This window comes from Rhodanobacter thiooxydans LCS2, assembly GCF_000264375.1.
Lineage (GTDB): Bacteria > Pseudomonadota > Gammaproteobacteria > Xanthomonadales > Rhodanobacteraceae > Rhodanobacter > Rhodanobacter thiooxydans.
Map to the genome: position 1 here is coordinate 1 of NZ_AJXW01000009.1, position 57,671 is coordinate 57,671.

Genomic DNA, 57,671 nt, shown 5'->3' on the forward strand with positions numbered 1-57,671 from the left:
CCCCTGCAAGCAGGGGAGGGGGCCTCGATCGCGGGCGCCCTCTTTTCCGGTCAAGTGGCGTAAGCCATTCGGCCGTCCATACGTCCAAACGGATAGCCCGCAAAACCATTTGCAATTCTAATGCCGCGGCGCAACACTGGCCGAATGCCCATCACTCAATAGCGAACCCCCGTGACCCCGCCCAACCCCGCGCCGCTCTCCGCGGACGCCCCCTGGATCGTGATGAAGTTCGGCGGCACCAGTGTCGCCACGCTTCCCCGCTGGCAGAACATCCGCGAACTGGTCGCCAGCCGCCGCGCCGAAGGCGCGCGCGTGCTGGTGGTGGTTTCCGCGCTGACCGGCGTTACCGACGCGTTGAAACAGCTGTGCGGCGAGGGCGAGCAGGACAAGCGCAAGGCGGCGGCCGGCGCGATCGCGCAACGCCACTATGACCTGCTCGAGCACATGCAGCTGGCGCTGCCCGACACGCTCGGCTCGCGCCTGTCCGAGCTGGCCGGGCTGGCCGCCAATGGCCCGGCTCCGCGCGGTGAACTGGCCTGGCAGGCGCAGGTGCAGGCGCACGGCGAGCTGATGTCCAGCGCGCTCGGCGCGGCGTTCCTCAGCCACAGCGGCCTGCCCACGCAGTGGCTGGACGCGCGCGAATGCCTGGCGGCGGTCGCGTTGCCGAACCAGAACGAGCGCACCCGGCTGCTGTCGGCGATGGTCGAGGCGAAGCCCGACGCGGCCTTGAATGCGCGCCTGGCCGCGCTGGGCGAGGTCTTCATCACCCAGGGCTTCATCGCGCGTGAACAGCACGGCCGCACTGTGCTGCTCGGCCGCGGTGGCTCGGATACCTCGGCCGCGTACTTCGGCGCCCTGCTGAAGGCGCAGCGGGTGGAGATCTGGACCGACGTGGCCGGCATGTTCACTGCCAACCCGCGCCAGGTGCCGGGCGCGCGCCTGCTGCAGCGGCTGGATTACGAGGAGGCGCAGGAAATCGCCTCCACCGGCGCCAAGGTGCTGCACCCGCGCTGCCTGTCGCCGCTGCGCGAGCCGCGCGTGCCGCTGCTGATCAAGGACACCAACCATCCCGAACTCGAAGGCACGGTGATCGGCCCGGAGGTGCGCGCGCACGCGCCGAGCGTCAAGGCGATCAGCGCACGCAAGGGCATCACTCTGGTGTCGATGGAATCGGTGGGCATGTGGCAGCAGGTCGGCTTCCTCGCCGACGTGTTTGCCCATTTCAAGACACACGGCCTGTCGGTGGACCTGATCGGCTCGGCCGAGACCAACGTCACTGTATCGCTCGACCCCACCGAGAACCTGCTCGACTCCGACGCGATCGCCGCGCTCGCCAGCGACCTGGCCAAGGTGTGCCGGGTCAAGGTGATCGCGCCGTGCGCGGCGATCACCCTGGTCGGCCGCGGCATGCGCTCGCTGCTGCACACCTTGTCCGGCGTGCTGGCCGAGTTCGGGCAGCTGCGCGTGCACATGATTTCGCAATCGTCGAACAATCTGAACCTCACCTTCGTGGTGGACGAGGAAGTGGTCGATGTGCTGCTGCCGCACCTGCACGACCTGCTGATCGGTGCCGGCGCGCTGCGCACCGACGACAGCGCGTTGTTCGGCCCCAGCTGGCAGATGCTGTATGGCGGCGGCGAAGTCGTTCCCTCCGTGCCGGCGTGGTGGCGCGTGGCGCAGCGCCCGCGCCTGCTGGAACTGGCCGCCGAGACCACGCCGCGCTACGTCTACCACCTGCCCACGGTGCGCCAGCAGGCGCGCGAGCTGAAGTCGCTGGCGGCAGTGGACCGGCTGCACTACGCGGTGAAGGCGAACACCCATCCGGCGATCCTGCGGGCGCTGGCGGCGGAGGGGTTCGCGTTCGAGTGCGTGTCGCCGGGTGAATTGAAAGCGGTCGGGGAGGTGGTGGCGGAGTCGGTGCCGCTGCTGTTCACGCCGAACTTCGCGCCGCGAGAGGACTATGTCTACGCGCTGGGCACCCGCGCTACCGTCACGCTCGACGCGCTGCATCCGCTGCAGCATTGGGGCGAGTTGTTTCGCGGCCGCGAGATCGTGCTGCGGGTGGACCTGGGCCGCGGCCTGGGCCACCACGAGAAGGTGCGCACCGGCGGCAGCGGCAGCAAGTTCGGCCTGCCGCTGGATCAGCTCCCGTTATTCCTGCAGCTGGCCGAGACGCATGGCGTCAGCGTGCGCGGCCTGCACGCGCACCTGGGTTCTGGCGTGCTCGATGCCGCGCATTGGGGCGAGGTGTACGCGCAGCTCGCCAGCCTGGCCGAGCGCATCGCCAGCGTGGTGTTCCTCAACATCGGCGGCGGTCTCGGCGTGCCTGCGCATCCGGGCGAGGCGCCGCTGGACATCGCCGCGCTCGACCGTGCGCTGCGCGAGGTCAAGGCGGTCTATCCGCAGTACCAGCTGTGGATGGAGCCGGGCCGCTATCTGGTGGCCGACGCCGGCGTGCTGCTGACGCGGGTGACCCAGCAGAAGGACAAGGGCGGTTTCCGCTATCTCGGCGTGGATACCGGCATGAACAGCCTGATCCGTCCCGCGCTGTACGACGCCTGGCACAAGATCGTCAACCTGAGCCGGCTCGGCGAACCGGCCACGGCGCTGTATCAGGTGGTCGGCCCGATCTGCGAGAGCGGCGACGTGCTGGGCACCGACCGCCGCCTGCAGGAGGCGCAGGAGGGCGATGTGATCCTGATCGCGCAGGCCGGCGCTTATGGCAAGGTGATGTCCTCGCGCTACAACCTGCGCGACGAGGCTGACGAAGTGGTGATCGAAGCCTGATCCGGGGTTCGCCTGTCCGGGGGTGCAGGCGGGCGAAAGTCGCGGGATCGTCGTTTGTCCCGCCCCTTGCCCGCCGAAAGCCATCGGACTGGCGCCGCCCGAAGCTAGAATCAGCCTGTTCGCTCCGGTGATGCGGGCGATGGAGAAAGATGTGAGCAATGCGATCCAGCCGCGCCTGACCCGGGTATTCCGCTTCGTGCGCTGCAGCTACGCCGACGGCGTGGCCGAGTTGGCGTACGCGTTCGACGATGGCGAGGAACTGGTCGAGCGCATCCGCTTTCCGAATGCGCCGGCCGTGCCGGCCGCGCGCGCGGCGGCGTTCGACGCCGCCTTGAAGCTGCTGCATCTGATCGCCGGCGTCAGCTACTACAAGGCCGGCGTACCGCCGCGGATCGAACTGGCCAGCGGCCCGCTCGACGACGCCACTGCCGAGCTGCTGGATCAGCTGTACCTGCATGGCCTGGCCGAGTTCGCCTACCGCAATGGGCTGGATTTGCGTGGTCGGATCGCGTTCCCTCGGGGTGGCAGTGCGCCCTCGGTCGGCGCGCTCGATCTGCCCGGGCGCACCCTGGTGCCGATCGGCGGCGGCAAGGATTCGTTGGTCGCGGTGGAGGCGATCAAGTCCATCGGCGGCGAGGCGACCGCGGTGTGGGTGGGCAGCTCCGCGCTGATCGCCGGCTGCGCCGAGCGCACCGGTCTGCCCACCTTGAACATGCAGCGCGAGCTGGCGTCCGGCCTGTTCGAACTGAACCGGCTGGGCGCGTGGAACGGGCATATCCCGGTGACCGCGGTGAACTCGGCGATCCTTGTCCTCGCCGCGATCCTGTACGGCTACGACTCGATCGCCTTCGCCAACGAGCGCTCCGCCTCGGCCGCCACGCTGGAGTACGACGGCCAGCAGGTGAACCACCAGTGGAGCAAGAGCCTCGCGTTCGAGACCTTGCTGGGCGACTGGCTGCACACCCACGTGGCCGCCGATCTCGACTACTGCTCGCTGCTGCGGCCGTACTCGGAGCTGGCGATCACCCGCGCGTTCGCCAAGCTGACGCCGTACTTCGACGTGTTCTCCAGCTGCAACCGCAACTTCAAGCTGCTCGGCCCGAAGCCGGTCGATCGCTGGTGCGGGCAGTGCCCGAAGTGCCACTTCGTGTTCCTCGCGCTGGCGCCGTTCCTGCCCAAGCCGCGGCTGCTGGCGATCTTCGGCCGCAACCTGCTCGACGATGAAGGCCTGGCCGCCGGCTTCGATGCGCTTCTGGAATACCAGGACCACAAGCCGTTCGAATGCGTGGGCGAGGGCGCCGAAGCGCGCGCCGCGATGTACGCGCTGAGCCAGCGGCCGGAATGGCAGGAGGACGCGCTGGTCGCACGCTTCCGCAGCGAGATCCTGCCCCAGCTCGATGTGGCGCAACTGGCGCTGGAGCCGTGGCTTGAACCGTCGCCCGAACATCGCGTGCCGCCGCGCCTGCAACCCGCACTGGCGGCGATCGGCGGATGAACCACGGCATGTTTTCCGTAGGAGCCCGCTCGCGGGCGATGCTCTTTCGAGGCAAGCAGAAGCCAGGAGCATCGCCCGCAAGCGGGCTCCTACCGGGGGACTTCCGTGCGTATCGCTGAACTAGCCGATCGCCACGTCGCGATCTGGGGTTTCGGCCGCGAAGGCCATGCCGTGATCAAGGCGCTGCGCTCGCAACTGCCGGCGCAAGCCCTGACCCTGTTCTGCCGCGCCGCCGAAGTCGAGGACGCGCGCGCGTTCGACCCCACGCTGGAGATCGTTGCCGACGAACCGGATGCCGCGGCGCTGGCCCGCTTCGACGTGGTGGTGAAATCGCCCGGCATCTCGGCCTACAAGCCGGCCCTGCTGGCTGCGCAGGCGCAGGGCACGAGGTTCACCTCCGGCACCGCGCTATGGTTCGGCGAGAACCCCGACGCGCGGGTGATCGCGGTGACCGGCACCAAGGGCAAAAGCACCACCAGCGCGCTGATCGCGCATCTGGCGCGGTCCTCGGGCGTGCGCACTGCGCTGGCCGGCAACATCGGCCTGCCGCTGCTGGAGCTGCTTGGCCAGCGCGCGGATCTGTGGGTGATCGAGCTGTCCAGCTTCCAGACCGGCGAAGCCGGGCCGCTGGAGCTGGGCGTGGTCACCAGCCTGTACGAGGAACACCTCGACTGGCACGGCTCGCGCGAGCGCTACGTGGCCGACAAGCTGAAGCTGGCCGACGCCGCGCGCACGCTGCTGGTCAACGGCCTGCAGCCGAACCTGCTGCAGCACACCGCCGCGCATCCGCATCGCCTGCTGTTCGGCGTGCCCGAGTGCTGGCACGTGGCGGACGGCACGATCCGCCGCGGCGCGCAGGCGGTGTTCGACATCGCACAACTTGTCGCACCGGGTCTGCACAACGCACTCAACGCCTGCGCTGCGCTGGAAGCGCTGGAGGCGATCGGCATGGACGCGCTCGCCGCCGCACCGGCGCTGGCTACCTTCCGTCCGCTGCCGCATCGCCTGCAGCCGCTGGGCGAACACGATGGCTGGCACTGGGTCAACGACTCGATCAGCACCACGCCGCTGGCCACGCTGGCGGCACTGGAAAGCCTGCACGGCCGCACGGTGACCGTGCTGGTCGGCGGCCACGACCGCGGCCTCGACTGGACGCCGTTCGTCGAAGCGATGCGCGCCGCACCAGCGCACGCGATCGTCTGCATGGGCGCCAACGGCGCACGCATCGAGGCGGCGCTGCGCAAGGCCGGAACAGCTTGCCCGGTCGTGCGCGTCGCTGACCTAGCCGGCGCCGTCGCCGTGGCGACGACGCATGCTCCGCGTGGCGGCGTCATCCTGCTGTCGCCGGGCGCACCGAGCTTCGACCAGTTCACGGACTACGCTGAGCGTGGCCGCCGCTTCGCCACGCTAGCCGGGTTCGATTCTTCCGGTATTGTCAGTATTGATGGGTTGGGTATCGAAGGAACGCCGCGCGACTGAATCGTCTGCGAGAACTGGGTCGTTGGCGACATGACCGATGTCTGTAACGGTAGGAATGCACTCTGTGCATGATGCTCTTGCTGCATTCAATCGCGAAGAGCGGTCGATCGCCTGCGGCGACCGAGTCACTTCTCTCTTGCGTGGGCTTGTATGGACATCGTATATCTCGACCAAAATAAGTGGATCGAGTTGGCGCGAGTGCAGAGCGGCGCCATCGATTCAGGACCGATAGCTGAGCTGTACAGCCAGCTAGTTTCGGCAGTGGAGTTGGGCCAAGTACTTTTCCCGTTATCGGCTTCCCACGTTCTTGAGACGTCCAAACGAAACGATCCTATCAGTCGTGGTCACTTGGCTGAGACACAGGCGCGACTGAGTCGTGGCCATGCGTATAGGAGCAGGAAAGGCCGTCTGAAGATTGAAATCCGCAACGCACTCCTTCGCCTCTTTGGAGAAGCACCGCCAGAGGCATCATCGCATTGGATGATCGCGCCTAGTTTTTTGCAGGCCTTCGAGTCAATGGATGAGCTCATTGCACTCCCGGAAGAACTACATCGGCTAAAGCTGGTCGACGCTCCCGAGTGTTCCGCTGCGCTGTACGTCGACTTTATGAAGAACCAAGATGATATGCGTCGGAGAGTCGCACATGCCGGTCTTGCTGAACATGCGGTCAACCTCTTGGCTCGCTTTGAGGAGCGGCGCGCCAGGTTGACTGGAGAATCGGTTGACTTGCGTCGTCGTGCTTATTCAGTCCAATTGTTTATGGAACATCAGGATATGTTCATCCGGATATTGCATAAGCTTGGCTACTCATTTGAGCAACTCAGCGCGATCCGTAGCCGCGCCGTCAAAGCACTGATCGAAGATGTCCCGACACTCAACGTTGAAGCGGAGATGGTGGCTCGACTTGAATCCCAAACAGGTGTTCTTAAACCGAACGATCTATTCGACATTCAGTCCTTTTATACGGCGGTGCCGTACTCTTCTCGTGTAATCGCAGAGAAAGCGTCGATCTCTCGCGCTCAACAAGCAAAGTTGGATGTGAAGTATTCGGTAGTGCTCTCGCGATCATTGCATGACCTCTTGAACTTCTATCCACGAAGCCAAGATTGAACTGTCATGCCTATGGGAAAGCGACATGAAGGTACGTGAAAGCGGCATGCCCGACGAGGCGCAGTGGGCCAGCTTCTTCGACGGTGAGGCAGCTGTCGGGAAGCTGTTCGGTGCGGCGCAAGTGCAGGGCGACGTGATCGAGTTTGGCTGCGGCTATGGCTTGTTCACGGTGCCTGCCGCGCGGCGCACCAGCGGACTGGTCACTGCGCTGGACATCGAGCCGGAGATGATCGCCGAGGTGCGCGGGAAGGCGGCGGGACTCGGGCTGACCAACATCCGGGCCGAACTGCGGGACTTCATGGCGGACGGTGCGGACGTGGCTGCCGGTTCGCAAGCGCATGCAATGATTTTCAACCTGCTGCACCTGGCGCAGCCGCAGGACCTGCTGCGGGAGGCTCACCGAACCCTGCAGGATGCCGGGGTGCTTTCGGTGATGCACTGGCGCAGCGACATCCCGACTCCGCGCGGCCCGCCGCTGGCGATACGTCCGACGCTGGAGCAGTGCCGGCAATGGATGGTCGACGCCGGATTCCGCGACATCGAATCAGCTGATCTGCAGGATTGTTGTCCGTTTCATTTCGGCCTGACTGGCCGGCGCTGACACGCGATGTTGAAAGAGTGTTTCGGCCGGCTTCAGCGCGCGTAGCGCGCCCGCGGCTCGTTCACGCGCTTCTTGCCGCCGAGCTTGATGTGCTGGCGCAGCCAGGTGGCGAACCCGGTTTCGGACAGGCTGCCTTCGGCAAGGGCAATCATGGCGACGTATTTTTCTTCGTCACTGGCGACGAGGTCGGCGTCGTTGAGTGAAAGGAAGACGCGGTAGCAGACATGCGCCGTGCGCTTGTTGCCATCGACGAACGGGTGGTTGCGTGCCAGCCCGAAGGCGAGGCTGGCAGCAAGGTCGGCAAGGTCCGGCGGTGGGTCGCCGTAGGCGTGCGATTGCCTGGGACGCGCAAGGGCTGAATCCAGCAAATTGTCGTCGCGCACGCCGATGCCGCCGCCGTGTTCCGCCAGCTGGCGTTCGTGGATGGCGATGGCGAGCGGCCTTTCGATCCAGACGATCATGGCCTCTACCTATTGCGCCAGCTTGTGCAAAACGTTGCGATCCTTGCGCATGACCTCCTCAGCCACCTCCATCTGCTTGGCCAGGGTAGGGTCGTAGGTGGTGAGGCGGATGCCGTCGGGGGTTTCCAGCGCGAACAGTTCGTCGCCTTTTTCCAGGCGCAGGCGGGCCAGCAGTTCGCGCGGCAGGATGACGCCGGCGGAGTTGCCGATGGTGGTGATCTTGAGCTTCATGGCGGTCTCCGGCATTGGTTATAACGCATGTTATACGCGACAATGGCGTGGGCGCAACGCAGTCATATCGCGGTCCATGCTCCTGCTGGCCGCATGGACTGCCCGCCCAGACGTGAAAGGGAGAACATGGAGACTGATCATCCCGTGCTCCACGCAAAAGGGCCGCACCTGCGTGCGGCCCTTCGTTTTTCAACAGCGGTAAACGCCTACCAGATCTTCACCCGATCCTTCGGCGCCAGGTAAAGCTTCTCGCCCGGCTTCACGTCGAACGCGGGGTACCACTGATCCAGGTTGCGCACGGTCTGCGCGCGGAAGTCGGCGGGAGCGTGCACGTCGGTGGCGAGGCGCTGGCGCAGGGCGGCGTCGCGGATCTTCGAGCGCCAGGCCTGGCCGTAGGCGAGGAAGAAGCGCTGGTCGCCGCTGAGGCCGTCGATCACCGGGGCCAGCTTGCCGCCGAGCGACTTGTGATAGGCCAGCCAGGCGATGGTCAGGCCGGAGACGTCGGCGATGTTCTCGCCCAGGGTCTGCTCGCCGTTGACGTGCAGGCCGGGCAGCGCCTCGTACTGGTCGAACTGCTTCGCCAGTTGCTGGCCGGCGGCCTTGAAGTGGGCCAGGTCTTCCGGCGTCCACCAGTTCGCCAGGCGGCCTTCGGCGTCGAACTCCGCGCCCATGTTGTCGAAGCTGTGGCTGATCTCGTGGCCGATGATGGCGCCGATCGCGCCGTAGTTGGCGGCGGCATCGGCATGCGGGTCGAAGAACGGCGGCTGCAGGATCGCGGCGGGAAAGTTCAGCGCGTTCTGCAGCGGCAGGTTCAGCGCGTTGACGGTCTGCGGGGTCATCCACCATTCGCCCTTGTCGACACGCTGGCCGAGCTTGGCGCGCTGGTGTTCGTACTCGAATTTTTCCGCACGCAGGTGGTTGCCGAGTGAGTCGTCGGCACGGATCTGCAGTGAGCCGTAGTCGCGCCAGGTATCCGGGTAGCCAACGCCGACGCGCAGGGTGGCGAGTTTGGCCTTGGCTTTTTCGCGCGTGGCCGGGGTCATCCAGCTCAGCGTGTCGATGCGGTCGTTGAAGGCAGCGATCAGGTTCTTCACCAGCTGCTCGATTTCCGCCTTGGACGACGCCGGGAAGTAGTGCTTGACGTAGAGCTGGCCCACCGCGTCACCAAGGTCGCCGCTGGTGGCGCCGACCGCACGCTTCCAGCGCGGCTGCTGCTGCGGCGTGCCCTGCAGGGTGCGGCCGTAGAAGTCGAAGCTGAGGTCGGCATAGGCCTTCGGCAGCAGGCCGGCGCTCTGGTTGATGGTGTGGAAGAGCAGCAGGTCCTTCCACGCAGGCAGCGGTTCACTGGCGACCAGTGCCGACAGGCCGGTCACCGCATTCGGCTGCCAGGTGTCGATCTGCTGCTGGTCGTCCAGGCCGGCGGCCTTGAAGTAGCTGGCCCAGTCGAGGCCCGGCGCCTTCTGTGCGAAGTCGGCCATGCGCCAGAGGTTGTTGGCCTTGTGGATATCCTGGCTGTCGAGCAGGTCGGTCTGCGCCTGCGCGATCTTCGTCTCCAGATCGAGGATGGTTTTCGCCTTGGCCGCCGCATCGGCGATGTCGGCCTGCTTCAGCAGGGCGCCGATGTAGGTCAGGTACTTGCCGCGCGTTGCCAGCATGTGCGGGTCGCTGGACAGGTAGTAGTCGCGGCTGGGCATGCCCAGGCCGCCCTGCAGCAGGTAGGCGATGTTGTGCGAGGGATCTTCCAGCCCCTGCGTCACGAACAGGCCGAACAGATTCTGGGTGTGGAAATGGGTGGCGTTGATCGGGTCGACGTCGGCGCGCAGGCGGCTGCCCAGCATGCGGGCGAGATCCTCGCGCGAGGCGATCGCGTCGACCTGCGCCAGCTCCGTCTTGAGCGGCGCCAGACCATGCTGCTCGATGGTGGCGGTGTCCATCCAGGCGGCGTAGTAGTCGGCGATCCTGCGCGCGTTGCTGCCGGCGGCAGGATGGCCGGCGCCTGCATCGCGGATCAGCTCGGCGGTGTTCTTCTCGGCCTGCTCGAACACTTTGAGGAAGGTGCCGGTGCTGGAGCGGTCGGCGGGAATCTGCGCCGTCTTCAGCCAGCCACCATTGGCGTAGCGGAAGAAATCGTCGCCCGGCTTCACGCCGTGGTCGATGCCGGCCAGGTCGATGCCGACGGGCGAGGTGGTCGGCGTGGCCGCCCATGCGGTTGGACTGCACAGGATCGCGGCACCAAGAATCCATCGCATGTGTTGCATGAGCGTGTCGCCTCCGTTGAAAGGAATGCTTCACCATAGCCCCCGTCCGAGGGTCCGGGGGCATGACTTATGGGCTATGACGGAAGTCGGTGAGCTTCCACGCTGGCGGGCGCGGCCTGCGCCGGCATGCGGCAAAGCGGCACCAGTAGCAGTGCAGCGATGAACATCCATGCCATCAGCCGAAACACGTCGTCGAACGCCAGCGTCGTTGCCGCACGCGATACCAGCTGGCCCAGCTCGCTCCGTGCCATCAGCAGCGCATGCGCGGAATCACTGGTGAACTGGCCGATCCGCGCGGCCAGTTGCGCCACCACGTCGGGCGCGTTGCGACCGGCCTCGCCCAGGCTTTCGCCGAAGTGGGCGACGTGGACGCGTGTCTCGTCCGTCAGCCAGGTGTTGACCACCGCGATGCCGATCGCGCCGCCGAGGTTGCGCATCAGGTTGAACAGGCCCGAGGCGTAGCGCAGCTCGGCCATCGCGAAGCCGTTCAGCGCCATGTTCACGCTTGGCACGATGCACAGCATCGTCGCGAAACCGCGCAGCGCCTGCGGCCAGAACAGCGTGGCGAAACCCCACTGCGGCGTCATTGCCGAGAACAGCCACAGGCTGGCGGCGAACAGCAGCAGACCGACACTGATCGTCCAGCGCGCGTCGACCCGTTGCGACAGCCGGGCCGCCACCACCGTGCCGAAGATCTGCGCGATGCCGGTGACGAACACGGTGGTGCCGATCTGCAGGCTGTTGTAGCCGCGCACACGGCCGAGGAACACCGGCATCAGGTAGGTCGATGCATACAACCCGAAGCCGATCACCAGGCTGAAGACGCAGGCGAACACGAAACTGGAATGGCGGAACGGCGACAGCTTGACGATTGGCCCGGACGAACGCAGCGAACGCTCCAGGAACAGCGCGAAACCGACCAGCGACAGCCAGGCTGCGGTGGCGATCGTCGGGTCGCCCAGCCACTCGTGGCGCGGACCTTCCTCCAGCACGTATTCGAGGCCACCGAGGAACATCGCCATCGCGGCCAGGTGCACATAATCGATCTTCTTCAGCATCGCCAGGTTCGGCCGGTCGACCCGGACCAGCAGGATCGACAGCACGGTGACCACGATGCCCGGCACGATGTTGATGTAGAAGATCGAGCGCCAGCCGACCGCCTCGGTGAGCCAGCCGCCCACGGTCGGCCCCAGTGTCGGCGCCAGCACCGAGACCATGCCGAGGATCGCCGGGATCAGCGCGCGCTGCGGCCCGGTGAACAATGCGAAGCCGGTGGCGAACACGGTCGGCACCATCGCGCCGCCGACGAAACCCTGGATCACCCGGAACGCGGTCATCGAGTGGATGTCCCACGCCATCCCGCACAGCGCGCTAGTCAGGGTGAACAGACCGGCCGACAGTGCGTACAGCCAGCGTGTCGACAATGCCTGCGCCAGGAACGCGGCTAACGGGATCATCACCAGTTCGGCCATCAAGTAACCGGTCTGCACCCAGCTGATCTCGTCCGGCCCGGCCGACAGTCCTGCCTGGACCTCGTTGAGCGAGGCGGCCACGATCTGGATGTCGATAAGCGCCATGAACATGCCGAACGCCATCACGCCAAAGATCAGGAATTTGCGCGGCAACGACAGATCGGCCGGGGCGGCGCTCGATGATCGCCCAGCTGATCGGCGCGCTGTCGCTGGCGCGCATCGAGCTGGATGTGAAGCATTCGGACGCGATCCTCACGGCCTCGCGCAAGCAGCTGAAACAGCGACTCGGCCTGGAGGCGCCGCAGCCATGAGCGCCGACGGTGCCCCAGGCGTTCCCGCCGTCGTGCCGACGGCACCGCGTGCGCCGTGGTCGCGCCGTCCCGTGTCAGTGGCGGCCGTGGCGTTGCTGGTCGCAGTCGCTGGCGCGTTGTGGATCGCCGCACCCAAGCGCAGCGTCTCCACCGACAATGCCTACCTGCAGGCCGACAGCTCGGTGGTTGCGCCGAAAGTGCGTGGCCTGGTCGCCGAAGTGCTGGTGAGGCATGACCAGCACGAGCATCGCGGTGACCCGCTGGTGCGCATCGACGCGGAGGAGTTCGACGCGCGGGTCGCTTCGGCCGCCGCCGAGTTGCAGAACGCGCTATCCGGTGTCGCTGCGGCAAACGCTGCCCTGGTGGCGCTGGATGCGGAGGAAAAGCTGGCGGCGTCGAACGTGCACGCGGCGCGGACCTCGATCCGCTCGGCCGAGGCGCAGCAGTCGCTGGCCGAAGCCGACCGCAAACGCTTCGACGCCTTGATTGCCAGCGGCGCGGTGGCCCGCCGCGACGCCGAGCAATACCGCACCGCCGCGGTCACCGCACAGGCGAATGCCGAACACAGCCGCGCCGAATTCGCGGTCAGTCGCGGCCAGGCATCGGTGATACGGGCAAAACGGCTGACCCTGCAAGCGAACCTGGCACAGGCCGAAGCGGCGGTGGCCAATGCGAAAGCCGCGCTCGACCTGGCGCGGCAGGATCAGACCAACACCCTGGTACGCGCGCCGATCGACGGCGTGGTCGGCGATCGCCAGGTCGAGCCCGGCGACTACGTGAAGCCCGGCTCGCGCCTGCTCACCGTGGTGCCGCTGGATGCGCTGTACGTGATCGCGAACTTCAAGGAAACCCAGACCGCGCGCATGGTGGTCGGCCAGGACGCCCGCGTGGACGTCGACGCGCTGCCCGGCCAGACCCTGCACGGCCACGTCGAGAGTTTCGCACCGGGTTCCGGCTCGCAGTTCTCGCTGCTGCCGTTCGAGCCGGGCACCGGCAACTTCACCAAGATCGTGCAGCGGGTGCCGGTACGCATCCGCTTCGATCCGGGCCAGGCCGCGCTGGCGCGGCTGCGGCCTGGCTTGTCCAGCACGGTCACCGTGAAGCTGATCGCCTCGCCTTCCATGCAAGCGGCGCGCTGAATACGCGCGACACCCGCCATCACCCGCAAGAAACGGATGGGCGGCGCGGCTTGCCGCCACCAGAGTCGCATTCCCACTTCCGCGTGGGCGCTCACCAACGGCTTGCGCAACGAGCTGCGCGGGCAGGGCACCAGGTCGTAGCCGTGCATGCGGGCTACATCGGCGCCGACATGGTGAAGAGCGTCGAGGCGCCGAAGGCGAAACCGCAGGACATCGCATAGGCAGTGCTGGCCGGCATCGAGGGGGACGCTTCGGAAGTGCTGGCGGACGACACCGCGAGCCACGTCAAGGCAGGCTTCAGCGCCACCCCCGTCGCTGTATCTCGGAATCGCCGGCCGATCATTTCTCGATGCGGTAGTTGAGGCTGGCGCGGCTGAACAAGGTGGCCTGTTGCGCCTCCAAGTGCCAGCGCTTGCTGAGGCGGTAGCGCAAGGTGATCACCTCGCCCGGCTCGAACAGGCCCACGCCGTAGCTGAGGTACAGCCGCGGTGACAGGTACTTGCCCACGGTGAATGCCGAGCTGCCGCCGAGCGCCGCATTGCTGGACACGCCGACGTCGTCCAGGCCGATCTTCGCGCCGATGCTCTTGGCCAGCAGGTCGCCGGCGGCTGAGCCGAGCGCCTGCGCGGCGGCACCGACCATGTCGCCTTCGCCGCCTTTCACCTGCGACAGCGGCTTGCCGGTGACCAGGTAGGACAGCGCGTCGGACTGCTCCATCGCGGGGTTGGAGAACACGGTAAGGACCGGTCGCTGCGCGGTGCCCGCGACCAGCAGGCCGACCTCCTGGCCTTCGTCGATGGTCGCGTTCGGGTTGAGCTTGCGCACGGCGCGGATGTTCAGCCCCGGGTTGTCGATTGGCGTGCCGGCGAACAGCAGCTGGCCGCGCTGGATATGCAGGCTCTGGCCGTAGGCCTTGTAGGTGCCGTCGACGGCGAGCTGGCCCTGCCCGGTGGTGGCACGGCCGGGGCGTTCCACGACGGTCAGCGTACCGCTGACGTGACCGTCCAGGCCCATGCCGACGACGTGCGCCTTGTGGCCGAGATCGACCTTGACCATGGCGCTTACCGACAGCTTGCTGGCGGTCTCTTGCGGCTGCTTGTCATCGACCACCACGACGTCGGACGAATGCTGGGTGGCGCCGGTACCGAGTAATTTTTCGGCGTTGATGTCGGCACTGTCGATGCTGAGCGCACCGCTGACGTCGATGCCGGTGGCGTCCTGCTTCACGATGAGGTCAGGCGAGAGCACCACCCGGGCGGCAGGGATGTCGACGGCGCTGAACTGGCTGCCCTTGAGCGTGAGGTTCGCCCGGGTCTCGCTGCCGAGGACAGCGCTGCCCTCGATCGCCACGCTGCCCTTGCCCGATCGCACGCTGCCGCGGATCAGCAACTGCCGCGCGTCGGTGGTGCTGAGCGTGAGCTGGCCCTCGCTCAGCTTGAGTCCGGCCGAGGGTACTTCGGCGGCGAAGCCGCGCACGTTCGCCTGGCCGGTGACCGTGGGTTGTTTCAGCGTGCCGGCGAAACGGAAGTTGCCGTCGACGCCGCCCTTGACGCCGGCCACCGCGCTGCTGAACAGCTCGACGAAGGCGAGGCTGTTCAGCCGCAGGTCGAGCTGGCCGCCCAGCGCCTGCTGCGCGCCGCTGAGGGTGACCAGGCCGTCGATGCGGCCGCCGTTGTCGAGTCCGCCGTGCACTGTGATGCGCTGGGCGGCAGGCGCAAGATCGGCGCCCACGCGCAACTGGTCGTAGCGCAGCAGCGGCTCTTCGGCGCGGTCGGTGTAGCTGACGCTGCCTTGCGCGGAACTGAGCGAGGCGTTGCCGCTGAGCGCACCGGCGGCGCTGCGACGGATCCGGCCGCCGCCTTCCAGGCTACCCTCGGCGCGGATCGGCAGGTCGGCATCGCCGGCCGCATTCAACAGCAGCGCCAGCGGCAGCGCCTGCAGTCGATAACTGGCATCGAGATTGCCCGGCTTGTCCAGTTTCGCGGTCACGCACAACTGTGGATCGCCGGCCGTCAGGCACAGCTCGGACAGGCTCATCGCGCCGTCGTTGTAGCGCAGTTGCGACGGTTGCCGCAGACGCCAGCCGGGCATGCCCTGCGGTTCGAGGTCGAAGGTGGACAGCGTGCCGTTCCAGGCCGGGCCCTTCAGCGCGCCGTGCAGCGCGAGCCGGCCGGAGAGCTGGCTGCCGCGCGCGTCGAGCGTCAGTCGATGATTGCCCTGGCTGCCCTCGGCCAGCAGGTCGAGCTGCTGGAACAGCAGGCCCTGCAGATGGGTGCCACGGGTCTGCAGGTCGAGCTTGCCGGCCGGATGGCTGATGTCGGGAATGCCCACGATCAGCCGCAGCGTATCCGCCTTCTGCTGCCGCCAGGCCAGTGTCTGGCCGCGCAGCTGGCCGTTGATGGCCAGCTTTGGCGGTCGGCCGCGGATGTTGAAATGGCCGTCCAGACGGCCGCCGGCATCCGGCAGCCAGTCGTCCAGCGAGGCGATCGCCAGTTGCAGGTCGGCATCGTTGCTGGCGCCGGGGCGGGCATCCAGCTTCACCGTGCTGCCACCGGAGGCGAGGTCGAGCTGACCGTCGACCACCTCGCCGGGCGACAGGTGCAGCTTGCCGTGGCCGCTGACCGCACGTTCGCGCAGCTTGCCGGCCAGCTGGCGGATTTCCAGCGTGGCGTCGGGGCCGTTCTTCGGCAGGCTGCCGCTGCTGGCGATGGCGAAATCCAGTGCGCCGTTCCATCCGGCGAACAGCTGGCCGGGGTCGAACTTGTCGGCGGTGGCTTCGGCCTGCCACGCCAGGGCCGGCTGCAGGGTCAGCGTGCCACGGGCTTGCAGGACGCCTTGCGCCTGCTTCAGCGCCAGCGTGTGCAGGGTGAGCAGCTGCGGCGTGCCGTCGAGATTCAGCGCCAGTTTCGCCAGCTTGCCCGGCGGGCCGATGTCGATGTCGCCTTCGGCATGGTACGCGTCGACACTGCCGCCGGCTTTCAGCACGCCGCGGCTGGCCAGCACCTGGCCGGCCAGGTCCGCCGGCAGCAGCAGGTCGCTCCAGCGGATGTCCAGCGTGGCGCTGAGCGGCTTGGCGGCAAGTTGCACGGTGCCATTGGCTTCCATACTGCCCTTGATCCGCGGCGAACCCAGCTTGAGCTGCTGCAGGGTCAGCGCATGGAAGCCGTCGCTGAACCGCGCGCGCAGCGGTTGCAGCAGCAACGGGTAGTCGTTGAGATCGAGCTGGCCGTCGAGCGTGCCGCCGTGGCGGTCGCCATGGCCTTGCACGGCAATCGCCAGCGCCTTCAGCGAACTGTCGCCGAGCAGCGGTTTCGGGTCGAAGCGCGGCGCGTCGAGCTGGCCGGTCCAGGCGTAGTCGCCGGACTGGCTCAGGTCCACCTGCAGTCGGGCCACGGCCGGTGCCGTGAGCCTGAGGTCGAGTTGCGCCTGTTTGCCGTCGCTGTGCGCATCCAGGCTGCCGGCGTAACCGGTGCCGCCGATGTTCCAGGCGAAGGCGGCCTTGCCCTTGCCCTGGTAACGCGTGCCGATCGCCAACGTGCCATCCAGATTGGCGTGGCCGGCGGGCGCCTGCAGCACGAGCTGGCGCAGTTCGATGCCGCGGTCGCTCCAGCGGCCGCCGAGGTCGAGTCGGCTGGAGGCGAACAGCGTCTGGCCGTCCTGCGTCACCTTCAGCGTGCCCACGTGCGCGCGATCGAGGATCAGCTCGATCGGCGGGCGCAGCGAGAAGCTGCCGGAGCTGGCGGTGCCGTCGGCGGCAGACTTGGGCAGGGCCACCTCGACGCCATCGGCGTCCAGCGCGAGCACATGCAGGCGTTTGGCCAGCAAAGGCCAGAAGCGCAGATCCAGATGCGCCTTCGCCACGGTCACCACGGTGCCGTTGCCGTTGTCGTAGCGTACGCCGGCCAGCTCCAGCGGGCCGATCAGCCGGCCAAGCGCCTGCTGCACCTGCAGCGCGCCGTTGGTAGCGGACTGGGCCCGCGCCAGCGCGAAGCGCAGCCCGGAACCGGTGCCGAGCACCCACCACAGCACCACCGCCAGAACCAGCAGCAGCGCGGCAAACGCGATGGCGATGCGCTTGAACCAGTTCATGTCGCCAGCTTCCTCCGTTCGTCTCCAAACCGCACCGACTACAGGTCCGGCCCGATCACCAGATGCAGCCGGATGCCGTGCGCGCGGTCGTCATGGATCGGCGTGCCCAGGTCCACGCGGATCATGCCCACCGGCGAGCGCCAGCGCAGGCCCACGCCAGTGCCGACCTTCGGCCGGAAGTCGGTGCCGCTGAACGCGTTGCCGGCGTCGACGAAGGCGGCCATGCCCCAGTTGCGCGTGAAGTAGTGCTCGACCTCGGCGCTGGCGACCAGCAGGTGGTGACCGCCGATCACGCGGCCGGCACTGTTGCGCGGGCCGATCGCCTGGTAGCCGTAGCCGCGCACCGAGCGGTCGCCGCCGGCAAAGAAGCGCAGTTGCGGCGGGAGCGCCGCAAAGTCGTCGGTCCAGGTCACGCCAGCGCTGCCGCGCAGGATCAACCGGTCGCGCTGGCGCGTGCCGAACGCGCGGATCCACTTCGCGTCGGCGGTCAGTTCGCTGAAGCTGGTGTCGGACAGCAGGCCGCCGGCGGTGCTGCGCGCGGCCACGCTGAGCAGCCAGCCACGATGCACGAAGTCGATGTTGTCGGCCTGCTTGCGCGTCAGCGCGGCCTCGCCGAACACCAGTGTGCTGTGCCCGTGCTCGACGCCGGGCGCGTTGTCCGGCTCACCGCCGCGCTTGCCCACGGTGAAGGTGCCGGACAGTACGTGCACGCCCAGCGTGCGGGTCCAGCCGTGCCACTGGCGAGTCTCGTTGCCGACCAGCTCCAGCGTGCGCGACTGCGAGGTGGCGGTGTTCGCGTCGCGGAAGTTCGCACCGACGTTGTAGCTGCGCTGGTTGTCGCCGGGCATCGGGATCGAGTACAGCGTGGACAGCGTCTTCAGCTTCTGCGCCACCACCAGTTCGTTCTTCCACTTGTGCCCGCGCCGGTTGACCCAGCGCCGCTCCATCGCGCCGCGCATGCCGAAGCCAGTGTCGGTGCCGATGAACGGACCGCCGGTGTAGACGGTGCGCTTGGCCGGCGCCAGCTGCACGCTGACGTCGACCACGCCGCGCTTCGCCTGGTCCACGTCCGGCTGCACGTTGACCACCGCGAAATAGTCCGCGCCGTTCAGCGCCTGCTGCAGTTCCAGCAACTGGGCCTGCGAGAAGTAGTCGCCGGACTTGAACGGCACGTAGCGGTCAAGAAAGCCGTCCCTGAACTGCGAGCCGTCGAAGTGCACCTGGCCGTAGCGGTAACGCGGACCGACCTGCCACGCCAGCTTGATCGCCGCGCTGTGGTCGGCGCGGGTCACTTCGACCCGATGGGTGAGCAGGCGCGCGTCGAGGAAGCCGGTGGCGGTGAGCTGGGCGCTGAGCGCGTCGCGCGCCGCGTCGTAGGCACCGTGGTCCAGCGGCTCGCCCTTGAGCTGTTCGAGCGCGCGCTTCGCGTGAAGGACCGGGGGCAGGGTGGCCGCCGCCTGGTCCAGTGTCACCTCGACGGAGGTGACCTTGACCGGCTCGCTCGTCTGCACGTGCAAGGTCACCCGCCAGTCCTTGCCGACCTGCTGCAGGTCGCCGGTGACGGTCGCGTCGTAGTAACCGTATGGCTCCAGCGCAGACTTCACCTGGCCGGGCGCGCGCTCGTACAGGCGCCGCGCCTGGGCGGCGCTGACGTCGCGAGTGGCGTATTGCGAGAGCTCCACGCCGGCGACTGCCGCTGCCTTCAGCGGGTCCGCGATGCCGTCCACCGCCAGCTGCACCCCGGCATGGGCCTGCGGTGCCAGCAGCAACAGCAACAGGAGGCTCGGGCGTCGGCAGAGACGGCGCATGCGTGGGGTGCCATTCTCGGCGTGTGCTTGGATGAAGGGAGCTTACCCAACTTCCCGTGGGCTTCGTATGAAGCCCGGTCGTCGCCCCGAGCAGGGCGGAACGACAGCCGGATCGGCCGCTATCGCCGAGGCGATATCAGCCGGCCTTGTCGCCCGCCTTGTGCGCGATCCACGCGCCGATCACCGCCGACACGTACGGGATCGACTGCGCGGCGAGGATGAACATCCACAAGGTGCCTTCGATGTAGCGCGTGCCGTAGCCCAGCGCCATGCCGACGATGCACAGTGTCAGCGCCACCGCCATCAGCAGTTCCTCGCGTACCGGCGCGAACGCGGCGAAGCCGCTGCCGCCCAGGCGCCGGCTCTTGGCGGTGACCACGAACGAGGTTTTCTTGCGGGTCAGCCCGTGCAGGATGCCGCGCGCGATGGCGTGGCTGAGGCCCATGCTGGCCAGCGAGGCCATCAGCGTGTCGTACCAGCTGCAAGGCACGCGGGCGCGGTACAGCACGATGCCGAAGATTGCCTTGGCGAAGAAGAAGCCGATCACCGGGATCAGGAACAGCTGCATCGGCAGGCTGAAGTATTGCGGGAAGGCGATCATGCCCGCGGTCCAGAACAGCGCCATCAGGGTGAAGATCAGGTGCAGCGCGTCGGCGAACCAGCTGAACCAGCCGGTGAGGAAGTGGAAGCGCTGGCCGGCCGAGAGCGGGCCTTTCTGCGTCATCCACTGCCAGCGGCCCTTGAGGATCTGCATGGCGCCGAACGCCCAGCGGTAGCGCTGGCTCTTGTACGCCTTGAAGTCGGCCGGGGTGAGGCCCTTGCCCATCAGCTCGTCGACGTAGACCAGCTCGTAGCCGGCGTGCATCAGGCGCAGGCCGAGCTCGGCGTCCTCGCAGATGGTCCACTCCGACCAGCCCCCGGTGCCTTCCAGTGCGCTACGGCGGACCATCGTCATGGTGCCGTGCTGGATGATCGCGTTGCGCTCGTTGCGATGGTGCATGCCGATGCGGAAGAAGCCGTCGAACTCCCACGCGGTCATGCGGCGGAAGCGGTTATGCTCGAAATCGCGGTGCGACTGCGGGCACTGCACCACCGCCACCTTCGGGTCGTGGAAGTGGCCGGTGAGGGTGGCCAGCCAGTCCGGCCGCACCACGTAGTCGGCGTCGATCACCGCCACCACGTCAGCCTCCGGCGCAGTCTCCTTCAGGCCGAAGTTCAGCGCGCCGGCCTTGAAGCCGGGCCACGGCTCCAGGTGGAAGAAGCGGAAGCGCTTGCCCAGCTTCTCGCAATAGGCCTGCACCGGCTGCCACACTGCCGGGTCCTTGGTGTTGTTGTCGATCACCAGCACTTCGAAGTTGGCGTAGTCCAGTGCGGCCAGCGAATCCAGCGTGACCTGCACCATCTCCGGCGGCTCGTTGTAGCAGGCCAGGTGGATCGACACGAACGGCTGCTTCTCCGGCGGGTCGGGCGTGAGCATGCCGGCATGGCGAAGCCAGTCGCGCCGCCACAGCACCTCGGTGAACTCGAAGCCGTTGATCAGCAGGATAGCGAGGATGGCGATCTGCGCCGGGAACAGCAGCGTGAGCATGGTCCAGTCGACCCAGCTCAGGTAGAAGTTGAACGGCAGCGTGGCCGACCACACGATCAGGCCGCAGGCGAGCTGGATCAGCGCGGCGAAGAAGAACCGCCCCATCAGCTTGAAGCGGCTGAAGCGGCGCGCGAACAGGATCATCGGCAGCAGCGCCAGCAGGCTCGCCGCGATCGCCTTCCACGGCCACGAGGTGTCCTCGACCACCGGGCCGGTCAGCGGGAACTTCAGTTGGCGGTCGGCGTTGAACATGCCCCAGTACGCACCGGTGCGACCCTCGCCGAGGTTCTCCTTCCACGGCTGGTCGAACGCTTCCATCAGGTAGTAGTCGATGTGCTCCGCCTTGGCTGCGTTCATCCAGTCGCGGATGAAGATCGCCTCGTTGGAGACCGACGGGTCGGCGTACTCGTGGCGGTCGCCGTTCGACGGCCAGCCGATTTCGCCGACCACCACCGGCTTGTCCGGGTAGCGCTGGCGAATCTGCTGGTAGGCGCCGAGCGCCTGATCCAGCGCCGGATGGGGGTTGCCGGAAGGGCCGCTGACCGGCACGCCGTTCCAGAACGGGAACAGGTGGATGGTGATGAAGTCCACGTGCTGCACCAGCTCGGGATACTTCAGCCAGATGTAATCCGGCTCGGCGATCGACACCGGCTGGTGCACGGCCGCGCGCACGCGGTCCAGGTACAGCATCATCTGCTCGGGCGGCAGGTCGTTGCGGAACAGCACCTCGTTGCCCACGATGACCCGGGTGACGGTGTCCGGGTAGGCGCGCGCCTTGGCGATCAGCAGGTCGATCTCGCGCTCGTTGTTGTCCAGCCGCTTGTCGATCTCCGCACCGGCCATCACCTTCAGCCCTTCGGCCTGCGCCAGCCGGTACAACTGCGGGTTCTGCCGCATGGTGTAGGTGCGGATGTGGTCGGTGTAGCGGTGCAGTAGCTTGAGGTCGGCGGCGATCTCGTCGTCGCTGGGGTAATCCTGCTTGAACGGGCTCTGGTAGCGCTGGAACACCGACAGCGCGTAGCCGCCGACCTTGCCGTGCCAGTCCTCCGGCCCGCGCGGGTAGTTACCCCACCACCACAGCCCGATGTTCATCGCGGCCACGATCAGGGCGAGCACGATCGCCGTGAGCAGCGGATACCGGCTGTTGTGGTTTGCTGCGGTGGCGCTCAAAAAAATCCCCGGAGGAAGCCTGCGCAACAGGCGGTAGAGCCCGAGGAGCTTAACCAATCCATGCCATCGGGCTCAATAAAGCGCGCCGGCTGCGGTCAGCGCAAGGTCAGGAGCGCAGCGCGCCAGGAGGCGGCCGAGACGGAAACGGCGCCCTCCCTGGGAAGGCGCCGTCGGTTCCGGGTGAATCGCCGGAAGTTCTACTTCAGCAGCGAACGCAGCATCCAGGCGGTCTTTTCGTGTTCCTTCAGACGCCCGGTGACCATGTCGGCGGTGCCGTCGTCGCCGGCGGCGTTGGCGGCCTTGAGCGTGTCGCGCGCGGTGGCGGCGGCGATCTCATGGCCTTCGACCAGCTGGCCCACCATCGCCTTCCATTCCGGCACGCCGGCTTCTTCCTTGATCGCGCTGAGCTTGGCGAACTGGCTGTACGAGCCGGGGGCGAACACGTCCAGCGTGCGGATGCGCTCGGCCACCTCGTCGGCGGCCAGCCACAGTTCGTTGTACTGGGTCTCGAACATGGTGTGCAGGCTGTTGAACTGCGGGCCGGTGACGTTCCAGTGGAAGCTGTGGGTCTTCAGGTACAGCGAGTAGGTGTCGGCCAGCAGCCGGGACAGGTGCCTGGCGACCGCCTCGCGATCCTTCCTGGCGATACCGATGGAAATGGCCATGTGCTGCTCCTTCCTGTGGTGAGTCGATGGACCAACCGTAGCGGGTCGCTGCCCGCGGGTGAAATGAATCCTTCGGATGTTCCCGATAGTCTGCGGCTATCGGGTTGGCGACCCGCCAGCAGCTATCATGCGCGGTCCGATGAACGACACCCACTCGACCGCCAACGATTCCGCCGGTTCCGGCCTACACGGCCTGCGCGGCCAGCTGGAGACGGTATGCAGCCGCGATTTCGGTCGCCTGCTGGGCCGCTGGCGTGCGCTGTCGCGCCGTCCCGATGAAGACAAGCTGGCGTCGCTGCGCGCGGATATCGAGCGTTCCGCGGCCAAACGTCGCGCCCGCGCCGCGGCCAAGCCGCCGATCCGGCTGGACGAGTCGCTGCCGATCAGCGCGCGCGGCGAAGACATCGTGAAGCTGATCCGCGAGCATCAGGTGGTAGTGATCGCCGGCGAGACCGGTTCGGGCAAGACCACCCAGTTGCCGAAGCTGTGCCTGGCCGCCGGCCGCGGCGAGGCCGGCATGATCGGCTGCACCCAGCCGCGCCGGCTGGCCGCGCGCTCGGTGGCGCGCCGCGTGGCCGAGGAACTGGGCACGCCGCTGGGCGAGGTGGTGGGTTTCCAGGTGCGCTTCAACGACCAGGTGTCCGAGCGCACTCTGATCAAGTTCATGACCGACGGCATCCTGCTCGCCGAGACCCAGGGCGACCCGTGGCTGTCCGCCTACGACACCCTGATCATCGACGAGGCGCACGAACGCAGCCTCAACATCGACTTCCTGCTCGGCTACCTGAAACGATTGGCGACCAAGCGGCCGGAACTGAAGATCATCGTCACCTCGGCGACGATCGACACCGCGCGCTTCGCCGAACATTTCGACGGCGCACCGGTGGTGGAGGTGGAGGGGCGCGCGTACCCGGTGGAGCTGCGCTGGCGGCCGGTGGATATCCCTGTAGGAGCGCACCCTGTGCGCGATGCTCCTGGCGCGGATGTGGCGAAGAGCCATCGCGCACAGGGTGCGCTCCTACAGGCTCGTCGCGATATGCAGCAGGGCAGTGCCGAGCACATCGCCGCGGTGCTCGACGAGATCACCCGCGACGATCCGCGCGGCGACGTGCTGGTGTTCCTGCCCGGCGAGCGCGAGATCCGCGACGCGCACCAGCTGTTGTCGCGCCGGCAATACCGCGAGACCGAGATCCTGCCGCTGTACGCGCGGCTTTCCGCCGGCGACCAGGATCGCGTGTTCAAGCCCGGCGTGAAGCGCCGCGTGGTGCTCGCCACCAATGTGGCCGAGACCTCGCTCACCGTGCCGCGCATCCGTTACGTGATCGACACCGGCACCGCGCGGGTGAAGCGCTACAGCCAGCGCAGCCAGCTCGAACGGCTGCACGTGGAACCGATCTCGCAGGCGGCGGCCGACCAGCGCAAGGGCCGCTGCGGCCGCGTCGGCCCGGGTATCTGCTACCGCCTCTACGACGAGGCGGATTTCGCCGGCCGCGCCGCATTCACCGACCCGGAGCTGCTGCGCTCGTCGCTGGCCAACGTGATCCTGCGCATGCTGGCGCTGAAGCTGGGCGAGGTCGACGAGTTCCCGTTCCTGGAGGCGCCCGACCCGCGCGTGGTCGCCGACGGCTTCCGCCGGCTGACCGAAATTTCCGCGATCGACGAAGCGCGCAAGCTCACCGCGATCGGCCGCAGCCTGGCGCGTCTGCCGATCGACGTGCAGCTGGCGCGCATGCTGGTCGAGGGCGAGCAGCTGCATGCCCTGCGCGAGCTGCTCGTCATCGTCGCCTTCCTCAGCATCCAGGACCCGCGTGAGCGCCCCGCCGATGCACGCCAGCAGGCCGACGCTGCACATGCCGCGTTCGCCGATCCGAAGTCCGATTTCGCCGGCGTGCTGAACCTGTGGCGCACCTATCATGACGCGCACGAGGAACTGACCCAGTCGAAACTGCGCGACTGGTGCGGGCGGCATTTCCTCAGCTTCATGCGTATGCGCGAATGGCGCGAGCTGCACCGGCAGTTGCTGCTGGTGGTGGAGGAGCTGGGGTGGAAGCTGGACGGACAGCTGCAAGCTGCACGCCCTGCTCCTCCCCCTGCGCGCAGGGGGAGGTTGGCGACCGGAGGGAGTCCTTCAGGTGAAGGGGGTAGAGCTCTTCGCGTCGCGGCACAAGATCAAAAGCAAACCCCTCCCCAAACCTCCCCTGCGACCGAAGGAAGTCCCTTTGGGGCAAGCAGGGGAGGGGGCGAGAGCGAGGCCGAGGCCGAGCGTCTTCATGAATCAGTCCATCGCTCTTTGTTGGCCGGCCTGCCCACCCAAGTCGGCCGCAAGGACGAAAAGGGCGTCTACCAGAGCACGCGCGAGCGCAAGTTCCAGCTGTTCCCCGGCTCGGCGCTGGCCAAGGCGCCGCCGAACTGGGTCTTCTGCGCGCAGATCCTTGACGTGGGCGGGCGCGTGTGGGGCATGATGAATGCGCGGGTCGAGCCGCTGTGGATCGAGCAGCAGGCCGCGCACCTGCTGCGCACACATTGCCGCGACCCGCACTGGTCGAAGAAGCGCGGCTGTGTGGTGGCGTACGAACAGGTCAGCCTGTTTGGCCTGGTGCTGGTGGAGAAGCGGCCGGTCACCTTCCAGCAGCAGGACCCCGCGCTGGCCCATGCGATTTTCCTGCGCGAGGCACTGGTGCGCAGCGACATCGACACGAAGGCGGATTTCGTGCGCGCCAACCAGCGCGTGCTGGAGGAAGCGCTGGGCATCGAGGCGAAGCAGCGTCGCGAAGGGCTGATCCGCCACGAGGACGAGCTGGTCGCGTTCTTCGAGGGCAAGCTGCCGCAAGACATCGCCAGCAGTCGTGCGCTGGACGCGTGGTATCGCAAGGCCCGTCCGGCCGAGCAGGCGGCGCTGCGCTGGTCGCTGGACGACGTACTGGTCGGCGGCACCGGGCTGGATGCGAAAGCGTTCCCCGCAGTGCTGGAGATTCCACCGCAGAGGTATAAGCTCGAATACCGCTTCGTCCCCGGCGACGAGGCCGACGGTGTCACCCTGCAGCTGCCGCTGGCGATGTTGAACGCACTGCCGCCCGCGCGCTGCGAATGGCTGGTGCCCGGCCTGCTGGCCGACAAGGTGGCCGAGCTGATCCGCGGCCTGCCGAAAGCCTTGCGCCGCAACTTCGTGCCGGCGCCGGATTTCGCGCGTGCCTTCGTCGAGGCTGAATCGCCGCGCGACGAACTGCTGGCGAAGGCGCTGGCCGCGTTCCTGAAACGCACCACCGGCGTCGACATCACTGCCGGCGAATTCGCCGGCGTCGAACTGTCGCCACACTTCCTGATGCGTTATCGACTGCATGACGAGCGCGGCAAGACCCTGGCCAGCGGCCGCAACCTGGCCGCCTTGCGCGGGCAGTGGGAAGGCCAGGCGCGCGAGGCATTCTCGCGCAAGACCGATATCGAGCTGACCCGCGAAGACGTGGCCAGCTGGGATTTCGAGGCGATCCCCGCGCAGGTGCGTTCCGATGGCGGCCTCGCCGCGTTTCCGGCGCTGGTTGACCTGGGCGAGACGGTGGCGCTGCGCGTGTTCGAGCGCAGCGACGAGGCGCGCACGGCGCATGCCGCCGGCGTGGTGCGGCTGCTGCGCAATGCGCTGGCCAGCGAGGCGAAGCAGGCGCGCCGGCGATTGCCGATCGGCAACGCGCTGGCGCTGAAGTACGCACCGCTGGGCGGCGTGGATAGTCTGCGCGAGGACCTGCTCGAAGGCGGCTTCGCCGACCTGCTGGCGCACCACGAGCTGGACGTGCGTAGCGCCGGCGCGTTCGAGGCGCTGCGCACGCAGTGCTCGCGCGAATTGTTCGGCGCCGGCGTCGAGCGGCTGAAACTGGCAGAACCCGTGATCGACGCGCAGGCCGAGCTGAAGCCGTGGCTGGAGCCGCCGCTGCTGGGCTTCGCCCGCGCCAGCTACGACGACCTGCGCGAGCAGTTCGACGCGCTGCTGGTGCCCGGTTTCCTGCGCGAGCTGCCGCCATCACGGCTGGCGCACTACCCGCGCTACCTGAAGGCGATGCGCCTGCGTGGCGAACGGCTGCGCCAGGACCCGGCGAAGGACCAGCAGCGCCTGCTGCAGGTGCTGCCGTACTGGCGCGCGTACCTGCAGCAGCGCGCCGCCGGCGCCGATCCGGCCGGTCTGGACGAGTTGCGCTGGCTGATCGAGGAGTGGCGCGTGTCGCTGTTCGCGCAGGAGCTGAAGACCGCCGAACCGGTCTCGGCCAAACGCCTGGCCAGGGCGCTGGCGGCGCTGGGCTGAGCGATACGGCGTCCATGCGCCGCAGGAGCGGGCTGGCGCCAGCGTCGGGTCGGCTGCTCGGAGCTTGTGAAGAAAACCACTTCCTGTGGTTTTCTTCTGTCGCGAGTCTGGTACGCGCCCGGACTCGCTCACATGAAACAGTCACTGGCGTGACTGTTTCATGTCCAGCCATCGGGCAACCGCGCCCTGCGTTGCCTCAACTCGGGCATCGGGCAACTGCTCCTGCGTTGCCTCAACTCGGGCATCCATGCCCTCGCCATGCCCTTGCCATGCCCTTGCCATGCCCTCGCCGTGGCCGGTCTGAGAGTTTGAAAAATCACAAGCTCTCAGCGCGTCCGCCGCACGTGCACGCTGCCGTTGCAGCCATCCACGTACATCAGCCAGCTGTCGAACAGCGACGGCTTGATCTTGACCGCCGGGTTGTCGGCGCTCATGCAGACGGGTGCGTCCGAGCCGGTCTGCTTCCACGACTGGCCATTGTCCAGGGTGAATTCGTCGTGGCCGTGCCAGCCGCTGAAGTGCCCGACCAGGCGGGCGTTGAACTTGCTGCGCTTCTGCTTCGGTTCGTAGAACACCGGCTGGCCGCTGGTGTCGACCATCTTGGTGGTGGTCTTGCCGTGCTGGCGTAGCCAGTCGTCGAGATTCTGCAATTCCTGCGCCGACAGCTTGTCCAGCCCGGCGGCCTTGAATTCGGTGGCGCTCATGCGCTGTTGCAGGCCATCGGCCTGTTGCGCCTGCGCAGACAGGCAAGCCAGCGACAGCGCCAGCAGCAGCGGCAAGCGCGGGTGGCGGGGACGGATCGGCATGGGCGCATCCTCGGGGCAGCGGAAGGGAAGTGCCGATTCTGCGCGGTAGGATGGCCCTGCGCCAAGGGGAGCAGGGCGATTTGCCCCACGACGGTCGGCGCGGCTGCGGCTACCATGAGGCGGCAATACCCGAGCTGATCTTCCATGGCCCCGATCGTCGAACCCTCCAGTTTGTCCCGCTGGCGCGAGCATGCCGGCACCGTGTTGCCGGCACTGGCCGAGCCGCTGGAGGCCTGCACCACCCGTGCGGTGAACCAGGTCGAATGCGCCGACGTGCTGGAGCTGCTGGGCATGCTCGGTTGCGACGCGCAGACCCAGGCGGCGGCGCTGTGGTTCGAGCTGGCCCGGGTCGACCCTGCGCTGTGGGCGCAGCGTCGCGCGGCGTTGCCGGCCGAACTGCAGCGACTGGTCGACGGCCAGCAGGCAGCCGAGCAGGTGTGGGCGCTGCACGCGCAGCGGCCGCCGCAGGGCGCGGCCGAGGGTCTGCGCCGGCTGCTGCTGGCGATCGTGCGCGACCTGCGCGTGGTGTTCGTGCTGCTGGCGCGGCAACTGGCGCGCATGCGTGCAGCGCCGGCGCTGCCGGAAGACGAGCGGCAGGCGCTGGCACGGCTCACCCGCGACATCCACGCGCCGCTGGCGAACCGGCTCGGCATCTGGCAGCTGAAGTGGGAGCTGGAGGACCTGGCGTTCCGCTACCTGCAGCCGGACACCTACCGCCGCATCGCCAACCTGCTCGACGAGCGCCGCACCGACCGCGAGGCGTTCATCCGCGATGCGCTGGACGAGCTGCAGCGCGCGCTGGCGGTGGCCGGCATCCAGGCCGAGCTGGCCGGGCGGCCCAAACACATCTATTCGATCTGGAAGAAGATGCAGCGCAAGTCGCTGGACTTCTCCGACCTGTATGACATCCGCGCGGTGCGCGTGCTGGTCGACAGCATCACCGACTGCTACGCCGCGCTGGGCGTGGTGCACGCGCTGTGGCCGCACCTGCCGGGCGAATTCGACGACTACATCGCGCGACCCAAGGCCAACGGCTACCAGTCGCTGCACACTGCGGTGATCGGGCCGGAGGGCAAGACGCTGGAAGTGCAGATCCGCACCCACGCCATGCACCGCGCCAACGAACTGGGCGTGGCCGCGCACTGGCGCTACAAGGAAGGCGGCAGCGCCGACGCCGAGTTCGAGGCGAAGATCGCCTGGATGCGCAAGCTGCTGGAGCCGCGCGGCGAGGACGACAGCGCGCTGGCCGCCGAGCTGCAGACCGAGCTGCTGGAAGACCGCGTCTACCTGCTGACCCCGAAGGGCGAGGTGGTCGACCTGGCGCGCGGCGCCACCGTGCTGGATTTCGCCTACCTGGTGCACACCGAGGTAGGCCACCGCTGCCGCGGCGCCAAGGTCAACGGGCGCATCGTGCCGCTGACCTTCCAGCCGCAGAGCGGCGACCGCGTGGAGATCCTCACCGGCAAGCTGGCCGAGCCCAGCCGCGACTGGCTGTCGCCGCACCACGGCTATCTCAACACGGCGCGGGCGAAGGAGAAGGTGCGCGCGTGGTTCCGCAAGATCGCCCACGACGCCAACCTCGCGGTGGGGCGCGGCATGTTCGAGCGCGAACTGAAGCGGCTGGCGCTGACCAACGCGGACGTGACCAGACTGCCGGCGCACTTCCACCTGAAGAACCACGACGAGCTGCTGGTGGCGCTGGCGCTGGGCGAGGTCACGCCGGGGCAGATCGCCCGCGTGCTGCAGGAGGCGGCGCAGCCGCCGGAGCCGCCCGCGGTCACCCAATCGGGTACGCCGGTAGCCTCGCGCCACGCCACGCTCGACCATAGCGCGCTGCGCATCGAAGGCATCGGCAACCTGCTGACCACGCTGGCGCGCTGCTGCCAGCCGCTGCCCGGCGACCCGGTGCGCGGTTTCGTCACCAAGGGCCGCGGCGTCTCCGTGCATCGCACCGATTGCAGCAGCCTGGCGCGGCTCGCCGCACGCGATCCGGACCGGGTGATCGAGGTGAGCTGGGGCAACGCCGCGGCGCAGGCCTACGAGGTCGACATCGAGTTGCGTGGCTACGACCGCAAGGGCCTGCAGAAGGACGTCACCAGCGTGGTCAGCAACGCCGGCACGCACATCATCGCTTCGTCCAGCCGGCTGTTCGTGCACACCGGCGAGGTGGAGATGCGCTTCACCCTGCGCGTGCGCGACTTCGAGCAGCTGTCCACCCTGCTCGGCAAGCTGTTGGCGCTGCCCAACGTGCTCGACGTGCGCCGGGTCGGCACCGGCTGAATGACCGCGCAATGCTGGCCGGCGGACGAAACGGCGCCGGTGGCCGGATGTTAAACTGCAGCGTCAGCCTGCACAGCCACGAACCATGAGCGGACGCCGCGACCACCACGACGCACATCCACCGACGCGCACCGAGCCCACCCTGGGCGACCTCGGTCGACTGGATGCGCCGCCTGCGCCGGCCGCGGAGCCGCTGCCGCCGGTTCCGTCCGAACCGCGCCGGCAGCGCTGGGAGGGCGGTCCGCGGCGGCACCGGCGGCATCGCCGCGGCGGGTGGGCGTGGTTGTTGCTGCTGCTGGCGCTGGCGGCGGTCGGCATGCTCTGGCTGAACCAGAACCGCCTGCGCGGGATGGTGCCGCGCACCGACTTCAACACGGTGCTGACACAGGCCCAGCAGGCCTTGCAGGATGGCCGTCTGGACGGCCAGAACGGCACCAGCGCGCGCGAGCTGTTCCAGGCCGCGGCGGCACTGGAACCGGACAATGATCGCGCCCGCGACGGCCTGCGTCAGGTTGGCCAGGCCATGCTGGCGCAGGCCGACGCCGCGCTGCAGGCCGGCCAGCTGGCCCAGGCCACGCAGCAGGCGACCGTGGCCCGCGAACTGCTCGGCGGCGGCAGCGACATCGACCGGCTCGACCGCGCGATCGCCGCTGCCCGCGCCGCGCAGGTGCACACGGGGGATCTGGTCGACCAGGCGCAGCAGGCGCTGGCCGCCGGCAAACTGGATGGCCCCGAAGGAGCCGGTGCGCTGTACCAGCGCGTGCTGCGCGCGGACCCCGGCAACGCGGTGGCCGCACACGGGCTCGACCAGGTCGGCAACGCGCTGGCGGTGCAGGCACGCGCGGCACTGGACGCGAAGGACGGCGCCACGGCCGACGCGCGCATCGAACAACTGGCCACGCTGCAGCCGAACAACGGCGCGCTGCCGGCGCTGCGCGCGCTGCAGGCGCAGACCCGCAAGCAGGACAACAGCGCGCTGGAGTCGGCGCTCGCTGCCGGCCAGGAAGCGCTGCGCGCCGGCCACATCGTCGGCAGCGGCGACGATACCGCGCTGGCCCGGTTCCAGGCCGCGCTGAAGCTCGATCCGGACAACGCCCAGGCGCGCGACGGCCTCGGCAGGGTGGCGCAGGCGCTGACCGTGCAGGCCAATGCCGCGCTCGATGACGGCGACACCGCGCAGGCGGCGAAACTGCTCGAGCAGGCGGCCGAACTGGCGCCGCGATCGGCCGACCTTGCCGCGGCGCGGGCACGGCTGGACAAGGCGTCTGCGCCGGCACCCTCACCGGCACGCCCTGCGGCGGCGGACCGGGCGTCGACGCCGGAAGCCCCGGTGGCCGCGCCGGCCGTGTCGCCGCAGCAGCACGAAGCGGTGGCGCTGCTGGTGCAACGCGCACAGCTGGCCGCGAACAACGGCAACATCCTGATGCCGCCCGGCGACAGCGCGTACGACCTGTACCGCAGCGCGCTGGCGATCGACGGCAACGACGCGGCGGCGCTGCACGGCCTGCAGGCCCTGCCCGGGCGGGTCGAGGGCCAGTTCAACCAGGCGCTCGCCGCCGGCGACCTGGGCAAGGCCGGCGACCTGCTGGCGAGCTTCGCCGAACTGGCGCCGGGCAACGCCGCGCAGGGTGCGCTGGGCAACCGGCTGGCCGGCGCATGGCTAGACCAGGCCGAGCAGCAACTGGCGCATGGCGACCGCAGCGGTGCCGGCCAGTCGCTGCAGCGCGCGCGCAAGCTGGCCCCGGCCAACCCGCGCGTGCTCGACCTGGACGTGCGCCTGCGGCGTGGCGGGTGAGCGCCGCATGACGGTACTGGTGTTCGGCGCCAGCAGCCAGATCGGCCACTTCCTGTTGCCGCGCCTGCTCGCCAGCGACGAGTCGGTGCTCGCGCTGAGCCGGCAGCCGCGGTCCGTGCAGGCCGGAGTGACCTGGCTGCAGGGCACGCTGCCCGATCGCGTGCCGGCCGTGCCGCCGCTGTCGGCGATCGTCAGTTTCGGCCCGCTGCAGAAGCTGGCCGACTGGCTGGCGCAGGCCAGCCTGCCCGATGCGCCGCGGGTGATCGCCACCAGTTCGATGAGCGCCGAAACCAAACGCGATTCCAGCGTGCCGGCCGAACGCGCCCTCGCGCGCCAGCTGCGCGACGGCGAGGCCGCGCTGGCCGCTGCCTGCGAGTGGCACGGCTGTGCCTGGACCGTGCTGCGGCCCACCCTGGTCTACGGCGCCGGGCTGGACAAGAGCCTCAGCCCGATTGCCCGCCGCGCGATGCGGCTGCGGTTGTTCCCGCTGCCGTCCGGGCGCGGCCTGCGCCAGCCGGTGCATGCCGACGACATCGCGCAGGCGGTGCTGGCTGCGCTGGAATGCCCGGCGGCGGCCGGGCGGATCCTGCCGATCGGCGGCGGCGAGCGGCTGCGGTCCGGGGAGATGTTCGCGCGGGTGCGCCGCAGCCTGCCGTGCGCCACCGTGCCGTTGCCGCTGCCCGGCTGGTTGCTGCGGCTGGGTCAGCGCGCCTTGCCGCCGCTGCGCGGCCCGCTGAGCCGGCTGGACAGCGACCTGGTCGCCGACAACGGCGAATTGCAGCGCCTGCTCGGCATTCACCCCCGCCCGTTCCGGCCCGAAGCTGCGATGTGGCAGCCGCCGCGCTGACGGCGCGCCGCTTGCCCGCGTTTCGCCCGAAAACCGCCCGCCGCGTTCATATGCCCGCCGGGTAGCAGGCCCTATGATCCAACCACTTGATAGCCGGATTCCCCCGCGTTGGCCTTCTTGACCCGTACTCGCGCCCTGGCGCGCCGCAGCTGGCCGTGGTTGCGCATCCCGTTCTGGATCGGCATGGGCCTGCTGTTCGGCTTCGTGCTGCCGTACACGCTGGTGCTGAACAAGCGGGTGCAGGACCGTTTCAACGAGCTGGTGTTCGCGGTGCCCACCCGGGTCTACGCGCGGCCGCTGCCGCTGGCGGCCGGCACGCCGATGACCAGCGCTGCGCTCGAACTGGAGCTGACCTTCGCCGGCTACAGCAACGACGGCAAGGGTCAGGTCGCCGGCAGCTGGGTGAAGCAGGGCGCGCGCTACACCATCGCCTCGCGCGGCTACGCCGGCCCGGACGGCGGCGAGCTGCCCAAGCGCATCCGCGTCACGCTGGGCCGGGGCGTGGTGCAGTCGGTGCAGGACGCGGCCAGCGGCAAGCCGATCGAGCTGGCCCACCTGGACCCGGCGCGCATCGCCACGCTGTACGGCGCCAGCCAGGAAGAGCGCCGCTTCGTGCGCCTGACCGACGTGCCGCCGCTGCTGGTCAGCGGCCTGCAGGCGGTCGAGGACCGCGACTTCAACCACCACATCGGCATCGACGTCAGCGCGATCGCGCGCGCCGCGTTCGCCAACCTGCGTGCCGGGCACACCGTGCAGGGCGGCTCCACGCTGACCCAGCAGCTGGTGCGCAACCTGTTCCTCAGCCGCGAGCAGAACCTCACGCGCAAGATCAACGAGGCGCTGATGTCGCTGCTGCTGGAGGCGCACTACAGCAAGGGACGCATCCTCGAGGCCTACGTCAACGACGTGTTCCTCGGCCAGCAGGGCGGCCAGGCGGTGCACGGCTTCGCGGCGGCGTCGGAGTTCTACTTCGGGCGCCGGCTGGAAGACCTGCGGCCGCAGGAGATCGCGCTGCTGGTGGGCATGGTGAAGGGGCCGAGCTACTACGACCCGCGCCGCTCGCCGCAGCGCGCGCTGGCCCGGCGCAACCTGGTGCTGCAGGAATTCTTCGATACCAACCTGATCAGCGCCGGGCAGCTCAATGTCGCACAGGCCGCGCCGCTGGACATCGTCAAGAACGGCCAGCTGCCGCACAACCGTTTCCCCGCCTTCATGGACCTGGTGCGCAAGCAGATCACCGCCGACTTCGACGAGCAGGCGCTGCGCGAGGGCAAGCTGTCGATCTTCACCACGCTGGATCCGGCCGCCCAGCTGTACGCCGAGCGGGCGATCACCGACAGCCTGAAGGGCCTGGGCAAGCGCGGTGACGGCGTGCAGGCGGCGGCAGTGGTGACCAGCGCGCAGACCGGCAGCGTGCTGGCCGTGGTCGGCAGCAAGACGCCGGGTGAGCAGGGCTTCAACCGCGCACTGGACGCGCGCCGGCCGATCGGTTCGACGATCAAGCCGTTCGTCTACCTGGTGGCGCTGACCCAGCCCGAGCGCTGGAACCTGGCCAGCCTGATGGACGACGGCCCGGTCAGCATGCGCCAGCCCGACGGCAGCTACTGGACGCCGCAGAACGACGACCACCGCAGCCACGACCCGCTGATCATGGTCGATGCGCTGGCGCATTCGTGGAACCTGGCCACCATCCACCTCGGGCTGCAGGTCGGCCTGCCGCGCATCCAGGCGTTCCTGAAATCGTTCGGCATCGGCGACATCAACCCCAGCCCGTCGTTGCTGATCGGCGCGCAGGACCTGGCGCCGCTGCAGCTCACCCAGCTGTACCAGTACCTCGCCGCCGACGGCCATGCGCTGCCGCTGGTGGCGGTGCGCGGCGTGCTCGACGGCAACGGCCGCACGATCAAGCGCTACCAGGTGCAGGGCGGCCCCGGCGAGTACCAGGACGCGGTGCGGCTGACCACCTGGGCGATGCAGCAGGTGGCCGAGTACGGCACCGCCAGCGCGCTGGGCAATTCCGCGCTCGCCTCGCTGCACGCCGCCGGCAAGACCGGCACCAGCAACGATATGCGCGACAGCTGGTTCGCCGGCTTCACCGGCGAGCACCTGGCGGTGTTCTGGATGGGTCGCGACGACAACAAGCCGACCACCCTGTTCGGCGCCAGCGGCGGCCTGCGCGCCTGGCGTGAGCTGTTCGCCAGGCTGCCGACCCGGCCATTGTCGGCCGCCCCCGGCGCAGGGCTGGAGATGGCCTGGATCAACCCGTCCAGCGGCAGGCGCACCGAACCGCAGTGCGCGGGCGCGCAGCAGGTGCCGGTGATCGCCGGCACGGTGTCGGCCGACACCGAGGGCTGTTTCTGGCAGGGCATCCAGAGCCTGTTTGGCGGCAGCAACGGCCCGCCGCCCGCTGCCGCCGGCGCCGCCTCCACCGCACCCGACTTACCGAACGGAAACTGATCATGCAGTACCTGGGCAAAGCTTCTTCCCTGTGGTTGGCCGCGGGCCTGCTGGCCGGCTGCGGCATGTTCGCCACCACGCCGCCGCCGGAAACGCGCCCGTCGGCGCCGGCTCATGACCAGGTGGCCGCGATCCGCGCCGCCGGCGACCGCGAGAAGTCGGTCATCGACGTGAACCCGTTGCGCGATCCGGGCATCAGCTCGCTGCAGGACACCGCCCGGCGCGACGAGCAGGCCGGCAAGTACGCCGACGCCGCAGCCATGCTGGACCAGGCGCTGAAGCTCAACCCGGAGTCGCCCGACCTGCTGCAGGAGCGCGCGGAAGTGGCGGTGCGGCTGAAGGACTTCTCCGCTGCCGAGAGGCTCGCCCACAAGTCGTGGTCGCTCGGCCCCCGGCTGGGCCCGCTGTGCGCGCGCAACTGGCAGACCATCGTGGAGATGCGCCTGCAGGCGCGCGACGCGGCCGGCGCCGACACTGCGCGCAAGTGGGTGGCGCAGTGCCACAAGCCGGGCATTCCGCGCTATTGAGTTTGTCGTGCGCGGACCCCGCGCAGTGGGTGGGTGTCAGAACAGCGCCACCAGCACCAGCACGATGCCCGCGATGCTCGCCGCCCAGATCAGCGTGCGCAGGTACGGTATGCCGGCGGCGTAGGCCGGCACGTAGGCTACGCGCGCCCAAAAGTAGAGCTGGGCGCCGAGTACGGTGAGGTGGTCGTGGCGCTGCAGCAGCTGCGCCACGAGCACCACGGCGACGAAGAACGGGAACGTCTCCAGAAAATTCGCGCTGACGCGCTGCAGGCGGCCACCCACGCCGCTGAGCGGCGGCTTCACTTCGTCGCGGGGACTCGCGGCCCAGCCCAGTCCGCGCTGGGCGACCGTGCAGGTGGCGGCAAGCGCGACCTGCAGCAGACCCAGCACCACGCTCCACATCAGCATGCACAGTTCGGTCGTCATCGCGCTACTCCCCTGCGGTAGTGGTGCGCCATGGTGGGGCATGCACGCGGCGGCCGCCAGTGGCCGCCGCAACTGCCTGGTTGTCGGGTTGATGCGCCGGCGACGGCGGAGGTTCCCGCCGCCGTTTTGTCCCGCGCGGCCGCTCCGCCATACTTGGCGGATGGACGCCCTCGAAGACACCGAGTCCGACGACGTCGGCGCCTTGCTCGGTGCCGAGGGGCCGTTCGCGCGCGAGCTGCCGGATTTCGCGCCGCGGCTGGCGCAACAGGCGATGGCGCGGGCGGTGCAGCAGGCCATCGCCGGGCGCGACACGCTGATCGCCGAGGCCGGCACCGGCACCGGCAAGACCTACGCCTACCTGGTGCCGGCGCTGCTCTCGGGCGAGCGCGTGATCATCTCCACCGGCACCAAGGCGCTGCAGGACCAGCTGTATTTCCGCGACCTGCCGAAGGTGCGCTCGGTGCTGGGCGCACGCTTGAAGACGGCGCTGCTGAAAGGCCGCGCGAACTACCTGTGCCTGTACCGGCTCGACCAGACCGTGCGCGATGGCGGCAGCCTGGAGCGTACGCAAGCGGCGCAGCTGGCGACGATCCGCGCCTGGTCCGCGCGTACCCGCCGCGGCGACCGCATGGAGCTGGCCGAGGTGCCGGAGGAATCGCCGCTGTGGCCGCGGGTCACCTCCACCGCGGAAAACTGCCTCGGCGTGGAGTGCCCGTTCTACGACGACTGCCACGTGTTCAAGGCGCGTCGCGAGGCGATGGAGGCCGACGTGGTGGTGGTCAACCATCACCTGCTGTTCGCCGACCTGGCGCTGAAGCAGGAAGGCTTCGGCGAGATCCTTCCGGGCGCGGCGGCCTTCATCCTCGACGAGGCGCACCAGATCCCCGAACTGGCCGGGCAGTTCTTCTCGCAGAGTCTCAGTGCGCGCCAGCTCACCGACATGGCGCAGGACACGCTGGCCGAATGCAGCGGCGTCACTGGTGCGATCGGCCTGCTGCTGGAACCGGTCGAGGCCTTGCAGGATGCGTTGCGCAAGCTGCGCCTGGCGATGGAGCCGCTGCCCGCGCGCGGCGCGTTCGCCCTGCTGGAGGATCGCGCCGAAGTGCGCGCGGCGCTGCACGAGTTGGGCGAGCTGCTGGCCACGCTGGCCGAACTGCTGGCCTCGCAGGCCGAGCGCTCGCGCGGCTTCGCCAACCTGCACGAGCGCGCCGGGCTGTTCGCCGAACGGCTGCAGCGCATCGTCGAAACGCACGGCGACCAGGACGTACGCTGGTACGAAACCTTTCCACGCGGCTTCGCGCTGTATGCCACGCCGCTGGATCTCGCCGCGCCGATGCGCGGCCTGCGCGAACGCACCCAGGCGGCGTGGGTGCACACCTCGGCCACGCTGTCGGTGGCCGGCAACTTCGACCATTTCGCGCGCCAGCTCGGCCTGGACGAGCCGCAGACGCTCTGCCTGGAAAGCCCGTTCGACTACGCGCGCCAGGCGCTGTGCTACCTGCCGTCGGGTCTACCCGATCCGAACGCGCGCGATTACACCGACAAGGTGATCGATACCGTGCTGCCGGTGCTGCAGGCCTCCAATGGCCGCGCGTTTTTGCTGTTCACCTCGCACCGCGCGCTGCGTCGTGCGGCCGAACTGCTGCAGGACAAGGTGCCGTGGCCGCTGTTCGTGCAGGGCAGCGCGCCGCGGCCGCGGCTGCTGGAGGAGTTCCGCGCCAGCGGCCATGGCGTGCTGCTCGGCGCGGCGAGTTTCTGGGAAGGCGTCGACGTGGTCGGCGAGGCGCTCAGCCTGGTGGTGATCGACAAGCTGCCGTTCGCCGCACCCGACGATCCGGTGCTGATGGCGCGCCTCGCCGCGCTGGAACAATCCGGCATCAATCCCTTCATGGGCTGGCAGGTACCGAGTGCGGTGATCGCACTGAAGCAGGGCGCCGGCCGGCTGATCCGCAGCATGCACGACCGCGGCGTGCTGGTGCTGTGCGACCCGCGGCTCACCACCAAGGGCTACGGCAAGCTCTTCCTCGCCAGCGTCCCTCCGATGCCGCGCACGCGCGAACTGGCGGACGTGCAAGCCTTCTTCGATGATGCGGGGAAAAACCGGTAGGGGCCTGCTGGCGGGGGATGCCTTGAGGACCGGGATGACCAGACGTTCGTCTGTTGAAAGACGGGATTCGGGATTCGCAGGATCAAAGGCGTCGAGCTGTGGCAGCCACCGGCGTAGCGCAGCGGTGTGACGGGTTCAGGCTGCCGCGACCTCGACCGTCACGTGCACCAGTTCCTCGTGGATGGCCAGCTGCCGGCGCACATCCTCGGCGCTGATGGCCGTGCTGGCCACCAGTCCCAGGATGCAGGCATAGCTGTCGCGGCCGACGCGCCACACGTGCAGGTCGCTGATGGCCGCCGTGGCGAACTTCTCCCGCACCACGTCGCGGATCTCCTCGACCACCGGCTGGTCCATTTCGGCATCCAGCAGGATCCTGCCGGACTCGCGCAGCAGCCCCCAGGACCAGCGCGCCACCAGCACCGAACCGACGATGCCCATCACCGGGTCCAGCCAGGCGGCGCCATAAAGCTTGCCGCCGACCAGCGCAACGATGGCGAGTACCGAAGTCGCCGCATCGGCGATGACGTGCAGGTAGGCCGCACGCAGGTTCACATCGTGATGGTGGCCATCGTGTCCGTGGTGGCGATGTCCGTGACCGTGCCCATGGTCGTGTCCATGCGCATGCCCGTGCCCATGGTGGTGCTCGCCCTTCAGCAACCACGCGCACAGCAGGTTGACGCCCAGGCCGAGCACCGCGATCAGGATGGCGTCGTCGTAGTGGATCGTCGCCGGCACGAACAGCCGTTCCAGCGACTGCACCATCATCAGTGCGGCGACCACCGCCAGCAGCAGGGCGCTGCTGTAGCCGCCGAGGATCTCGATCTTCCACGTGCCGAAGGCGAAGCGGCCGTCCTGCGCGTAGCGCCGGGCGAACACATAGGCCATCACCGAAAGGCCCATCGCCAGGGCGTGCGAGCTCATGTGCCAGCCGTCGGCCAGCAGGGCCATCGAGTTCAGCCAGTAACCGCCGGCGATCTCCACCACCATCATCGCCGCGGTGATGAACACCACGCGCCGGGTGTTGCGCTCCGCCTTCGCATCGACGTGGTTGAACTGGTGACTGTGGATGAAGGCTGAGACGTCGGGGGCGGGCATGGCGGAGTTCCGTGGTTATATACTCCCCCATAGTATAAGACCGGCAGGCCGTCGCCATGTCCCACGTGCAGGAAAACCGCAAGAAACTGGTCACCCGCGTGCGCCGCATCGGCGGCCAGTTGGCTTCGCTGGAACGCGCCATCGACGGCGACGAGGAATGCGGCGCGGTGCTGCAGCAGCTGGCCGCCGTGCGCGGCGCGGTCAACGGCCTGATCCTGCAGGTGATGGAAGGCCACCTGCGCGCGCATGTGGCCGAGAGCGGCAACGCGAAGCAGCAGGACGAGCTGCTGCCGGTGCTCGGCGTGCTGAGGAGCTACCTCAAGTAGCGGGAACCAAGGCGCTCAAAGTGAAGAGTGGTCGATCGCCTTCGGCGACCGAGTCACTCTCTCCTTGCGTGCTTAAGGAGAAAGAGCGGGGCGGGTTCACTATGGTCAGGCGGGAAGTCAGCCTGATCCCGCTATTGTCCCTGTTGTCGCGAATCGCCTGCTCGAAGCCCAGGCACGAACCCGGAAGACGACGCATGTCCGTTGAACGAGATGACCACGCCGGCAACTGGTTCCAGGCCGGCGGACAGAACTATGCAAGGTTCCGCCCGGAATACCCGCCCGCGCTGGTCGCCTTCCTGGCGGGTGCCTCGGCCGATACGCGCTTCGCCGTCGACGTCGGCTGTGGCTCCGGCCAGTTGGCGGCACAGCTGGGCGCGCATTTCGACAGCGTACTTGGCCTCGACCCCAGCGCCGACCAGATCGTGCATGCGCCCGTCACCGAACGCGTGCGGTATGCCCAGGCGCCCGCCGAACACCTGCCGGTGCCCGACCGCAGCGCGAGTCTGGTGGCGGCCGCGCAGGCCGCGCACTGGTTCGACCTTCCCGCGTTCTATGCCGAAGTCAGGCGCATCGCCAAGGCGGGTGCCCTGCTGGCGCTCGTCAGTTACGGCGTGCCGAAGCTGGACGAAGCACTGGATGAGCGCTTCCTGCACTTTTATCGGGACGAAATCGGTCCGTTCTGGCCACCGGAACGGCAGCTGGTTGACCGTGGCTACGCGGACCTCGATTTTCCTTTCGCGGAGTTCCCGCCGCCCGCGATGGCGATTCGGAAGGCGTGGTCGCTCGCCGAGCTCATGGGCTACATCTCGACCTGGTCGGCCGTGAAACACGCCTTGGAGCAAGGCCACGGCCGGGTGATCGAGTGTTTCGCGACGAATCTGGCCGCATGCTGGGGGGACCCGGAAACGAAACGGCCGGTGACCTGGCCCATCAACATGCGCACCGGAATCGTATGAGTCCGGGCCATGACATCCCGGCGCTGGCACCGGGCCGGGCGGTCAGGCCCGGCAGGCCGTGACCATTCGCCAGGCGGTGCCGCAATTGGGGCCTGACTGGCCCGGCTTTGTGGGCATGCCGCCAGTCTTTCCCCCCCATGCTGGTCGGCTTCATCGAACCGACCGACTCGTCCCTCACCGTCATTCCGGCGAAGGCCGGAATCGCACTTGTAACCAGGCCCATCGCACGCGCGGACGGCGAAGCAAAAAGGACATCGCCCAACACGATGCTTTGCTGCCTCGCTGAAGTGCGATTCCGGCCTTCGCCGGAATGACGATGGGAAGGGTGTTCGAAATTCTGGAGCCGCGGGCCTCCCAAAGTATTCCGGATGGCAGTGAGCGGAAACCGGGATCCAGCGTCTTGACCACGCTCAGCCAGACAAGCCGGTCGCGCTGAGCGTGGCTTGCTATGGCAAGCGAAGTCGAAGCACCCGCCAGCGATCGCGCTTCGACTTCGGCGCTTCCGGCTGCGCCAGGGCGAACGGTGGGGCTGGATCCCTCCATGCTCCAAGGTCAATCGGGCGCGCGGCGGGTAGTCCACCCCGGCACCGCCAGCGCCTCCACCAGGAAATCCACCAGCCGCCGCGTCTTGATCGGCAGGTGCTTGCGTGAGGGATAAACTGCATGGATGCCGAGCGTCATCGCGCGGTACGTCGGCATCAGTTCGACCAGGTCACCGCGGCGCAGGTCGTCGGCGACGATGAAATCCGGCTGCAGGATGACGCCCTGATGCTCCAGCGCGGCAACGCGGCAGGTGTCGCCGTTGTTGGCGTGGATGCGGGCACGGGTGCGCACGACGGTGGGGCTGCCGTCGGGTGCGGTGAAGGTCCACTCGTCCCTGGCGGCGAAGTAGCTGTAAGAGATGACCTCGTGCTGCGCCAGTTCCTGCGGGTGCTGCGGCGTGCCGTGCTGCGCCAGGTAGGGCGGTGACGCACAGGCGATCATGCGCGTCGACGCAAGTTGCCGGCTGACCAGCTGCGAGCTGGGCAGGTTGGTGATGCGTACCGCCAGGTCGTAACCCTCCTCGACCAGGTCGACGACGCGATCGCTCAGTTCGATGTCCAGCGACACTTTCGGGTACAGCTGCGCGAAGCGCGGCCACAGCGGGGCCAGCTGCAACACGCCGAAGCTGAGTGGCGCATTGATGCGCAGCCGCCCGCTGGGCTCGCCGCTGCGCGAGCTGATTTCCGATTCCGCCTCGTCGACCGCGGCCAGCATTTCCTTTGAGCGGGCGTAGAACAGCTGCCCATCGTCGGTCAGCGACAGCCGCCGCGTGGTCCGCTGCAGCAGGCGGGCGCCCAGGCGCTGTTCCAGTTCGGCGACGTGGCGCGACACCGCGGCCTTGGACAGCCCGGTCACGTCCGCAGCGCCGACGAAGCTGCCGGCCTCGACCACGGCGACGAAGCTGGCCATTTCCTGGAATTTATCCATGACGGCATCCTTTGTCTCGATTTCCGAAACAGTAAGTCAACCGAAGGCTAATTTATCATCACGCGGACGATCAATAGAGTGCTCCCCATGCCCGGATGCTCCGGGCACCCCACGGAGACTTCCATGAACATCACCCTGATCGGCACCGGCAACATGGGCTCGGCCCTTGCCAAGCAACTCACCCGCGCCGGCCACGCCGTGCGCATCACCGCGCGCGACCTGGCCAAGGCGCAGGCGCTGGCCGCCGCCAACCCAGGCGCCGTGGCCACGGTCCCCGCCGAGGCGCTGGCCGGTTCGGATGTCGTCATCGTCGCTACCGGTTACGCCGACGCGGTGCCGGCGCTGCGCTCGCTGGGTTCGCTGGCGGGCAAGGTGGTCATCGACATCACCAATCCGCTAACCGCCGACTACATGGGCCTGACCCTCGGCTACGACACCTCGGCCGCCGAGGAGATCGCCAAGGCCGTGCCCGAAGCCGAGGTGGTCAAGGCGTTCAACACGCTGTTCGCCCAGGTGCTGGCCGACGGCCCGAAGTTTGCCGATGGCCAGATCGCCCCGGCGTTCTTCGCCGGCGACAGCGAACGGGCGAAGCAGACCGCGAAGGCACTGATCGAAAGCCTCGGCTTCGCGGCGGTCGACGCCGGTCCGCTGAAGAACGCGCGCTACCTCGAGCCGCTGGGCGGACTGAACATCTACTTCGGCTACGGCGCCGGCCTCGGCACGTCGATCGCGCCGACCTGGATCAGCAAGGCCTGACGCGCTTCGCGTCGACCATTCTTCTCCTCTCTCCAAGGAATCCACATGAACGCTTCACTGACATTGTTCGGCCGGGTCGGCCTCTCGCTCATCTTCATCATTTCCGGCTGGGGCAAGATCGCCGCTTACGCAGGCACCCAGCAATACATGGCATCCGCCGGTTTGCCGGGCAGCCTGCTGCCGCTGGTGATCGCGCTGGAACTCGGCGGCGGCCTGGCCGTCCTCACCGGTGCATTCACGCGCTGGATCGCGCTGGCGCTCGCCGCGTTCTCGCTGGCCAGTGCCGCACTGTTCCACGCCCACCTCGGCGACGCCGCGCAGGCGATCAACTTCTGGAAGAACGTGGCGATGGCCGGCGGCTTCCTGATGCTCGCCGCCAACGGTGCCGGCACGCTCAGCCTCGACCATGCGTGGAACAAGCGCCGCAACGCCTGACTTCCAACCTGCCGTTCAACGCAGCGGGCGCAGCAGCGCCCGCTGCCCTTTTCAGGAATCGCCATGACCGCTCCCTCGATCTTCATCTCCCACGGCTCGCCGATGTTCGCGCAGGAACCGGGCGTGCTCGGCCCGAACCTGCGCGCCATCGGCCAGTGGCTGCATGGCGTCAGTGCCGTGCTGGTGGTGTCGCCGCACTGGCAGACGCGGGGCGTGCGCGTCGGCAGCACTGCCGCGCCGGAAACGATCCACGACTTCGGTGGCTTCCCGCCACCGCTGTATCAATTGCAGTACCCCGCGCCAGGCGCGCCGGGGTTGGCGCAGGACGCCGCGCAGCTGCTGGCGCAAGCGGGCTTCGACGTCGCGCTCGACGAACGCCGCGGCCTCGACCACGGTGCCTGGGTGCCGCTGCGCTACCTGTTTCCGCAGGCCGACGTGCCGGTGTTCCAGGTGTCGCTGCCGCAGAACATCGATGCGGCCGGCGCGTTGCGGCTGGGCCAGGCCCTGGCGCCGCTGCGTGAGCGCGGCGTGCTGGTGATCGGTTCGGGCAGCCTCACCCACAACCTGTACGAATTCCGCCAGGCCATCCGCAACCCGGAGTACGCGCAGCAATTCGTCGACTGGGTTCGTGCTGCGGTGGCGGCACGCGACGTCGCCGCACTAGTCGATTACCGTCACCGCGCGCCGCATGCCGAGCGCGCGCATCCGACCGAGGAGCATTACTTGCCGTTGCTGGTAGCCGTGGGCGCCAGCGCCGGCACCGACGCGTCGCGCCTGGTCGAAGGCGGCATGACCTACGGCGTGCTGTCGATGGATTCGTTCGCGTTCGGGTTGCCGGACGCGGCCCCAACCCCGCTGGAGCATGCCGCATGAAAAGCCTGTCGCCGCTGTCGGTCGATCCCGCCTTCGCCCTGGCGTTCCGCACGCTGCATCCGGTGCCGTCGAAACCGACGTCGCTGCTGGTGCTGCTGCACGGCGTGGGCGGCAACGAGGGCAACCTCGCCGCCCTCGGCGCCGAGGCCAGCGGCAACGCGCTGGTGGTGCTGCCGCGCGGTCCGGTCGCGCTGGGGCCGCAGGCGTTCGGCTGGTTCCGCGTCGCCTTCACCGGCAACGGTCCGCAGATCGTGGAAGCCGAGGCCGACGCCAGTCGTCGCACGCTGATCGACTTCATCGGACAACTGCAGCAGGCGCATGGTATCGACGCGGCGCATACCGTCGTCGTCGGCTTCAGCCAGGGCGGCATCCTCAGCGCCAGCGTGGCGTTGACCGCGCCCGAACGCGTCGCCGCGTTCGCCATACTGGCCGGCCGCATCCTGCCGGAACTCGAACCGCAGCTGGCCGATGTGCAACGCCTGTCCGCGCTGCGCGGCTACATCGCGCATGGCACGCACGACGACAAACTCCCGGTGAGCTGGGCGCAGCGGGCCAGCGACTGGCTCGATCGCCTCGGCGTCGCGCACGAGACGAAGCTCTATCCGACCGGGCACGAACTGGGCATGGCGATGCGCGCCGATTTCCTCGCCTGGCTGGCCCGGGGCGATCAGCGCTGGAACCGGCCCGACGGGGTGCCATGAGCCCGAAGAACGGGATCAGGCCTGGTCAGGTTCACCTGGTCAAAACCGGTTGCTGGACGAGAGTCCGTGTCAGCTGCCGGTCGACATCGCCCGCAATCGCTCCGCAGTATCCGCATCAGCGGGCACGAATGCCTCCAGCGCCAGTTCGGCGAGCGTGATGTCGACCGGGCTGCCAAAGACGGTGGTGGTGCTCAGCATGTTGAGCACATGACCGTTCACTTCCAGTTGCATCGGCACGGCGATGGCGGAGGCCGCAACCGTGTTGGCCGGGTCGGCATCCGGAGCGGGCAGGGCCTGCAGTTCGTGCAGCAGGGCCATCAACTGCGGATCCTGGCTGGCGTCGATCTGCTGGCGCAGCCGGTGCAGCAGGTGGGCGCGCCACTGGGCCAGATTGCGGATGCGTGGGGCGAGGCCGGCGGGGTGCAAGCTCAGGCGCAGCACGTTGATCGGCGGCTGCAGCAATTCGGGGGCGACGCCGGTGAGTAGCCGCAAGGTGGCCTGGTTGCTGGTGACGAGTTGCCAGTAGCGGTCGACCGCCAGTGCGGGACAGGGCTCCAGGCCCTGCAGCAGCAGATCGATAGTGTGACGCGCCGTGGCGAGCGCGGGATCGTCCAGCGCGCGCTCCCTGAATGCGGCGGCGAAGCCGGCGGCGGCCAGCAGGGTGTTGCGTTCGCGCAGCGGTACCTCGAGGTATTCGGCCAGATGCAGGATCATGTCGCGGCTCGGCTGTGCACGGCCGGATTCGACGAAGCTCAGGTGGCGGGTGGAGATCTCCGCGCCGGTCGCAAGGTCGAGCTGGCTCAGCCGGCGATGGCGTCGCCATTCGCGCAGCAGGTCACCGACCGGGCGGGCGCTTTCGGTGCGTTGTGCTTTCATCGCGGGAATGATGCCAGTCGCACCCGCCTGGCGGTACTGGCGGTCATGTCGTGGATCGCGCATCGGCATGCGCTGGCGCGGCGGGGCGCCAGGATAAAGACGTGGATGCCGCCGGCCGCGAAGGTGCTCATGACGGATGTCCCTGCGGCGTCGCGTCATGCCGGTGTGGCGGACGGCGATCGGTGATGGAAGGGCGCCGACTGACGGGGCCGCCCCAGGTGGATCAGGCGGCCATCGGCACCTTGTCGAGGAAGCCGTGCACCTGTCGGATGCGGCCGTAGTCAAGCACCACCACGTCGAAGCCGATCACCAGCGGATCGGCCGCACCGGGTTCGGCCAGATGCCAGTGGAAGCGCGCGATGTCATGGTGTGCGTCGACCTCGCCGGCAAGGCGAAAGAGGTGGCCGGGGAACATGTTCTGCACGGCGGCGATGGTGGCGTCGATCGCCTCCCACCCGCGCGCCTCGACCATCGGATCGACGTAGGCGGCGTGTTCGGCGTAGACGTCCTCGATCAACGTGCGGCGGCGCAGCGGATCGGTTTCGTTCCAGCCCTGCAGGTACTTCTCGATGAGTTGACGGGTGGCGGTCATGGCGTGTGCTCCTTCGCGGTGGGTGTGGACGCAGCTTGCAGGCAGCACGGCGACGAGGCGATTACCTTGCAGGTAATGGGATGACGGTACTCAGTCCAGAGGTATGCCGAAGCGCTCGTTCCGCGGCAGGTAGTGATGCTCGGGATCGAGCGAGACGACGACATGGTGCGCGCAGCCGACGATCGTGCTGCGCGCTCCTGGGCGGCTTGCGAATCCAGCACCACGATGTCGCCGCGCTGCGGATCGGCCAGATGCAGCAGCGAGACGTGGGTCAGCGGAAGGCGCACGTCGCGGGCCAGCTTGTCGACCAGGATGCGGTCGCCGATGCGGATGGTCGGCTGCATCGAGCCGGTCGGCACCACGTTCCGGTCGGCTACCGCGCTGCGGAATACGACCATGCACAGCATGAAGGCGATGAAGCCGCGGTTGCGGAGCAGGAACTTCGCGATCGTGCGCATGGCATTTCCCAGGGCTGGATGACTCGTCCCGTCAGGGACCTCGCCGATGATGCGAAGTGTCACCATCATCGGCGTGCCATCTTGCAGCCCTTTGGCGGCCTGCCACTGCCCGCAGCGGCACCGTTGCAACTGTTCTGATCGACCCTCCAATCCCGGGAGGACGAGATGATGCAATGGACACAGACAGTCATCGCCAAGGTAATGGGCGTCGGTGTGCTGGCGTTATTGATGACGATACCGTTGCTGCAGGTGCGCGGCCTGGTCAGCGAACGCCAGCAGTTGCGCGAAGGTGCGATCACGCAGATCGCGCAAGGGTGGGGCGGCAAGCAGGTGCTGGGCGGACCAGTGCTGGTGGTGCCCACGTTGCAACAGGTGGCGGTGGCGCAGGGCCAACCGCCGCAGTGGCGTGCCGGCAGCGAAAGCCTGCTGGCCGACGCGCTGAAGCTGGACGTGGCGATGGCCGTGACCACGCGCAGCTACGGCATCTATGCCGCGCCGGTGTTCGTCGCCACGGTGAAGCTCGGTGCGCAGTTCCGCGCGCAGGACATCGCCCAATATCGCCGCGCCAGCAATGCGACGTGGCAGGGCGGCAAGGCCGAGCTGCGGCTGCCGGTCGGCGACCTGCGCGGCTTGCAGGAGGTCACCGGGCTGCGCATCAACGGCCAGCCGGCACGCTTCGAATCGTCGGCCGACCGACTTGGCAGCTGGCCGAACGTGGTGGTGCCGATCGACCTGGATGCGCTGGGCGAGCAGCCGATCGACGTGCAGATCGGCCTGAAGCTGGCCGGCACCGAGGCGCTGCAACTGCTGCCGCTGGCGCGCAGCACCGACGTGACGATGCGCGCGCCGTGGCGCGATCCCGGCTTCATCGGCGCGGCGTTGCCGCTGGAGCGCAGCATCGACGGCCACGGCTTCAGCGCGCACTGGCACCTGCTCGATCTCAACCGCAGCTATGGCCAGCACTGGAATGATGCCGACAACATGCAGCCGGCACTGCAGGCCTCGACCTTTGGCGTGCAGCTGTACCAGCCGGTCGATGTGTACCAGCGCAATGTGCGGGCGGGGAAGTACGGGCTGCTGTTCATCGCGATGACCTTCGTCGCGTTCTTCCTGTTCGAGGTGCTCAAGCGGTTGCGCGTGCACCCGGTGCAGTACCTGCTGGTCGGCGCGGCGCTGGCCACGTTCTACGTGGTGCTGCTGGCGCTGTCCGAACAGATCGGTTTCGGTCCGGCGTATGCGCTGGCGGCCGTCGCGGTGGCCGTGCTGGTGGGTGGTTACGCGATGGCGGTGCTGCGCGCACGGCGCGCCGGCCTGCTGCTGGGCGGCGTGCTGGGGCTGATCTACGCGATGCTGTACGGGCTGATCGCGGCCGAGCAGTACGCGCTGCTGATCGGCGCGCTGGTGCTGCTGGCGATGGTCGGCCTGATGATGTATCTGACCCGCCGCATCGACTGGTACGCGTACGTGCCGAGCTCGGCCGAGCCGCCAGCCGCTATCATGGACAAACCATGAACCTGCTCGCGATCGAAACCGCCACCGAAGCCTGCTCCGTCGCCCTGATCCACGGCGACGAGCTGATTGCCCGCAGCGAGATCGCGCCACGCCGGCACACCGAACTGGTACTGCCGATGGCCGACGAACTGCTGGCCGAGGCGGGCATCGGCCGCCTCGCGCTGGACGCGATCGCGGTGGGCCGCGGTCCCGGCGCCTTTACCGGCGTACGTCTCGCGGTGTCGCTGGCGCAGGGCATGGCGCTGGCGCTGGACCTGCCGGTGATCACCGTCTCCTCGCTGGCCGCACTGGCGCTGGAAGCGCCGGAAGAAGAGGGTACCGCGATCCTCGCAGTGATTGACGCGCGCATGGGCGAGATCTACGCCGCCTGCTACCGCCGCGACGACGACGGCGGCCTGCTCACGCTGGACGACGAGCGCATCTGCACGGCAGAGACACTGGTGTTGCCTGAAGCCGGCGCCTGGCAGGTCGTCGGCAGCGGCTGGGCCACCTACGCCACCGCGTTGTCGCAGCGCCTCACCGGCGCCCTGCATTCCGCCGATGGCCTGCGCTACCCGCAGGCCGTGCACGTGGCCGAACTCGCTGCCCGCGAGTTCAAGGCCGGCCGCACACTGCCACCCGAGCAGGCCCTGCCGGTGTACCTGCGCGACAAGGTGGCGTTGACGCTGGTGGAGCAGGGCAAGGCGTGATTCATCACGCCGGCTTTCGGTCTGAGCTGGAATCGCACCTTGCCAGGTTACCGGCCCGGCTCCGGTGGCAGGCTTCACGACGGGTGTCCATTTGGCGGCTCTTGTCGATTTACCCCTTCCTCAATCGTCAGTAAGAAGTTGGGGCAATCCTGCTGCGGCTTGAATCCCAAAAGGTCAAAATAACCCCCGTCGCCGGGGGTTATTGGAAAATTGGTTCGATCCTGCCTTGTACCTTTCAAGACACGCGCCGACGCACGCCGGCGAACAGGCCAATCAGCAGCATGCCTAAACCAAACATGCCGAGTGTGGCGGGCTCGGACACATTATTTCCGTTTCCGCCTCCGGGCGTATTCGACCCGATGGTCACGTTATCGAACACGATGAAGTCCGCGACCCCGCCGAAATTCACGGATTTGGCGATGCCGGCGAATGTCACGCCAATGGGGGACCAGCAGGAATAGGTCTGGGCAAACCCATCGCAGTTACCGCCGTTGATGGGCAGAAACAAGGTGGCCAGAATGTTGCCGGAATCATTCAGACCGTCGTACACCGTGATACTGCCCGCGGTGTTCGGAGCGGCGTAGTAGAAGGAAAAGCCGGTGTCGAATCCTGCTGCAACATTCATGATGGCGCTGTTGGCGTCCAGAAATCCCATGACGTTGGGCCCGCTGGGTTCGTTGGCCACATTACCCCACAGACCGTTTGGTGCCCCTCCGGCGAGTGCGCTCGACCATACGACCCCGTAGTTCGGGCCACCGCAGGTAATGCCACTGCCTGAATAGGAGCTGCTGCATCCGCCGTTGTAATAGTTGTCCACGAGTTCGGCGGGTTGATGCTGCATTTCATCGAAGCTCATGACCGTGGTGGCACTGGCGATGCCGCATACCAGCATTCCCAGGCTCAAGACGAGCGTGATTCCGATTCGTTTTCTCGATGGATTCATAAGATGTCCTCCGGATTGAAACACCCTGTAGGCGCATTAACAGCAATTCCCATGCCAGAGAAATAAACAGCGATGATTCAATATATTGCAGATCCCATGGGTTGAGTGGGGACTGGAGTCTGTAAAATGCGTCGACACTCACGGACCAAAGAATGTGAGGGTGCACGCACCGTGCATGTGGTCGAGCTCGCTGCCCGCGAGTTCAAGGCCGGCCGCGCACTGCCGCCCGAGCGGGCCCTGCCGGTATACCTGCGCGACAAGGTGGCGTTGACGCTGGTGGAGCAGGGGAAGGCTTGAGCTGTCTTTTTGAGACTAGAAATTCAGCCCCGATGGTCTGTTGCAGTCGTATTTTTCGTCAACTCTATCTACATCGTCAGGTGAGATATGTCGCGCACTCAACTCCTGTGGAGTGAGCTGTTGCCACGCATCGACATCGATACAGTGGCGATTTGCGACACCAAAGAGGTGTTGCATCTTGCGCATTACCCGCCTATGCCTTGGTTCATCGGATTGATTAAGCGTATGCCAGTCACGTAAGGCGTATCGGAGCCAGGTACTCCGCGAACGGCGTAGGAATGTTGAGCGTTACGCAGCCGCTCCTGAAAGCTCCGTCGCTGGTGGAGGCTTCGTTACCCCCGTATTGGCTTGGTGTGGTTGGGGCGCTGGCTGAATACGTTTCAGATGGTGGCGCGGTAACGTGTGGCGTGCGTTGAACCGGTGGCGTCCGCCGGCCTTCTTGATGGCGCCTGATGGGCGCGTAGGGTCGACACGACCAGCTGCGGTGCCGGCAATGTCAAGTGCAAAGAGACCGACCGCGTCTGTCGGATGAAACGCAGGTTGAGCACTGGTGAGTTGTTTCTCGTCGCCGGAACTGCGTTCCAATCGGAGATTGCTGGTCGCAACAACGGCATCAACAAACAAAGATGGCCACCGAACACCGTCGCCGTCACGGCAACTCAGCGTCCCGATTCCCGCAAGTTGCCGGGCCTGTTGTCCCTTTCTGCTCTCACTGGCGGCCTTCCCGTGGCAAAGGCCATGAATGGACCGTCCGGATGTTTTCAAAGTTCTGCGCTGGAGATTCCCGGTGACGTTGGGAAGTCGCGGGACGTTGATCGAACAGCACGTCAATGCTTGAGCTTGCAGGAGACCTGCCAGCGTAAAAGTCCTTTGGCGCCCGCTTTCGACAGAAGGCGCTCAGGCGCACGTATTTCGCACAGAGCAGACTTGAATGGCAAAGCGTCAAAGCCGCCCGATCACCAGCTGCACCAGCAAGCTGCTGACCGCCACTGCGATCCACACGCCCAGTCCCAGCAGGATTGGTCGGGCGCCGCTGGCGATCATCTTGCGCAGGTTGGCGGAGAGACCGATCGCGGTGAGCGCCACGATGATCAGGAATTCGGCCGCAGCGTGCAGCGCGGGCAGGATCGCGGCGGGGAGCAGGCCCGCGGTGCGGATGCCGGAGGCCACCAGGAACCACAGGATGAACCACGGGAGGATGCGGCGCAGGCTGAAGTCGGCGGCGCCGTGCTTCTTCTCCCTCGCGGCCACCGCGAAGGCCAGCACCAGGCAGATCGGGATGATCAGCGTGGCGCGGGTCAGCTTGACGATGGTGGCGTAATCGCCGGCGGCATGGCTGTAGCTGTAGCCGGCGGCGACCACCGAGGAGGTGTCGTTGATTGCGGTGCCGGCCCACAGGCCGAAGCCGAGGTCGGACAGGTGCATCAGGTGGCCGAGCGGCGGGAACAGCAGCACCGCTACCACGTTGAACAGGAAGATGGTGGAGATCGCGAACGCGGTGTCGTGCTCGTCGGCCTTGATGATCGGCGTCACCGCGGCGATCGCCGAGCCGCCACAGATCGCGGTGCCCACGCCGATCAGCACCTTCAGCTTGTCATGCACGCCCAGCCAGCGGCCCAGTGCCCACGCGCTGACGAAGGCCACGGTCAGCGTCACCAGGGTCACCGACAGCGATTCGAGACCGGTCCTCGCCACCTGGTCCAGGCTGAGCCCGAAGCCCAGCGCGATGATCGACCACTGCAGCACCTGCTTGCCGGCGAAGGCGATGCCGGGGGTGAAACGCGCGCCGGGCGCCAGGAGGTTGCGCACCGCGATGCCGAGCAGGATGCCGATCACCGGGCCGCCGACCAGCGGCAGCCACCGACCCAGCCACCAGGCGACGAGTGCGATCGCGACGGCCAGCAGCAGGCCGGGGGCGCGGCTGCGCAGGGTGGGGCGGACGAGGGCGGCGGCGAGCGGTATGTTCATGGCGCGAATGCCTTGGGTCGGCGTCACCGCGGCGAAGGTCGGGCCCAGGGCTTTCCCGACTTTTGGCCGAGAAGTCGCTGGATGACCAGCTTCGCTGTTGTGAAGCGCTTCCTGCTTGCGCAGGAATGACGGGCAAGTACGAGGTTGCCGGGGTGCTGGCGCGCCATTCTCCTCGCCTGCATCGATCAGTAAAACTTGGAAAAGCTGATATGAAGTATAAGATCGAGTGATGATCAACATCAGCCCGCGCCAGCTCGATGTGTTCGTGCAGATCGCACTGGCGGGCAGTGTGCGCGCCGCCGCCGAGCGCCTGCATCTGACCCAGCCGGCCGCCAGCATGGCACTGGCGGAAATGGAGCGGCAGCTCGACGCGCCGCTGTTCGACCGCGAGCGCGGCCGCCTGCGCCTCAACGCGCGCGGGCGAGAACTGCTGCCGCTGGCGCAGGAGCTGCTGGAACGCCATGCCGAATTCGGCCGGCGCGGACGCGAGGAGGGCGCGGCGCTCACCGGCGAGCTGCGCATCGGCGCCAGCAACACGGTGGGCAACTATCTGGTCGGCGAGTTGCTTGGCGGTTTCGTGCGCGCGCATCCGCAGGTGGCGGTCCGCCTGCGCGTGGCAAACACCGAGACGATCGCCGCCGCCATGCTCGAGCACAGTCTGGACATCGGCTGCGTCGAAGGTCCGGTGGCACATCCGTTGCTGGAGGTTCGCCCGTGGCGCGACGACCGGCTGGTGGTGTGCGCGCCGCCGGAGCATCCGCTGGCGCGTAGGCGCGGCCTGAAGCCGGCGGATTTCGCCGGCGCACGCTGGGTGCTGCGCGAACCCGGCTCGGCCACCCGCGCCACCAGTGAACGCGTGCTGGCGCAATTGCCGCCGGGCGAAACCGTGCTGGAACTCGATCAGATCGAGGCAATCAAGCAGGCCGTGGTGGCCGGGCTGGGCATCGCCTGCCTGCCCGCGGTGGCGGTGACCGACGCATTGGCGACCGGACGGCTGAAGGCGCTGAAAACGCCATTCCTGGATCTGCGCCGCAAGCTCTCGCTGCTGCTGCACCGCCAGAAGTACCGTGGCGCCCTGCTGGATGCGTTTCTGGAAGGGCTGTAACGCGCAGCAATTAGCGGGCGGACGCTGCGACGATCTCGTTCAGCATCGCCTCGGCCTGCTCGTGCGTGGGCGCATTCAGCAGCTGCGCGGCGTGGCGGCGCAGGTGCGCGTGGTCCAGCGTGGCAAGGCGGTCGCGCACCTGCAGGATCTGCGCGGGGTGCATGCTGAATTCATGCAGGCCGAGCAGCAGCAGCAGCGCGGCGAAGTTCGCGTCGCCGGCGATCTCGCCGCATAGGCTGACCGGCTTCTTCGCGCGGCGGCCGGAGGTGAGCACGTGCGAGATCAGCCGCAGCAGCGCCGGCTGCAGCGGGTTGTAGATGTTCTCCAGCGCGTCGTTGCCGCGGTCGGCGGCGAGCACGTACTGCGCCAGGTCGTTGGTGCCGATGGCGAGGAAGTCGGCGTGTTCGAGCAGCGCGCGCACGTTGATCGCCGCCGCCGGCACCTCGATCATCGCGCCCAGCGGCAGCTTCTCCGGCAGGTCGATGTTCTCGCGCTTCAGGTCCTGCCGCGCCAGATTGAACAGCGTGCGCACCGCGATCAGCTCGTCCGGCTGGGTCACCATCGGCACCAGCACGCGCACCGGGCCATAGCAGGCGGCGCGCAGGATCGCGCGGATCTGGGTGGTGAACACCGCCGGGTAGCGCAGCGACAGGCGCACGCCGCGCACGCCGAGCGCCGGGTTGTCCTCGCCGCGCAGGGCGAGCCCGGCGGCGTCGGCCTTGTCGGCGCCCAGGTCCAGCGTGCGGATGGTCACCGGCAGGCCGCCCATGCCCATCACCAGGTCGCGGTAGGCGATGAACTGCTCGTCTTCCGAGGGCAGGCCCTTGTGCTTGAGAAACAGGAACTCGGTGCGGTACAGACCCACGCCATCGGCGCCGCGCGCGCGCGCCAGCGCCACGTCGGCGGACGTCTCGGCATTGGCCAGCAGGGTGATTTCCACGCCGTCGCGGGTGCGCGTGGGCGCGTTCGCCAGCTTGGCCAGCCGCCGGCCTTCGGCCGCCGCCTCGCGCTGCCAGGCGCGATAGCGCGAGAGATCCTGCGCGGCCGGGTGCACGATCACCTCGCCGCGCTCGGCGTCGAGCAGGATCAGGTCGTCGTCGTGGATGTTGGACAGCGCATCTCGGGTGCCCACCAGCATCGGCAGGCCGAGGCTACGCGCCAGGATCGCGCTGTGCGAGTACGCGCTGCCGGAGCTGGCCACCACGCCGAGCAGGCCATTGCCGGCCAGCTGCGCCATGTCGGCCGGCGCGATGTTGTCGGCGATCAGGACCTCGCCCACCCGCGCGGCGAGCTTGCGTTCTTCCGGGCTGGTCTGCCGTTGCAGCGCGGAGATCACCCGGTTGATCACCTGCTCGACGTCCTCCTTGCGGCTGCGCAGGTAGGGGTCGTCCATCGCCTCGAACACCGCGGACAGCCGGTCGCGCTGTTTCTTCAGCGCGGCACCGGGACGGTAGCGGCCGATCCGCACCAGATCGTCCAGCCCGCGCAGCAGTTCGGCGTCGTCCAGCAGCAGGCTGTGCGCGTCGATGAACTCGTTGACCTCGCGCGCCAGCGCGCCGTGCAGCTTGCCGCGGAGCTCACGCAATTCCTGCCGCGCGGTGTCCAGCGCCTGGTGCAGCTTGGCCAGCTCGCCCTCGACCTCCTCCTCGGCGAGCGGCCGGGTATCCACCGCATAGCGGCTGGGCTGCACCAGCCGTGCGCGACCGAGCGCCATGCCGTGCGCGGCGACGGTGCCGGTGAGGAGGTGTCTCACGCTTGGCCCCCTTGGGGGCCAAGCGCGGGAATCGGGAATCGGGAATCGGGAATAGGGGAAAGCAGGGTGCGCGCGAGTACCCCGCTTCCTGCAGGCACCGCGCTGTCCGCCTTGCCTATTCCCAAATCCCTGTTCCCGATTCCCTGCATCTCAAGCTCCCTCGTCGAACTTGCGCTCGAACAGCGCGACCACGGCGGCCAGCGCGGCTTCCTCGTCGGGGCCGTCGGCGCGGACGGTGAGCGGGCTGCCGAGGCCGGCGGCCAGCATCATCACGCCCATGATGCTTTGTGCGTTCACTTCGCGGCCCTTGCTGACCAGGTGCACGGTGGCTTTGAAACCCTGCACCAGTTGTACCAGCTTGGCCGAGGCGCGGGCGTGCAGGCCCAGCCGGTTGGTGATGACGATCTCCTTTTCAAGCATGGTCGATGAAGATTCCCCCGCGGCCACCGCTGGCCGCGATCTCGGCCAGCTCGTCCAGTGGTTTTTCCGCATAGTTGAGTACGCGCAGCAGCATCGGCAGGTTGAGCCCGGAGACACAGTGCAGGTGTACGCCCAGCGCGCCCAGCGACAAGCCGATGTTGCACGGCGTGGCACCGTACAGGTCGGCCAGGATCAGCACGCCGTCGCCGGAGTCGAGCTCGCGCGCATGGTGAGCGGTGAGCGTGCGCATCACGTCGGGGTCCGCGCTGGGCGGCACCTCCACCGCCGCCACCTTGAGCGGCAGCCGCGGCATCACGTGGTGCGCGGCGGAGATCAGCGCCTGGCCGACCGCCTCGTGGGTCATCAGCAGCACGCCGACGCTCATGGCCGGCAGCTCGTGCGAAGAGTGGTCGCGGACGGCATGGCCATCACTCCAGTTCGCGGTGGAAGGTGAGCACGCCCTCGCGGCGCGAGCGATAGTGCGCGGCGAGCTTCTCGACCAGGTAGACCGAACGGTGGCGTCCACCGGTGCAGCCGATCGAGATGGTCACGTAGCTGCGGTCGTCCTGCTCGAAGCGCGGCAACCAGGCGTCCAGCCAGCGCGCGGTGTCGATGAAGTATTCGTTGACCAGCGGCGCGGCTTCGAGGAATTCGCGCACCGGCGCGTCCTTGCCCGACAGCGGGCGCAGGCGTGGTTCCCAGTGTGGGTTCGGCAGGCAGCGCGCGTCGAACACGAAATCCGCGTCCAGCGGCAGCCCGCGCTTGAACGCGAACGACTGGAACATCAGGGTCAGCCCCTCAGTGGCCTGCGCGTAGCCGGTGGCCACCAGCCGGCGCAGCTGGTGCACGTTGAGCTCGCTGGAGTCGATCACCTTCTCGGCGATCGCCATCAGAGGGCGCAGCAGGCGGCGTTCCTCGGCGATCGCGTCGGCCAGCGACACGCCGCGCGTGGCCAGCGGGTGGCGGCGGCGCGTTTCCGAATAGCGCTTGATCAGCACCTCGTCGCGGCAATCCAGGAAGATCAGGTGCACCTGCACGCCGGCGCCGGCCAGCTCCGACAGCACGGTTGGCATGTGCGCGAAATCGGTGCTGCGGTTGCGCACGTCCACACCCACCGCGATGCGCCGCGGCCGGCTGCGGCGGTCGCCGCGGATGGCGGCGTCGACCAGTTGCGGCAGCAGCACCACCGGCAGGTTGTCGACGCAGTAGAACTCCAGATCCTCCAGCGCGCGCAGCGCCACCGTCTTGCCGCCGCCGGACATGCCGGTCAGCACGATCAGGTGGATCTCGTGCGGGTCGGCCAGCGGGCCGGGCGGGCGGGTCTCGTCGCTCATGCTTTCACCATGGGGGCAGTCGGCGCAGCTGGTGCGCCTGGCGGTCGATGAAGGTCTGCGCCGGGTCGATGCCCTTGCTCTTCAGGGCGTGGCTGCGCACCGCCGCCTCGACCAGCACCGCCAGGTTGCGGCCGGAGGCCACCGGGATGGTGATCATCGGTACCTTCACGTCGAACACCTCGCGATGGCCGATGTCGCCGGTGAGGCGGGTCAGCGCGTCGCCGCCGGCGTCGAGGTTGAGCTCGCTGTCGCGCAGCGGCTTCAGGTGCACCACCAGGCGCAGGTATTTGGAGGTCTTGACCGACATGTGGCCGAACATCTCGCGCACGTTGAGCACGCCCAGCCCGCGCACCTCCAGCAGGTCCTGCAGCAGTTCGGGGCAGCTGCCGTCGATCACGTCCGGCGCGATCAGGGTAAACTCGGTGGCGTCGTCGGCGACCAGCCGGTGGCCGCGGCTGATCAGTTCCAGCGCCAGCTCGCTCTTGCCGGAGCCGGCCTCGCCGGTGATCAGCACGCCGATCGAGAACACTTCCAGGAACACGCCGTGCAGGGTGATCTTCGCCGCCAGCGTGCGTGCCAGGTGGTACTGCAGGTAGGTCAGCAGTTCGTGGCCGCGCTTGGGGCTGATCCACAGCGGCGTGTCGGTTTCCTCGGCCACCTCGCGCAGGTCCGCCGGCACGGCCTGGTCCTTGGTCACGATCAGCGCCACCGGCTGATAGGCGGCGATCTTGTGCATCACTTCCCAGCGCTGGCGCGAGTCCAGCCCGTCGAGGTAGTTCAGTTCCTCCGAGCCGATGATCTGGATCTTGTTCGGGTAGATGATGTTGAGGTAGCCGATCAGCGAGGGCCGGCGCGCCTGCGCCACGCCCGGCTCCAGCATGCGCGATTCCCCGCGCATGCCCGATACCCAGC

45 protein-coding genes and 1 pseudogene (1 of these 46 running past the window's edge) are annotated in these 57,671 nt (G+C 68.0%); 24 read left to right on the forward strand and 22 right to left on the reverse strand.

Features of this window, described 5'->3' with window-relative positions:
* Positions 1-171 precede the first annotated feature (171 nt).
* From UUA_RS02220 to UUA_RS02240, 5 genes are all read left to right on the forward strand, one after another.
* Positions 172-2,787 carry a bifunctional aspartate kinase/diaminopimelate decarboxylase gene (locus UUA_RS02220; protein ID WP_268793781.1) on the forward strand — a complete coding sequence of 872 codons (2,616 nt, stop codon included), beginning with the start codon at positions 172-174 and terminating at the stop codon, positions 2,785-2,787.
* A gap of 139 nt (positions 2,788-2,926) precedes the next feature.
* Positions 2,927-4,282 carry a UDP-N-acetyl-alpha-D-muramoyl-L-alanyl-L-glutamate epimerase gene (murL, locus tag UUA_RS02225; RefSeq protein ID WP_425476871.1) on the forward strand — a complete coding sequence of 452 codons (1,356 nt, stop codon included), beginning with the start codon at positions 2,927-2,929 and terminating at the stop codon, positions 4,280-4,282.
* 105 nt (positions 4,283-4,387) lie between these two features.
* Complete coding sequence (gene murD, locus UUA_RS02230) at positions 4,388-5,761, forward strand: UDP-N-acetylmuramoyl-L-alanine--D-glutamate ligase (protein ID WP_008433892.1); 1,374 nt, start codon at positions 4,388-4,390, stop codon at positions 5,759-5,761.
* A gap of 150 nt (positions 5,762-5,911) precedes the next feature.
* Positions 5,912-6,871 (forward strand): hypothetical protein, encoded by a 960-nt coding sequence (locus tag UUA_RS02235; protein WP_153022844.1) that lies wholly within the window; start codon positions 5,912-5,914, stop codon positions 6,869-6,871.
* A gap of 46 nt (positions 6,872-6,917) precedes the next feature.
* On the forward strand, positions 6,918-7,472 hold the full coding sequence (locus tag UUA_RS02240; protein WP_235605860.1) for a class I SAM-dependent methyltransferase: 555 nt from the start codon (positions 6,918-6,920) through the stop codon (positions 7,470-7,472).
* Between the two features lie 32 nt (positions 7,473-7,504).
* Here the strand turns inward: UUA_RS02240 and UUA_RS02245 are convergent, their stop codons facing one another.
* The 4 genes from UUA_RS02245 to UUA_RS02260 all read right to left on the reverse strand — a co-directional run bounded on the left by UUA_RS02245 (position 7,505) and on the right by UUA_RS02260 (position 12,047).
* Complete coding sequence (locus tag UUA_RS02245) at positions 7,505-7,933, reverse strand: type II toxin-antitoxin system death-on-curing family toxin (RefSeq protein WP_008433895.1); 429 nt, start codon at positions 7,931-7,933, stop codon at positions 7,505-7,507.
* Positions 7,934-7,942: 9 nt separating this feature from the next.
* The gene (locus UUA_RS02250) at positions 7,943-8,164 is read right to left on the reverse strand and encodes an AbrB/MazE/SpoVT family DNA-binding domain-containing protein (RefSeq protein ID WP_008433897.1); all 222 of its coding nucleotides are present in this window, start codon (positions 8,162-8,164) and stop codon (positions 7,943-7,945) included.
* 206 nt (positions 8,165-8,370) lie between these two features.
* The gene (locus UUA_RS02255; protein ID WP_039953427.1) at positions 8,371-10,422 is read right to left on the reverse strand and encodes a M13 family metallopeptidase; all 2,052 of its coding nucleotides are present in this window, start codon (positions 10,420-10,422) and stop codon (positions 8,371-8,373) included.
* A 74-nt stretch (positions 10,423-10,496) separates the two neighbouring features.
* Complete coding sequence (locus tag UUA_RS02260; RefSeq protein WP_008433901.1) at positions 10,497-12,047, reverse strand: DHA2 family efflux MFS transporter permease subunit; 1,551 nt, start codon at positions 12,045-12,047, stop codon at positions 10,497-10,499.
* A 26-nt stretch (positions 12,048-12,073) separates the two neighbouring features.
* On the opposite strand from UUA_RS02260, the gene UUA_RS20180 reads away from it, so the two are divergent.
* Both UUA_RS20180 and UUA_RS02265 read left to right on the forward strand, forming a co-directional pair.
* Entirely contained in the window at positions 12,074-12,205 is a 132-nt protein-coding gene (locus UUA_RS20180) for a hypothetical protein (protein WP_268793784.1), read from the forward strand.
* Positions 12,202-13,344, forward strand: a complete 1,143-nt coding sequence (locus tag UUA_RS02265) for an HlyD family secretion protein (protein ID WP_008433903.1) — start codon at positions 12,202-12,204, stop codon at positions 13,342-13,344. The genes UUA_RS20180 and UUA_RS02265 overlap by 4 nt, the downstream gene beginning before the upstream one ends.
* Positions 13,345-13,683: 339 nt before the next feature.
* On the opposite strand, the gene UUA_RS02275 is transcribed toward UUA_RS02265, so the two are convergent.
* From UUA_RS02275 to UUA_RS02290, 4 genes are all read right to left on the reverse strand, one after another.
* Complete coding sequence (locus tag UUA_RS02275) at positions 13,684-17,433, reverse strand: translocation/assembly module TamB domain-containing protein (RefSeq protein WP_008433907.1); 3,750 nt, start codon at positions 17,431-17,433, stop codon at positions 13,684-13,686.
* Between the two features lie 38 nt (positions 17,434-17,471).
* Entirely contained in the window at positions 17,472-19,241 is a 1,770-nt protein-coding gene (locus UUA_RS02280; RefSeq protein ID WP_039953430.1) for an autotransporter assembly complex protein TamA, read from the reverse strand.
* A gap of 136 nt (positions 19,242-19,377) precedes the next feature.
* Complete coding sequence (locus UUA_RS02285) at positions 19,378-21,999, reverse strand: glycosyltransferase family 2 protein (RefSeq protein WP_008433910.1); 2,622 nt, start codon at positions 21,997-21,999, stop codon at positions 19,378-19,380.
* A 197-nt stretch (positions 22,000-22,196) separates the two neighbouring features.
* A complete protein-coding gene (locus tag UUA_RS02290; RefSeq protein WP_008433913.1) occupies positions 22,197-22,664 on the reverse strand; it encodes a Dps family protein in 468 nt (155 codons plus the stop codon).
* Between the two features lie 127 nt (positions 22,665-22,791).
* On the opposite strand from UUA_RS02290, the gene hrpA reads away from it, so the two are divergent.
* Entirely contained in the window at positions 22,792-26,955 is a 4,164-nt protein-coding gene (gene hrpA / locus UUA_RS02295; protein WP_008433914.1) for an ATP-dependent RNA helicase HrpA, read from the forward strand.
* A gap of 326 nt (positions 26,956-27,281) precedes the next feature.
* Here hrpA and UUA_RS02300 read toward each other — a convergent pair whose 3' ends face one another.
* On the reverse strand, positions 27,282-27,761 hold the full coding sequence (locus tag UUA_RS02300) for a hypothetical protein (RefSeq protein ID WP_008433917.1): 480 nt from the start codon (positions 27,759-27,761) through the stop codon (positions 27,282-27,284).
* A 144-nt stretch (positions 27,762-27,905) separates the two neighbouring features.
* Between UUA_RS02300 and UUA_RS02305 the strand changes: the two genes are divergently transcribed.
* From UUA_RS02305 to UUA_RS02325, 5 genes are all read left to right on the forward strand, one after another.
* Positions 27,906-30,041 carry a RelA/SpoT family protein gene (locus UUA_RS02305; RefSeq protein WP_008433918.1) on the forward strand — a complete coding sequence of 712 codons (2,136 nt, stop codon included), beginning with the start codon at positions 27,906-27,908 and terminating at the stop codon, positions 30,039-30,041.
* Between the two features lie 85 nt (positions 30,042-30,126).
* Entirely contained in the window at positions 30,127-31,836 is a 1,710-nt protein-coding gene (locus tag UUA_RS02310) for a tetratricopeptide repeat protein (protein ID WP_008433921.1), read from the forward strand.
* Between the two features lie 7 nt (positions 31,837-31,843).
* A complete protein-coding gene (locus UUA_RS02315) occupies positions 31,844-32,683 on the forward strand; it encodes an SDR family oxidoreductase (protein WP_008433923.1) in 840 nt (279 codons plus the stop codon).
* Between the two features lie 108 nt (positions 32,684-32,791).
* Positions 32,792-35,140: a penicillin-binding protein 1B gene (mrcB, locus tag UUA_RS02320; protein ID WP_008433924.1), complete on the forward strand. Its 2,349-nt coding sequence runs from the start codon at positions 32,792-32,794 to the stop codon at positions 35,138-35,140.
* A 2-nt stretch (positions 35,141-35,142) separates the two neighbouring features.
* The gene (locus UUA_RS02325; RefSeq protein ID WP_008433926.1) at positions 35,143-35,667 is read left to right on the forward strand and encodes a tetratricopeptide repeat protein; all 525 of its coding nucleotides are present in this window, start codon (positions 35,143-35,145) and stop codon (positions 35,665-35,667) included.
* A 36-nt stretch (positions 35,668-35,703) separates the two neighbouring features.
* On the opposite strand, the gene UUA_RS02330 is transcribed toward UUA_RS02325, so the two are convergent.
* Positions 35,704-36,093: an MAPEG family protein gene (locus UUA_RS02330; RefSeq protein WP_008433928.1), complete on the reverse strand. Its 390-nt coding sequence runs from the start codon at positions 36,091-36,093 to the stop codon at positions 35,704-35,706.
* 160 nt (positions 36,094-36,253) lie between these two features.
* Between UUA_RS02330 and yoaA the strand changes: the two genes are divergently transcribed.
* Complete coding sequence (gene yoaA, locus UUA_RS02335; RefSeq protein ID WP_008433930.1) at positions 36,254-38,200, forward strand: DNA repair helicase YoaA; 1,947 nt, start codon at positions 36,254-36,256, stop codon at positions 38,198-38,200.
* A 135-nt stretch (positions 38,201-38,335) separates the two neighbouring features.
* Here the strand turns inward: yoaA and dmeF are convergent, their stop codons facing one another.
* On the reverse strand, positions 38,336-39,295 hold the full coding sequence (dmeF, locus tag UUA_RS02340) for a CDF family Co(II)/Ni(II) efflux transporter DmeF (protein ID WP_008433933.1): 960 nt from the start codon (positions 39,293-39,295) through the stop codon (positions 38,336-38,338).
* A 56-nt stretch (positions 39,296-39,351) separates the two neighbouring features.
* Here dmeF and UUA_RS02345 point away from each other — a divergent pair, with 56 nt between their 5' ends.
* Both UUA_RS02345 and UUA_RS02350 read left to right on the forward strand, forming a co-directional pair.
* A complete protein-coding gene (locus UUA_RS02345; protein WP_008433935.1) occupies positions 39,352-39,621 on the forward strand; it encodes a metal/formaldehyde-sensitive transcriptional repressor in 270 nt (89 codons plus the stop codon).
* Positions 39,622-39,815: 194 nt separating this feature from the next.
* Positions 39,816-40,577: a class I SAM-dependent methyltransferase gene (locus tag UUA_RS02350; protein ID WP_008433937.1), complete on the forward strand. Its 762-nt coding sequence runs from the start codon at positions 39,816-39,818 to the stop codon at positions 40,575-40,577.
* Positions 40,578-41,129: 552 nt separating this feature from the next.
* On the opposite strand, the gene UUA_RS02355 is transcribed toward UUA_RS02350, so the two are convergent.
* Positions 41,130-42,047 carry a LysR family transcriptional regulator gene (locus UUA_RS02355; protein ID WP_008433940.1) on the reverse strand — a complete coding sequence of 306 codons (918 nt, stop codon included), beginning with the start codon at positions 42,045-42,047 and terminating at the stop codon, positions 41,130-41,132.
* A 123-nt stretch (positions 42,048-42,170) separates the two neighbouring features.
* On the opposite strand from UUA_RS02355, the gene UUA_RS02360 reads away from it, so the two are divergent.
* From UUA_RS02360 to UUA_RS02375, 4 genes are all read left to right on the forward strand, one after another.
* Complete coding sequence (locus UUA_RS02360; protein WP_008433941.1) at positions 42,171-42,803, forward strand: NADPH-dependent F420 reductase; 633 nt, start codon at positions 42,171-42,173, stop codon at positions 42,801-42,803.
* A 45-nt stretch (positions 42,804-42,848) separates the two neighbouring features.
* Entirely contained in the window at positions 42,849-43,238 is a 390-nt protein-coding gene (locus UUA_RS02365) for a DoxX family protein (RefSeq protein ID WP_008433943.1), read from the forward strand.
* 63 nt (positions 43,239-43,301) lie between these two features.
* A complete protein-coding gene (locus tag UUA_RS02370; protein WP_008433945.1) occupies positions 43,302-44,111 on the forward strand; it encodes a dioxygenase family protein in 810 nt (269 codons plus the stop codon).
* Positions 44,108-44,812 carry an alpha/beta hydrolase gene (locus UUA_RS02375; RefSeq protein WP_008433947.1) on the forward strand — a complete coding sequence of 235 codons (705 nt, stop codon included), beginning with the start codon at positions 44,108-44,110 and terminating at the stop codon, positions 44,810-44,812. Before UUA_RS02370 ends, UUA_RS02375 begins: the two co-directional genes overlap by 4 nt.
* Positions 44,813-44,881: 69 nt before the next feature.
* On the opposite strand, the gene UUA_RS02380 is transcribed toward UUA_RS02375, so the two are convergent.
* From UUA_RS02380 to lepB, 3 genes are all read right to left on the reverse strand, one after another.
* The gene (locus tag UUA_RS02380) at positions 44,882-45,751 is read right to left on the reverse strand and encodes a helix-turn-helix domain-containing protein (protein ID WP_238532987.1); all 870 of its coding nucleotides are present in this window, start codon (positions 45,749-45,751) and stop codon (positions 44,882-44,884) included.
* A 160-nt stretch (positions 45,752-45,911) separates the two neighbouring features.
* Entirely contained in the window at positions 45,912-46,280 is a 369-nt protein-coding gene (locus tag UUA_RS02385) for a nuclear transport factor 2 family protein (protein ID WP_008433952.1), read from the reverse strand.
* A complete protein-coding gene (gene lepB / locus UUA_RS19195) occupies positions 46,277-46,738 on the reverse strand; it encodes a signal peptidase I (RefSeq protein WP_008433954.1) in 462 nt (153 codons plus the stop codon). The genes UUA_RS02385 and lepB overlap by 4 nt, the downstream gene beginning before the upstream one ends.
* A 165-nt stretch (positions 46,739-46,903) precedes the next feature.
* On the opposite strand from lepB, the gene creD reads away from it, so the two are divergent.
* Together creD and tsaB are read left to right on the forward strand one after the other, a co-directional pair.
* Entirely contained in the window at positions 46,904-48,250 is a 1,347-nt protein-coding gene (creD, locus tag UUA_RS02395) for a cell envelope integrity protein CreD (protein ID WP_039953432.1), read from the forward strand.
* A complete protein-coding gene (gene tsaB, locus UUA_RS02400; RefSeq protein WP_008433957.1) occupies positions 48,247-48,939 on the forward strand; it encodes a tRNA (adenosine(37)-N6)-threonylcarbamoyltransferase complex dimerization subunit type 1 TsaB in 693 nt (230 codons plus the stop codon). Before creD ends, tsaB begins: the two co-directional genes overlap by 4 nt.
* A gap of 235 nt (positions 48,940-49,174) precedes the next feature.
* Here the strand turns inward: tsaB and UUA_RS02405 are convergent, their stop codons facing one another.
* Positions 49,175-49,882 (reverse strand): PEP-CTERM sorting domain-containing protein, encoded by a 708-nt coding sequence (locus UUA_RS02405; RefSeq protein ID WP_153022852.1) that lies wholly within the window; start codon positions 49,880-49,882, stop codon positions 49,175-49,177.
* A gap of 165 nt (positions 49,883-50,047) precedes the next feature.
* Between UUA_RS02405 and UUA_RS19200 the strand changes: the two are divergent.
* Positions 50,048-50,179 (forward strand): annotated as a pseudogene (locus tag UUA_RS19200) (tRNA (adenosine(37)-N6)-threonylcarbamoyltransferase complex dimerization subunit type 1 TsaB); the annotation flags it as partial.
* A 942-nt stretch (positions 50,180-51,121) separates the two neighbouring features.
* Here UUA_RS19200 and UUA_RS02410 read toward each other — a convergent pair.
* Complete coding sequence (locus tag UUA_RS02410) at positions 51,122-52,147, reverse strand: YeiH family protein (protein ID WP_008433962.1); 1,026 nt, start codon at positions 52,145-52,147, stop codon at positions 51,122-51,124.
* A gap of 229 nt (positions 52,148-52,376) precedes the next feature.
* On the opposite strand from UUA_RS02410, the gene UUA_RS02415 reads away from it, so the two are divergent.
* Complete coding sequence (locus UUA_RS02415) at positions 52,377-53,252, forward strand: LysR family transcriptional regulator (RefSeq protein ID WP_008433964.1); 876 nt, start codon at positions 52,377-52,379, stop codon at positions 53,250-53,252.
* Between the two features lie 10 nt (positions 53,253-53,262).
* Here UUA_RS02415 and ptsP read toward each other — a convergent pair whose 3' ends face one another.
* From ptsP to hprK, 5 genes are all read right to left on the reverse strand, one after another.
* Positions 53,263-55,005, reverse strand: a complete 1,743-nt coding sequence (gene ptsP / locus UUA_RS02420; RefSeq protein WP_008433965.1) for a phosphoenolpyruvate--protein phosphotransferase — start codon at positions 55,003-55,005, stop codon at positions 53,263-53,265.
* A gap of 150 nt (positions 55,006-55,155) precedes the next feature.
* The gene (locus UUA_RS02425) at positions 55,156-55,425 is read right to left on the reverse strand and encodes an HPr family phosphocarrier protein (RefSeq protein ID WP_008433967.1); all 270 of its coding nucleotides are present in this window, start codon (positions 55,423-55,425) and stop codon (positions 55,156-55,158) included.
* Positions 55,418-55,810 carry a PTS sugar transporter subunit IIA gene (locus tag UUA_RS02430; RefSeq protein ID WP_008433969.1) on the reverse strand — a complete coding sequence of 131 codons (393 nt, stop codon included), beginning with the start codon at positions 55,808-55,810 and terminating at the stop codon, positions 55,418-55,420. The genes UUA_RS02425 and UUA_RS02430 overlap by 8 nt, the downstream gene beginning before the upstream one ends.
* A 43-nt stretch (positions 55,811-55,853) precedes the next feature.
* On the reverse strand, positions 55,854-56,759 hold the full coding sequence (gene rapZ / locus UUA_RS02435; protein ID WP_008433971.1) for an RNase adapter RapZ: 906 nt from the start codon (positions 56,757-56,759) through the stop codon (positions 55,854-55,856).
* 4 nt (positions 56,760-56,763) lie between these two features.
* Positions 56,764-57,671: the 3' portion of an HPr(Ser) kinase/phosphatase gene (gene hprK, locus UUA_RS02440; protein ID WP_008433974.1), read on the reverse strand. The gene runs 58 nt beyond the window's last position; only the last 908 of its 966 coding nucleotides appear in the window; its start codon lies beyond the right edge, outside the window; its stop codon occupies positions 56,764-56,766.

Coding starts and splice junctions, on each gene's coding strand:
- UUA_RS02325 (WP_008433926.1), top strand. CDS start 35,143: ATGCAGTACCTGGGCAAAGCTTCTTCCCTGTGGTTGGCCGCGGGCCTG.
- UUA_RS02355 (WP_008433940.1), bottom strand. CDS start 42,047: ATGGATAAATTCCAGGAAATGGCCAGCTTCGTCGCCGTGGTCGAGGCC.
- UUA_RS02415 (WP_008433964.1), top strand. CDS start 52,377: ATGATCAACATCAGCCCGCGCCAGCTCGATGTGTTCGTGCAGATCGCA.
- UUA_RS02330 (WP_008433928.1), bottom strand. CDS start 36,093: ATGACGACCGAACTGTGCATGCTGATGTGGAGCGTGGTGCTGGGTCTG.
- UUA_RS02245 (WP_008433895.1), bottom strand. CDS start 7,933: ATGATCGTCTGGATCGAAAGGCCGCTCGCCATCGCCATCCACGAACGC.
- UUA_RS02380 (WP_238532987.1), bottom strand. CDS start 45,751: ATGCGCGATCCACGACATGACCGCCAGTACCGCCAGGCGGGTGCGACT.
- UUA_RS02405 (WP_153022852.1), bottom strand. CDS start 49,882: ATGAATCCATCGAGAAAACGAATCGGAATCACGCTCGTCTTGAGCCTG.
- UUA_RS02305 (WP_008433918.1), top strand. CDS start 27,906: ATGGCCCCGATCGTCGAACCCTCCAGTTTGTCCCGCTGGCGCGAGCAT.
- UUA_RS02310 (WP_008433921.1), top strand. CDS start 30,127: ATGAGCGGACGCCGCGACCACCACGACGCACATCCACCGACGCGCACC.
- dmeF (WP_008433933.1), bottom strand. CDS start 39,295: ATGCCCGCCCCCGACGTCTCAGCCTTCATCCACAGTCACCAGTTCAAC.
- UUA_RS02250 (WP_008433897.1), bottom strand. CDS start 8,164: ATGAAGCTCAAGATCACCACCATCGGCAACTCCGCCGGCGTCATCCTG.
- UUA_RS02235 (WP_153022844.1), top strand. CDS start 5,912: ATGGACATCGTATATCTCGACCAAAATAAGTGGATCGAGTTGGCGCGA.
- UUA_RS20180 (WP_268793784.1), top strand. CDS start 12,074: ATGATCGCCCAGCTGATCGGCGCGCTGTCGCTGGCGCGCATCGAGCTG.
- tsaB (WP_008433957.1), top strand. CDS start 48,247: ATGAACCTGCTCGCGATCGAAACCGCCACCGAAGCCTGCTCCGTCGCC.
- UUA_RS02315 (WP_008433923.1), top strand. CDS start 31,844: ATGACGGTACTGGTGTTCGGCGCCAGCAGCCAGATCGGCCACTTCCTG.
- UUA_RS02275 (WP_008433907.1), bottom strand. CDS start 17,433: ATGAACTGGTTCAAGCGCATCGCCATCGCGTTTGCCGCGCTGCTGCTG.
- UUA_RS02300 (WP_008433917.1), bottom strand. CDS start 27,761: ATGCCGATCCGTCCCCGCCACCCGCGCTTGCCGCTGCTGCTGGCGCTG.
- UUA_RS02345 (WP_008433935.1), top strand. CDS start 39,352: ATGTCCCACGTGCAGGAAAACCGCAAGAAACTGGTCACCCGCGTGCGC.
- UUA_RS02265 (WP_008433903.1), top strand. CDS start 12,202: ATGAGCGCCGACGGTGCCCCAGGCGTTCCCGCCGTCGTGCCGACGGCA.
- rapZ (WP_008433971.1), bottom strand. CDS start 56,759: ATGAGCGACGAGACCCGCCCGCCCGGCCCGCTGGCCGACCCGCACGAG.
- creD (WP_039953432.1), top strand. CDS start 46,904: ATGATGCAATGGACACAGACAGTCATCGCCAAGGTAATGGGCGTCGGT.
- UUA_RS02385 (WP_008433952.1), bottom strand. CDS start 46,280: ATGACCGCCACCCGTCAACTCATCGAGAAGTACCTGCAGGGCTGGAAC.
- UUA_RS02365 (WP_008433943.1), top strand. CDS start 42,849: ATGAACGCTTCACTGACATTGTTCGGCCGGGTCGGCCTCTCGCTCATC.
- UUA_RS02370 (WP_008433945.1), top strand. CDS start 43,302: ATGACCGCTCCCTCGATCTTCATCTCCCACGGCTCGCCGATGTTCGCG.
- UUA_RS02240 (WP_235605860.1), top strand. CDS start 6,918: ATGCCCGACGAGGCGCAGTGGGCCAGCTTCTTCGACGGTGAGGCAGCT.
- yoaA (WP_008433930.1), top strand. CDS start 36,254: ATGGACGCCCTCGAAGACACCGAGTCCGACGACGTCGGCGCCTTGCTC.
- UUA_RS02430 (WP_008433969.1), bottom strand. CDS start 55,810: ATGAGCGTCGGCGTGCTGCTGATGACCCACGAGGCGGTCGGCCAGGCG.
- UUA_RS02255 (WP_039953427.1), bottom strand. CDS start 10,422: ATGCAACACATGCGATGGATTCTTGGTGCCGCGATCCTGTGCAGTCCA.
- UUA_RS02280 (WP_039953430.1), bottom strand. CDS start 19,241: ATGCGCCGTCTCTGCCGACGCCCGAGCCTCCTGTTGCTGTTGCTGCTG.
- UUA_RS02290 (WP_008433913.1), bottom strand. CDS start 22,664: ATGGCCATTTCCATCGGTATCGCCAGGAAGGATCGCGAGGCGGTCGCC.
- lepB (WP_008433954.1), bottom strand. CDS start 46,738: ATGCGCACGATCGCGAAGTTCCTGCTCCGCAACCGCGGCTTCATCGCC.
- UUA_RS02350 (WP_008433937.1), top strand. CDS start 39,816: ATGTCCGTTGAACGAGATGACCACGCCGGCAACTGGTTCCAGGCCGGC.
- hrpA (WP_008433914.1), top strand. CDS start 22,792: ATGCGCGGTCCGATGAACGACACCCACTCGACCGCCAACGATTCCGCC.
- UUA_RS02410 (WP_008433962.1), bottom strand. CDS start 52,147: ATGAACATACCGCTCGCCGCCGCCCTCGTCCGCCCCACCCTGCGCAGC.
- UUA_RS02360 (WP_008433941.1), top strand. CDS start 42,171: ATGAACATCACCCTGATCGGCACCGGCAACATGGGCTCGGCCCTTGCC.
- UUA_RS02425 (WP_008433967.1), bottom strand. CDS start 55,425: ATGCTTGAAAAGGAGATCGTCATCACCAACCGGCTGGGCCTGCACGCC.
- murL (WP_425476871.1), top strand. CDS start 2,927: ATGGAGAAAGATGTGAGCAATGCGATCCAGCCGCGCCTGACCCGGGTA.
- UUA_RS02375 (WP_008433947.1), top strand. CDS start 44,108: ATGAAAAGCCTGTCGCCGCTGTCGGTCGATCCCGCCTTCGCCCTGGCG.